Source organism: Flaviflexus huanghaiensis (assembly GCF_014118685.1).
GTDB lineage: Bacteria > Actinomycetota > Actinomycetes > Actinomycetales > Actinomycetaceae > Flaviflexus > Flaviflexus huanghaiensis.
This window is the reverse complement of the sequence record NZ_JACFAK010000009.1, coordinates 57,672-113,963: the sequence shown is the minus strand read 5'-3', so window position 1 is coordinate 113,963 and position 56,292 is coordinate 57,672. Positions and strand designations below refer to the sequence as shown.

At 62.2% G+C, this 56,292-nt stretch carries 59 protein-coding genes and 1 pseudogene (2 of these 60 running past the window's edge); 44 read left to right on the top strand and 16 right to left on the bottom strand.

Annotated elements, in window-relative coordinates; genetic code table 11:
- A protein-coding gene (locus tag H7E91_RS08275) for a CapA family protein (RefSeq protein WP_182354626.1) crosses the window boundary here: on the bottom strand, window positions 1–248 show its 5' end (the start). It extends 1,045 nt beyond the left edge of the window; 248 of the gene's 1,293 nt are visible here — the first part of the coding sequence; it begins with the start codon at window positions 246–248; its stop codon lies beyond the left edge, outside the window.
- Window positions 249–293: 45 nt separating this feature from the next.
- On the opposite strand from H7E91_RS08275, the gene pgsA reads away from it, so the two are divergent.
- The 11 genes from pgsA (at window position 294) to H7E91_RS08220 (ending at window position 8,434) form a co-directional block, all read left to right on the top strand.
- Window positions 294–869: a CDP-diacylglycerol--glycerol-3-phosphate 3-phosphatidyltransferase gene (gene pgsA / locus H7E91_RS08270; protein ID WP_182354625.1), complete on the top strand. Its 576-nt coding sequence runs from the start codon at window positions 294–296 to the stop codon at window positions 867–869.
- A complete protein-coding gene (locus H7E91_RS08265) occupies window positions 856–1,359 on the top strand; it encodes a CinA family protein (RefSeq protein ID WP_338401773.1) in 504 nt (167 codons plus the stop codon). Before pgsA ends, H7E91_RS08265 begins: the two co-directional genes overlap by 14 nt.
- A gap of 68 nt (window positions 1,360–1,427) precedes the next feature.
- Entirely contained in the window at window positions 1,428–1,814 is a 387-nt protein-coding gene (locus H7E91_RS08260) for a helix-turn-helix domain-containing protein (protein WP_182354623.1), read from the top strand.
- A gap of 52 nt (window positions 1,815–1,866) precedes the next feature.
- Window positions 1,867–2,088, top strand: coding sequence for a DUF3046 domain-containing protein (locus H7E91_RS08255; protein WP_182354622.1), 222 nt, complete (start codon window positions 1,867–1,869; stop codon window positions 2,086–2,088).
- Between the two features lie 201 nt (window positions 2,089–2,289).
- Window positions 2,290–3,357 carry a recombinase RecA gene (gene recA, locus H7E91_RS08250; protein ID WP_182354621.1) on the top strand — a complete coding sequence of 356 codons (1,068 nt, stop codon included), beginning with the start codon at window positions 2,290–2,292 and terminating at the stop codon, window positions 3,355–3,357.
- Window positions 3,357–3,863 carry a regulatory protein RecX gene (locus H7E91_RS08245; protein WP_182354620.1) on the top strand — a complete coding sequence of 169 codons (507 nt, stop codon included), beginning with the start codon at window positions 3,357–3,359 and terminating at the stop codon, window positions 3,861–3,863. The genes recA and H7E91_RS08245 overlap by 1 nt, the downstream gene beginning before the upstream one ends.
- A 45-nt stretch (window positions 3,864–3,908) precedes the next feature.
- The gene (locus H7E91_RS08240) at window positions 3,909–4,493 is read left to right on the top strand and encodes a hypothetical protein (protein ID WP_182354619.1); all 585 of its coding nucleotides are present in this window, start codon (window positions 3,909–3,911) and stop codon (window positions 4,491–4,493) included.
- Window positions 4,493–4,870, top strand: a complete 378-nt coding sequence (locus tag H7E91_RS08235) for a hypothetical protein (protein ID WP_182354618.1) — start codon at window positions 4,493–4,495, stop codon at window positions 4,868–4,870. The genes H7E91_RS08240 and H7E91_RS08235 overlap by 1 nt, the downstream gene beginning before the upstream one ends.
- Window positions 4,871–5,042: 172 nt before the next feature.
- Complete coding sequence (miaB, locus tag H7E91_RS08230) at window positions 5,043–6,611, top strand: tRNA (N6-isopentenyl adenosine(37)-C2)-methylthiotransferase MiaB (RefSeq protein WP_182354617.1); 1,569 nt, start codon at window positions 5,043–5,045, stop codon at window positions 6,609–6,611.
- Window positions 6,608–7,525: a tRNA (adenosine(37)-N6)-dimethylallyltransferase MiaA gene (miaA, locus tag H7E91_RS08225; protein WP_182354616.1), complete on the top strand. Its 918-nt coding sequence runs from the start codon at window positions 6,608–6,610 to the stop codon at window positions 7,523–7,525. Before miaB ends, miaA begins: the two co-directional genes overlap by 4 nt.
- 9 nt (window positions 7,526–7,534) lie before the next feature.
- Window positions 7,535–8,434, top strand: coding sequence for a diaminopimelate epimerase (locus tag H7E91_RS08220; protein ID WP_182354615.1), 900 nt, complete (start codon window positions 7,535–7,537; stop codon window positions 8,432–8,434).
- On the opposite strand, the gene H7E91_RS08215 is transcribed toward H7E91_RS08220, so the two are convergent.
- Window positions 8,400–9,020, bottom strand: coding sequence for a methyltransferase (locus tag H7E91_RS08215; RefSeq protein ID WP_182354614.1), 621 nt, complete (start codon window positions 9,018–9,020; stop codon window positions 8,400–8,402). The two genes, H7E91_RS08220 and H7E91_RS08215, sit on opposite strands and share 35 nt — an antisense overlap.
- A gap of 77 nt (window positions 9,021–9,097) precedes the next feature.
- On the opposite strand from H7E91_RS08215, the gene hflX reads away from it, so the two are divergent.
- Window positions 9,098–10,519, top strand: coding sequence for a GTPase HflX (gene hflX / locus H7E91_RS08210; RefSeq protein WP_182354613.1), 1,422 nt, complete (start codon window positions 9,098–9,100; stop codon window positions 10,517–10,519).
- Entirely contained in the window at window positions 10,452–12,350 is a 1,899-nt protein-coding gene (locus H7E91_RS08205; protein WP_182354612.1) for an ATP-dependent DNA helicase, read from the top strand. The genes hflX and H7E91_RS08205 overlap by 68 nt, the downstream gene beginning before the upstream one ends.
- A gap of 36 nt (window positions 12,351–12,386) precedes the next feature.
- Here the strand turns inward: H7E91_RS08205 and lexA are convergent, their stop codons facing one another.
- Entirely contained in the window at window positions 12,387–13,031 is a 645-nt protein-coding gene (gene lexA / locus H7E91_RS08200) for a transcriptional repressor LexA (RefSeq protein WP_182354611.1), read from the bottom strand.
- Between the two features lie 173 nt (window positions 13,032–13,204).
- Between lexA and H7E91_RS08195 the strand changes: the two genes are divergently transcribed.
- Together H7E91_RS08195 and nrdR are read left to right on the top strand one after the other, a co-directional pair.
- Complete coding sequence (locus H7E91_RS08195) at window positions 13,205–13,483, top strand: hypothetical protein (protein ID WP_182354610.1); 279 nt, start codon at window positions 13,205–13,207, stop codon at window positions 13,481–13,483.
- 19 nt (window positions 13,484–13,502) lie between these two features.
- Window positions 13,503–13,973, top strand: a complete 471-nt coding sequence (gene nrdR, locus H7E91_RS08190) for a transcriptional regulator NrdR (protein WP_182354609.1) — start codon at window positions 13,503–13,505, stop codon at window positions 13,971–13,973.
- Window positions 13,974–14,087: 114 nt separating this feature from the next.
- Here the strand turns inward: nrdR and H7E91_RS08185 are convergent, their stop codons facing one another.
- The 4 genes from H7E91_RS08185 to H7E91_RS08170 are packed head-to-tail and all read right to left on the bottom strand — an operon-like array spanning window position 14,088 to window position 19,712.
- Window positions 14,088–15,917: an AMP-binding protein gene (locus tag H7E91_RS08185; protein ID WP_182354608.1), complete on the bottom strand. Its 1,830-nt coding sequence runs from the start codon at window positions 15,915–15,917 to the stop codon at window positions 14,088–14,090.
- A gap of 57 nt (window positions 15,918–15,974) precedes the next feature.
- Entirely contained in the window at window positions 15,975–17,183 is a 1,209-nt protein-coding gene (gene serA / locus H7E91_RS08180; RefSeq protein ID WP_182354607.1) for a phosphoglycerate dehydrogenase, read from the bottom strand.
- A gap of 58 nt (window positions 17,184–17,241) precedes the next feature.
- Window positions 17,242–17,643, bottom strand: a complete 402-nt coding sequence (locus H7E91_RS08175; protein ID WP_182354606.1) for a DUF3151 domain-containing protein — start codon at window positions 17,641–17,643, stop codon at window positions 17,242–17,244.
- Window positions 17,643–19,712, bottom strand: a complete 2,070-nt coding sequence (locus H7E91_RS08170; RefSeq protein WP_241698482.1) for a HelD family protein — start codon at window positions 19,710–19,712, stop codon at window positions 17,643–17,645. The genes H7E91_RS08175 and H7E91_RS08170 overlap by 1 nt, the downstream gene beginning before the upstream one ends.
- Before the next feature lie 76 nt (window positions 19,713–19,788).
- On the opposite strand from H7E91_RS08170, the gene H7E91_RS08165 reads away from it, so the two are divergent.
- Window positions 19,789–20,709, top strand: a complete 921-nt coding sequence (locus H7E91_RS08165) for a PAC2 family protein (protein ID WP_182354604.1) — start codon at window positions 19,789–19,791, stop codon at window positions 20,707–20,709.
- A gap of 24 nt (window positions 20,710–20,733) precedes the next feature.
- Window positions 20,734–21,729 (top strand): annotated as a pseudogene (locus tag H7E91_RS08160) (MFS transporter); the annotation flags it as partial.
- Between the two features lie 217 nt (window positions 21,730–21,946).
- Here H7E91_RS08160 and H7E91_RS11790 read toward each other — a convergent pair.
- Window positions 21,947–22,696, bottom strand: a complete 750-nt coding sequence (locus H7E91_RS11790; RefSeq protein ID WP_241698481.1) for a spermidine synthase — start codon at window positions 22,694–22,696, stop codon at window positions 21,947–21,949.
- 25 nt (window positions 22,697–22,721) lie between these two features.
- Here H7E91_RS11790 and dinB point away from each other — a divergent pair, with 25 nt between their 5' ends.
- The 25 genes from dinB (at window position 22,722) to H7E91_RS08035 (ending at window position 48,557) form a co-directional block, all read left to right on the top strand.
- A complete protein-coding gene (gene dinB, locus H7E91_RS08155; RefSeq protein ID WP_182354602.1) occupies window positions 22,722–23,927 on the top strand; it encodes a DNA polymerase IV in 1,206 nt (401 codons plus the stop codon).
- Window positions 23,924–24,325, top strand: coding sequence for a DUF3040 domain-containing protein (locus tag H7E91_RS08150; RefSeq protein ID WP_182354601.1), 402 nt, complete (start codon window positions 23,924–23,926; stop codon window positions 24,323–24,325). The genes dinB and H7E91_RS08150 overlap by 4 nt, the downstream gene beginning before the upstream one ends.
- 246 nt (window positions 24,326–24,571) lie before the next feature.
- The gene (gene mraZ, locus H7E91_RS08145; RefSeq protein ID WP_182354600.1) at window positions 24,572–25,003 is read left to right on the top strand and encodes a division/cell wall cluster transcriptional repressor MraZ; all 432 of its coding nucleotides are present in this window, start codon (window positions 24,572–24,574) and stop codon (window positions 25,001–25,003) included.
- A 98-nt stretch (window positions 25,004–25,101) separates the two neighbouring features.
- On the top strand, window positions 25,102–26,043 hold the full coding sequence (gene rsmH / locus H7E91_RS08140) for a 16S rRNA (cytosine(1402)-N(4))-methyltransferase RsmH (RefSeq protein WP_241698480.1): 942 nt from the start codon (window positions 25,102–25,104) through the stop codon (window positions 26,041–26,043).
- Entirely contained in the window at window positions 26,040–26,435 is a 396-nt protein-coding gene (ftsL, locus tag H7E91_RS08135) for a cell division protein FtsL (protein ID WP_182354598.1), read from the top strand. The genes rsmH and ftsL overlap by 4 nt, the downstream gene beginning before the upstream one ends.
- Before the next feature lie 8 nt (window positions 26,436–26,443).
- The gene (locus H7E91_RS08130) at window positions 26,444–28,339 is read left to right on the top strand and encodes a penicillin-binding transpeptidase domain-containing protein (RefSeq protein ID WP_182354597.1); all 1,896 of its coding nucleotides are present in this window, start codon (window positions 26,444–26,446) and stop codon (window positions 28,337–28,339) included.
- On the top strand, window positions 28,336–29,772 hold the full coding sequence (locus tag H7E91_RS08125) for a UDP-N-acetylmuramoyl-L-alanyl-D-glutamate--2,6-diaminopimelate ligase (protein ID WP_182354596.1): 1,437 nt from the start codon (window positions 28,336–28,338) through the stop codon (window positions 29,770–29,772). Before H7E91_RS08130 ends, H7E91_RS08125 begins: the two co-directional genes overlap by 4 nt.
- Complete coding sequence (locus H7E91_RS08120) at window positions 29,769–31,160, top strand: UDP-N-acetylmuramoyl-tripeptide--D-alanyl-D-alanine ligase (protein ID WP_182354595.1); 1,392 nt, start codon at window positions 29,769–29,771, stop codon at window positions 31,158–31,160. Before H7E91_RS08125 ends, H7E91_RS08120 begins: the two co-directional genes overlap by 4 nt.
- The gene (mraY, locus tag H7E91_RS08115; RefSeq protein WP_182354594.1) at window positions 31,154–32,239 is read left to right on the top strand and encodes a phospho-N-acetylmuramoyl-pentapeptide-transferase; all 1,086 of its coding nucleotides are present in this window, start codon (window positions 31,154–31,156) and stop codon (window positions 32,237–32,239) included. The genes H7E91_RS08120 and mraY overlap by 7 nt, the downstream gene beginning before the upstream one ends.
- Window positions 32,236–33,645 carry a UDP-N-acetylmuramoyl-L-alanine--D-glutamate ligase gene (murD, locus tag H7E91_RS08110; protein WP_338401772.1) on the top strand — a complete coding sequence of 470 codons (1,410 nt, stop codon included), beginning with the start codon at window positions 32,236–32,238 and terminating at the stop codon, window positions 33,643–33,645. Before mraY ends, murD begins: the two co-directional genes overlap by 4 nt.
- Before the next feature lie 3 nt (window positions 33,646–33,648).
- Window positions 33,649–34,866 (top strand): peptidoglycan glycosyltransferase FtsW, encoded by a 1,218-nt coding sequence (locus H7E91_RS08105; protein WP_182354592.1) that lies wholly within the window; start codon window positions 33,649–33,651, stop codon window positions 34,864–34,866.
- Window positions 34,863–35,960, top strand: a complete 1,098-nt coding sequence (locus H7E91_RS08100; protein ID WP_182354591.1) for a UDP-N-acetylglucosamine--N-acetylmuramyl-(pentapeptide) pyrophosphoryl-undecaprenol N-acetylglucosamine transferase — start codon at window positions 34,863–34,865, stop codon at window positions 35,958–35,960. Before H7E91_RS08105 ends, H7E91_RS08100 begins: the two co-directional genes overlap by 4 nt.
- Window positions 35,957–37,303 (top strand): UDP-N-acetylmuramate--L-alanine ligase, encoded by a 1,347-nt coding sequence (gene murC, locus H7E91_RS08095; protein WP_182354590.1) that lies wholly within the window; start codon window positions 35,957–35,959, stop codon window positions 37,301–37,303. Before H7E91_RS08100 ends, murC begins: the two co-directional genes overlap by 4 nt.
- 218 nt (window positions 37,304–37,521) lie before the next feature.
- On the top strand, window positions 37,522–38,301 hold the full coding sequence (locus H7E91_RS08090) for a cell division protein FtsQ/DivIB (RefSeq protein WP_182354589.1): 780 nt from the start codon (window positions 37,522–37,524) through the stop codon (window positions 38,299–38,301).
- A gap of 113 nt (window positions 38,302–38,414) precedes the next feature.
- Window positions 38,415–39,584: a cell division protein FtsZ gene (ftsZ, locus tag H7E91_RS08085; RefSeq protein ID WP_182354588.1), complete on the top strand. Its 1,170-nt coding sequence runs from the start codon at window positions 38,415–38,417 to the stop codon at window positions 39,582–39,584.
- A complete protein-coding gene (locus H7E91_RS08080) occupies window positions 39,581–40,321 on the top strand; it encodes a laccase domain-containing protein (protein ID WP_182354649.1) in 741 nt (246 codons plus the stop codon). The genes ftsZ and H7E91_RS08080 overlap by 4 nt, the downstream gene beginning before the upstream one ends.
- Window positions 40,322–40,361: 40 nt before the next feature.
- On the top strand, window positions 40,362–40,772 hold the full coding sequence (locus H7E91_RS08075) for a cell division protein SepF (protein ID WP_182354587.1): 411 nt from the start codon (window positions 40,362–40,364) through the stop codon (window positions 40,770–40,772).
- On the top strand, window positions 40,772–41,068 hold the full coding sequence (locus H7E91_RS08070; RefSeq protein ID WP_182354586.1) for a YggT family protein: 297 nt from the start codon (window positions 40,772–40,774) through the stop codon (window positions 41,066–41,068). Before H7E91_RS08075 ends, H7E91_RS08070 begins: the two co-directional genes overlap by 1 nt.
- 109 nt (window positions 41,069–41,177) lie before the next feature.
- Window positions 41,178–41,753 carry a DivIVA domain-containing protein gene (locus tag H7E91_RS08065; RefSeq protein ID WP_182354585.1) on the top strand — a complete coding sequence of 192 codons (576 nt, stop codon included), beginning with the start codon at window positions 41,178–41,180 and terminating at the stop codon, window positions 41,751–41,753.
- A 45-nt stretch (window positions 41,754–41,798) separates the two neighbouring features.
- A complete protein-coding gene (gene lspA / locus H7E91_RS08060) occupies window positions 41,799–42,290 on the top strand; it encodes a signal peptidase II (RefSeq protein ID WP_182354584.1) in 492 nt (163 codons plus the stop codon).
- Complete coding sequence (locus H7E91_RS08055) at window positions 42,283–43,212, top strand: RluA family pseudouridine synthase (protein ID WP_182354583.1); 930 nt, start codon at window positions 42,283–42,285, stop codon at window positions 43,210–43,212. Before lspA ends, H7E91_RS08055 begins: the two co-directional genes overlap by 8 nt.
- Window positions 43,209–43,658, top strand: a complete 450-nt coding sequence (locus H7E91_RS08050; RefSeq protein WP_206680389.1) for a GNAT family N-acetyltransferase — start codon at window positions 43,209–43,211, stop codon at window positions 43,656–43,658. Before H7E91_RS08055 ends, H7E91_RS08050 begins: the two co-directional genes overlap by 4 nt.
- Window positions 43,659–43,805: 147 nt before the next feature.
- On the top strand, window positions 43,806–47,342 hold the full coding sequence (gene dnaE, locus H7E91_RS08045) for a DNA polymerase III subunit alpha (protein ID WP_182354582.1): 3,537 nt from the start codon (window positions 43,806–43,808) through the stop codon (window positions 47,340–47,342).
- Entirely contained in the window at window positions 47,339–47,530 is a 192-nt protein-coding gene (locus tag H7E91_RS08040) for a DUF6767 domain-containing protein (RefSeq protein WP_182354581.1), read from the top strand. Before dnaE ends, H7E91_RS08040 begins: the two co-directional genes overlap by 4 nt.
- 64 nt (window positions 47,531–47,594) lie before the next feature.
- Window positions 47,595–48,557, top strand: a complete 963-nt coding sequence (locus H7E91_RS08035; RefSeq protein WP_182354580.1) for a YeiH family protein — start codon at window positions 47,595–47,597, stop codon at window positions 48,555–48,557.
- Between the two features lie 67 nt (window positions 48,558–48,624).
- On the opposite strand, the gene H7E91_RS08030 is transcribed toward H7E91_RS08035, so the two are convergent.
- The 8 genes from H7E91_RS08030 to H7E91_RS07995 all read right to left on the bottom strand — a co-directional run bounded on the left by H7E91_RS08030 (window position 48,625) and on the right by H7E91_RS07995 (window position 54,162).
- Window positions 48,625–49,383 (bottom strand): ABC transporter permease, encoded by a 759-nt coding sequence (locus H7E91_RS08030; protein ID WP_182354579.1) that lies wholly within the window; start codon window positions 49,381–49,383, stop codon window positions 48,625–48,627.
- On the bottom strand, window positions 49,380–50,300 hold the full coding sequence (locus H7E91_RS08025; protein ID WP_182354578.1) for an ABC transporter ATP-binding protein: 921 nt from the start codon (window positions 50,298–50,300) through the stop codon (window positions 49,380–49,382). The genes H7E91_RS08030 and H7E91_RS08025 overlap by 4 nt, the downstream gene beginning before the upstream one ends.
- A 100-nt stretch (window positions 50,301–50,400) precedes the next feature.
- The gene (locus H7E91_RS08020) at window positions 50,401–50,613 is read right to left on the bottom strand and encodes an RNA-binding S4 domain-containing protein (RefSeq protein ID WP_182354577.1); all 213 of its coding nucleotides are present in this window, start codon (window positions 50,611–50,613) and stop codon (window positions 50,401–50,403) included.
- Window positions 50,606–51,109, bottom strand: a complete 504-nt coding sequence (locus tag H7E91_RS08015) for a DedA family protein (protein ID WP_182354576.1) — start codon at window positions 51,107–51,109, stop codon at window positions 50,606–50,608. Before H7E91_RS08015 ends, H7E91_RS08020 begins: the two co-directional genes overlap by 8 nt.
- On the bottom strand, window positions 51,106–51,519 hold the full coding sequence (locus tag H7E91_RS08010) for a transcriptional repressor (RefSeq protein ID WP_182354575.1): 414 nt from the start codon (window positions 51,517–51,519) through the stop codon (window positions 51,106–51,108). The genes H7E91_RS08015 and H7E91_RS08010 overlap by 4 nt, the downstream gene beginning before the upstream one ends.
- The gene (locus H7E91_RS08005; protein ID WP_338401771.1) at window positions 51,504–52,415 is read right to left on the bottom strand and encodes a metal ABC transporter permease; all 912 of its coding nucleotides are present in this window, start codon (window positions 52,413–52,415) and stop codon (window positions 51,504–51,506) included. Before H7E91_RS08005 ends, H7E91_RS08010 begins: the two co-directional genes overlap by 16 nt.
- Window positions 52,412–53,173 (bottom strand): metal ABC transporter ATP-binding protein, encoded by a 762-nt coding sequence (locus tag H7E91_RS08000; protein ID WP_338401770.1) that lies wholly within the window; start codon window positions 53,171–53,173, stop codon window positions 52,412–52,414. Before H7E91_RS08000 ends, H7E91_RS08005 begins: the two co-directional genes overlap by 4 nt.
- Window positions 53,170–54,162, bottom strand: a complete 993-nt coding sequence (locus tag H7E91_RS07995) for a metal ABC transporter substrate-binding protein (protein WP_182354573.1) — start codon at window positions 54,160–54,162, stop codon at window positions 53,170–53,172. Before H7E91_RS07995 ends, H7E91_RS08000 begins: the two co-directional genes overlap by 4 nt.
- A 103-nt stretch (window positions 54,163–54,265) precedes the next feature.
- On the opposite strand from H7E91_RS07995, the gene H7E91_RS07990 reads away from it, so the two are divergent.
- Both H7E91_RS07990 and H7E91_RS07985 read left to right on the top strand, forming a co-directional pair.
- The gene (locus H7E91_RS07990; RefSeq protein ID WP_182354572.1) at window positions 54,266–55,651 is read left to right on the top strand and encodes a glycine--tRNA ligase; all 1,386 of its coding nucleotides are present in this window, start codon (window positions 54,266–54,268) and stop codon (window positions 55,649–55,651) included.
- 5 nt (window positions 55,652–55,656) lie between these two features.
- Window positions 55,657–56,292, top strand: the 5' portion of a protein-coding gene (locus H7E91_RS07985; protein ID WP_182354571.1) for a YibE/F family protein. The gene runs 492 nt beyond the window's last position; the window shows 636 of its 1,128 coding nt (coding positions 1–636); it begins with the start codon at window positions 55,657–55,659; its stop codon lies beyond the right edge, outside the window.

Below are 56,292 nucleotides of genomic sequence, written 5' to 3'. Positions count from 1 at the left end.
TAGATCGACGGGTGGAGAAGAACGTCGCCGCCCGACACAATTGTCAGCTCCGCGATCGGTTCTCCGGGCGCACTATCTGTCGCGTCGGGAGCGTTGGTCGACTCCTCCGTCAAATCTTCGGACGCGGTCTGCGCAGGTGCGGTCTCGGGTGATTCGGGAGCGTCCTCCGAGTCGGCGAGGACGGTCGAGCATGAGGTGAGCAAGAGAGTGGCGGCGAAAGCCGCGACCGTCATTGTGCGGGTCGACATGCGACAAGCATACGGGAGGACACGGTTTCGGCGTAGGCTGGGAGAGTGAACTCTCAACCTCCGGTGCTCAACGTCGCGAACGCAGTGACGGTTGTCAGGATCCTCCTCATCCCGCTCTTTGTATGGGCGTTCTGGGAGGCCGACACGGCCTCGCGGTATCTGGCGACCGCCATCTTCTTTATCGCGACGCTGACCGACAAGCTGGATGGTTACCTGGCTAGGTCACGGAATCTCATCACCGATTTCGGCAAGCTTGCCGACTCGATCGCAGACAAGGCCCTTATCGGTGCAGCTCTCATCATGCTGTCGTGGCACGACATGCTGTGGTGGTGGGTGACGATCGTCATGCTCGTCCGTGAGCTCGGCATCACGGTCATGCGGATGTATATGAAGAAGAGGGCTGTCATGGCCGCGGGTAAGGGAGGCAAGCTCAAGATGTTTCTCCAGTCCCTCTTCATCGGCGGCCTGCTCATGCCGTGGCGGGATTTCCTTCCGGACGGACTTGCACTCGTCATGGAATGGTTGACGTGGGGACTGGTTGCAGGAGCTCTTGTCGTGTCGATAGTCTCCGCTATCCAGTATGTTCAGGACGCTCGTAGGATCACTCGTGAAAGCAACTGAGTTGAGGCCCGCTGAGATCCTCCTTCAGCGCGGGGAGACGATCGCGACCGCAGAATCCCTTACCGGGGGAGCCGTGTGTGTGCGCCTGGTCGAGACGGAGGGAATCTCAGCGATCCTGCTTGGCGGAATCGTTAGCTACACGGACGAGATGAAGGCGACCATGCTCGGCGTCGACAAGACCCTTCTCGAAGAGAAAGGACCAGTGTGCGGGCAGGTGGCGGCACAGATGGCGCAGGGGATCGCCCGCGTCACTGGCGCCACGCATACCGTGTCGACGACCGGGGTCGCTGGTCCAGGCCCGGCGGATGGTCATGAGCAGGGCACTGTGTGGATCGGCAGGGAGGACGGGCGGGCCTTCCGTTTCTCATTCCCGGGAACCCGTGCCGAGGTCAATAGCTCGACCGTCATCGCTGCCGTTCACCTTCTCGCCGATCTAGAACTTCCCGCTGATCTGGACAAATACCGCACCGGCGAGGAAACCTGGACGTAGCCTGTGCAACTCGTCGCCCTTGCGGGAATACGGGAACAAATAGCAGCGGCATGCCGTTGAGGATGGTGATGGCAATGGAAACACGAACCGGCGTAACCCGGAAGAACCACACAGACATTGTTCGCCCGCGCGAGTCGAAACCGTCTGAACCTGTGCTCCTTCGCCGCGAGCTGGGCGACGTGCTTCGCGCCTACCGACAGAGGCAGGGCCGCACCCTACGCGAAGTGTCCTCGGATGCTCGCGTGTCCCTCGGATATCTCTCCGAGGTCGAGCGCGGTCAGAAGGAAGCATCGTCAGAACTTCTTCTGTCGATCACTCAGGCACTCAACGTGCCACTGGCGCACGTTCTCCGTCTTGTCGCTGACAGGATTGACCTTTCGGAAGGTCGCGTCCCGCCGAGCTTCAGAGTTCCTGACACCGTTCAGGAGGCTCTGGCTGAGGCTGGCGTCAACTAGTGACCCACTGTGAGAGGCCGCGGCGATGCCGCGGCCTCTCACGTCGTCAACAATGAACCATTCAGAATTTCACGATGTCCTCGGCGACGTCTTCGGTGCGGCATACGGCCAGGCTCTCGCCCGAACGCTGGCGTTACCGACACTCGGACACCGCACCGCCGTTGAGCTCCTTGACGAAGGCGAGTCACCTCAAAAAATTTGGGCCGCCATCTGTACCGAGATGAATATTGAGCACGAGGCATTCCGCCACCGGGTAAACAGGGACGAGCGCTGACGTCGGCGCGTCTTCGTTTTTCGAACGTATGTTCAGTTACGATGTTCTCCGGAGCGTCGCGGCTCGGGGTTTCCACAACATGGAAATCCACGAGCTCATTGTGCCAAAGGCGTGGCCTAGCGTTGCTCCTAGGTTGCCGCTCGGAGAGGGCGGGTTCCCTAACTGACGCCTGTTCTACCCGCATCTATCAAGGAGACACCATTGGCCGCAAAATCCGACGATCGCCAGAAGGCGCTCGACACGGCTCTCGCGCAGATCGACCGCCAGTTTGGCAAGGGGTCGATCATGCGCCTCGGCGATCAGGCCGCTCAGAAAGTTAAAGTCATCCCCACCGGCTCCGTCGCCCTTGATGTTGCGCTCGGTATTGGCGGGCTACCTCGGGGTCGAGTCGTCGAAATCTACGGCCCCGAATCCTCGGGCAAGACGACGGTCGCACTCCACGCTGTTGCCCAGGCACAGAAAGCCGGCGGCATCGCAGGGTTCATTGATGCTGAGCACGCCCTCGATCCGGCGTATGCTCGCAACCTCGGAGTCGACACCGACGCCCTTATCGTCTCGCAGCCAGACACCGGCGAACAGGCCCTTGAGATCATGGACATGCTCATCCGGTCCGGTGCCCTCGACATCGTTGTCATCGACTCGGTTGCCGCACTGGTACCCAAGGCAGAAATCGAGGGTGAGATGGGTGACTCCCATGTCGGCCTCCAGGCTCGCCTCATGTCCCAGGCGCTGCGAAAGATTACAGGCGCTCTCTCTGCATCAGGAACGACCGCGATCTTCATCAACCAGCTGCGCGAGAAGATCGGCGTTTTCTTCGGCTCTCCCGAGACGACGACCGGCGGCAAGGCGCTCAAGTTCTACTCATCTGTACGCCTTGACGTCCGTCGCATCGAAACCCTCAAAGAGGCTGGGGCACCGATCGGCAACCGCACGCGTGTCAAGGTTGTGAAGAACAAGATGGCTCCGCCCTTCAAGCAGGCCGAGTTCGACATTATGTACGGCAAGGGCATCTCCCGCGAGGGTAGCCTCATCGACATGGGTGTCGAGAACGGCATCGTCCGCAAGTCCGGCGCATGGTTCACCTATGAGGGTGAGCAGCTCGGACAGGGGAAGGAGAAGGCGCGCACCTACCTTTCCGAAAATACTGACACCGCGGCCGAGATCGAGCAGAAGATCCTCGAGAAGCTCGGCATCGGCGACTATGCGGACCTTCCAAGCGCAGACAGCCCTGACGCCCTGGCTGACGACTCGGTGCCCGCCGACTTCTGATGAAGATCACGGGCGAGGAGTCTCCCGAGGAGCTCCGCGAGGAGGCCAGGGCGATTGTCCTGCGGCAACTTGCGATGACCGACAGGTCTCGCAGGCAACTGCTGGATGCTCAGGTCTCCCGCGGAGTTCCCGAGGAGATTGCCCTCGAGATCGTCGACAGGTTTGAAGAGGTAGGACTCGTCAACGACGAGAAGTTCGCTGCTATGCTCGTCCGTTCTCGCATGGCAGAGAAACCGAACTCTCGTGCAGGCATTGCGAGGGAGCTTGCTCGGAAAGGGATCAACCGCGAGGTGGCCGATTCGGCTCTCGAGGAGATCAGTGCGGACGACGAACGCGAGGCCGCGATCACTCTCGCTCAAAAGAAGGCCCGGACCACCGAAGGACTCGATCCTCATGTTCGGCGCCGCCGCATCTACGGCGCCCTCGCGCGACGCGGGTTTTCTCCCGATCACATCATGACAGCAATCCGAGCCGCCCTAGATGACGACGACGAGTCAAGCTACTAAGCTTGGAATCATTGATTCAAGTATGCAGGCTTGAAGGAGGAAGTCATGTTCGTCCTGACGCTCGATCAAATTGGCTCACGGGGGGACGAGGACCGTGTTCCGGCCCTCCTGGAACGTCTTCGCGATAAGGAAATGGTGCGGCCGTTTGAGCGGACGGTTGGCGACGAGGTTCAGGGCGTCACGGCCGATCCGACCGTCGTGAGAAAGATCGTCCTCGGGGTGTTGCGTGACGGACATTGGCATATCGGAATCGGGTCGGGCCCTGCCGAGCTCGGGGGTAGTGCTCGCGAGGGTAGTGGCACCGCCTTTGAGAATGCTCGCGAGGCTGTCGAACGCGCGAAGAGCGCGACTCGGTTCACCCCGTCGGTCGCCACCATTGGGCCGAATCAAGACACCTCTGCCGACGCCGAAGCGCTTCTCAGGCTCTTGGGAAACCTCATCGAGTCCCGGACGGACGCCCAGTGGGAGGCGATCGACGCCCATCGGGCCGGAGAGACCGCGTCTCAGATCGCCGAACGACTCGGCATTAGCGCCGAAGCTGTCTCCCAGCGACGTGGTCTCGGCGGTCAGGCGCTCGAAGAGGCCTGTTGGCCGCTTCTTGACCGGCTCCTTATCGGAACTGAGCAGTGATGGAGATTCTCATCGCGGTTCTCGCGCTCCTCATCTCCGCGTCAGGTGGCTGGCTCGTTGTCGAGGGAGTGCTCGCAATCGCTCGCGTCGTTCCCGATGCTCGCGACGGCAAGCTCATTCTCGAGCCCGAGGCTACGGAGCGCCGCGTGCTGCGTGGCGGAACTGTCATCGGAATTCTTGAGCGGGTGTCAACAACCGGGCTCATTATCGTCGGCCAACCCGCGCTTATCGCCGCCGTTGTCGCGATCAAGTCACTCGGCCGCTGGTCCGAGCTTAAGGAAGACCCGGCAGTGAGCGAACGCTTCATTATCGGCTCACTCGCGAGTTATCTATGGGCAGGCATCTGCGGCTTTGTTGCGCTTCAGCTCCTCGTGTGACGGCGATCTTCAGACTCATTCCGCCTAGTGGTCCGCTTTGAGGGTTCTCTAGCCTGCCGGTGTGCGTTGTTAGAACGGAGCGGACGGGGCACGCCGCAGCCCGGCACTGCAGAGAGATCGACGCCGCGCAGGGTTCCATGTTGGTAGGCGCGGGGCCGTACAATGGTGGGCGATGACTGAGACAGATCTGCCCCGCACGTACGCCATCCGCACCCTCGGGTGCCAGATGAACGTCCACGATTCCGAACGGCTCGCCGGACTCCTCGAGGACGCCGGATATCGCCACGTCGATACGGTGCCGGAGGCCGCGGCGCGGGCGACAGACGCCGGTGACGCTGGCGCAGACGTCATCGTCCTCAACACGTGCTCTGTTCGTGAGAACGCCGCGAGCAAGCTGTTTGGCAACCTCGGGCAGCTCGCCTCTGTCAAACGAGACAGGCCCGGAATGCAGATTGCTGTGGGCGGCTGCCTTGCACAGCAGATGCGGGACGGCATCGTTGCGCGAGCCCCGTGGGTCGACGTTGTCCTTGGCACCCATAATCTCGACGTGCTGCCGGCGCTCCTCGAGCGTGCCCGCCACAATAGCGAAGCCGCGGTCGAGATCGAGGAGTCTCTCAAGGTTTTTCCCTCCACGCTACCGACGAAGCGGGAATCTGCTTACGCCGCATGGGTGTCGATTTCGGTCGGCTGCAACAACACGTGCACGTTCTGTATCGTTCCGCACCTGCGAGGCAAAGAGCGCGACCGCCGCCCGGGTGAAATCCTCGCGGAGATTAACGCCGTCGTCGCAGACGGGGCTCTCGAGGTCACTCTGCTTGGTCAAAACGTCAACTCTTACGGAGTTGGCTTCGGGCAAAGGGGCGCGTTCGCAGATCTCCTTCGAGCGTGCGGGACGATCGAGGGTTTGGAAAGGGTTCGATTCACCTCCCCGCACCCGGCAGCGTTCACGGATGATGTCATCGTCGCGATGGCGGAAACCCCGAATGTCATGCCATCGCTTCACATGCCGTTGCAGTCCGGCTCCGATAGGGTCCTGCGGGCAATGCGACGGTCCTACCGGTCCGCGAAGTTCCTCGGCATCCTCGAGCGCGTTCGTGACCTGATCCCGGACGCTGCCATCACGACGGATATCATCGTCGGCTTCCCCGGCGAGACGGAGGACGACTTTCAGGCAACACTCGACGTCGTCGAGCAGTCGCGCTTCTCCTCAGCTTTCACGTTCATCTATTCGCCCCGACCGGGGACTCCGGCGGCTGATATGCCTGACCAGATTCCCGCCGAGGTCTCAAGCGAGCGCTACGACCGACTCATCGAGCTACAGAACCGGATCTCCCTTGAAGAGAACCAAAGGATCGTCGGCAGGACGGTCGATGTCCTCGTCGCAGAAGGAGAGGGTCGTAAGGACGCTGATACGGCCAGGCTAACGGGCCGGGCGGCGGACAACCGGCTTGTGCATGTCGCGCTACCTGACCACTTGCGGCCCTATGCGGACTCGTTCTCGACTGGTGACCATGCGGAAGGGCTACCGCGTCCCGGTGACATGGTGACGGCGACGGTCACGTACGGAGCTCCGCACCACCTTTTGGCCGATTCGGCGCTCTCAGGCGGCACCTTCGAGATCAGGCGAACGCGCGCCGGCGACGCGTGGGAGAGGGCACGCAGGCGAGTTTCCGAACTCACTGCTGAGGCCGCGGGCCCGGTCACGCTCGGTTTACCGACGCTCCGGGTCGGTCAGCCGTGATCATCGCCGTCGTCGGACCGACGGCGGTCGGCAAGTCGGTGGCGGCGATTGACCTCGCCCATGATCTCGGTGGGCCAGAAGCGGCCGAGATCATCAGCGCTGACGCGCTGCAACTATATCGGGGGATGGACGTCGGAACGGCCAAGGTTACTCAGCTTGAACGACGCGGGATACAGCATCACCAGATCGACGTTCTCGACATCAGTCAGGAAGCATCGGTCGCCGCCTACCAAACACAGGCCCGTCGTGACCTTGAGCAGATCGTCGGGCGGGGGCGGACTCCCATCATCGTTGGGGGTTCCGGACTGTATGTCTCGGCGATCCTCGACAGGATCGACTTCCCCGGCACGGTGCCCGAGGTGCGGATGAGACTCGTGGCGGACCTGGAGCGCTTCGGCGCACCGGCCATGCACGAGCGCCTCAAACGGGTCGACCCGGCCTCCGCCGCCCTCATCGACGCTCGCAACAAGCGCCGCGTCATCCGCGCTCTGGAAGTCAACGAAGTGACGGGCCGCTCGTTCCAGCCGGTCTTTCCCCGCCATACGTCCCACTACGAGGGTGTTGTTGTCGTCGGGCTGTCGATGCCGGGCGAGGAACTCGACGCGCGAATTACGTTGCGCACTCAGAGAATGTTCGACGACGGACTCCTCGACGAGGTGCGGGCCTTGAGCGGCCGGGGTTTGCTCACTGCTCCAACAGCGCGCACTGCGACCGGTTACCGGGAAGCGCTCGCTGTCCTCGACGGGGACATGACCATCCCTGAGGCCATCGACGCCATTACGACCGCAACTCGCAAGCTCGTGAAGAAACAGCTGACATGGTTTCGGCGGGACCCTCGAGTGATATGGGTTGAGGCGGGCGAACGTAGCTCCGATCGGATCGCGCAGATCATCGACCGCTCTGCCTCCCGGTAGACTGATCTCATGATTATCCCGGAACTTGAAGGCCTCACACTCGCGAAGGGGAACACCGGCGGCAGGGATGCCATCATCTTCCCCGACATCGACGGTCACCGCGATCTTGGGTCGGACGACATGTCCCTCATATGTGACCGCCGCAGAGGAATCGGAGCGGACGCGATCATGCGGGTTGTCCGCATCATGGGTGGAACAGGCGAGCAAAGCTGGCGGATCGATGCCTGGCATTCAACAGGCACACCGATGGCAGACCCAGGGTCGCTTGTCAGACTTGCCGCGCACTACCTGCGCGTCACTGGTCTCATCGACATGGAGGATGGAGAGACAGTCGGCTTTGAGACTGTAGCGGGGCCGCGGTCCGCCACGCGGGCAGGAGTTGGTTACGCGATGTTGGCAGATGTCGCAACGCCTGCGAGCGCCGAGGGTAACGATCGAGGTTTCGACGTCGCGGTTACGCTCGATGGTCTCGAGGGCATGATGGCAGGACTGACGGTCAGCTCTGACCGGCGTTCCGTCGTCGTCGCGGTCGAGCGTGGGGACGACCTTGTCTCGGCGACGGGCGGTGTCCAGTACGATCCCAATCCGCGGGCTGACAGCCTTATTCTCGTCCACCCCCAGGGTGACACGGCATTTCTCGACTTTGATGGAGTCGAGCGGCCCGCCACCGTGTTTGCGATGAGGGCGTTCAGCGACGGCAAAGAGCAGCCGGCGAGGGACCACTGGGTCCGCGACGCGGCTGTTGCTCTCTACACGTGGGCGGGGGAGTCCGCGACCGGAATATACCAGTCGGAGTCTCGTGATGGCCGCACAGAGGTTCGCCTGACCGAGGGCTCGGTCGAAGTGACCGCCACAGCCGAGATCGTCGCTGAGTTTATGCTGACTGGGCTGGCTGGGGAGGGCCGCTGACCCGGAGCACCCGGAATCCGCCGGACGATCCGATGCGCTTCACGTCGTAGCCCTGCGTCCCAAGCCACGCCGACAAAGAATCCGCCCCGAGGTTCTTCGCGATGACGATATCTGCGTATCCTTCCAGATGCTCGAACCAGTCGACGAGCAGATGCTGTAGGGCGGACTTGCCGATTCTCACAGGCGGATTTGACCAGATGCAGGCTATTCCGCGCTCGCGTGCGATCGCGAGAGCCTCCTCTGGATCTGTGACGATGACGTTGGTCAGCCCTGCTTTTGCCACGTTGGCGGCGGTCAGCTCCCGGGCTCGTTCGTTGACATCGACTGCGAGGACCGTTGACTCGGGTGAGGCGGCGGCAAGAGCGAGAGTGATCGGCCCCCACCCGCATCCGACGTCGACAAGAAGACCCTTCTGCGGCGGATCGTCGACATATTTGAGCAGAACCTGGGTTCCCCTATCGATTCTGTCGTGGGAAAATACTCCTCCCGCTGTGACAACCGCGAATTCATCGCCGCGGATCGTGAAGCGAAACTCGCGCCGCCTGTCGGGCCCGATCGGCTGTGGGGAGAAATAGTGGTCTGGCACAGCACTAAACTATCCCACAGGGGCGCCACGTGAGAGAATGACCGTACGAAAAGGAGAGTGTCATCACCCAACGCGACATGAGTTCCCGAAAGGGAACGGCACTACAGGCAGACGCAGATTACCGGGCGGACTATGCGGGCGACAGCCTCGATCGTGAGGAGCGTTCCGCACTCCGTCGCATACCGAATCTGACGACCGAACTCGAAGATATCACCGAGGTCGAATACCGTCGTCTCCGACTGGAGAACGTTATTCTCGTCGGGGTGTGGACGTCAGGCACGGTCGAGGAGGCGGAGGTGTCACTGCGAGAGCTCGCAGCACTCGCCGAGACGGCAGGCTCCGTCGTCCGGGGCGGCGTTCTTCAGCGCAGGGAAAAACCGGACAACGCCACATACCTGGGATCAGGTAAAGCACGGGAACTCGCCCAGCTTGTTGCAGAGACGAAAGCCGACACGGTTATTGTCGACTCCGAGCTATCGCCGAACCAGCGGCGCAACCTCGAGGATGTTGCCAAGGTCAAGGTCATCGACCGGACAACTCTCATCCTCGACATTTTTGCCCAGCATGCGAAGTCGAGAGAGGGCAAAGCCCAGGTCGAACTCGCGCAACTCGAATACCTCCTGCCTCGTCTGCGCGGTTGGGGCGAGTCCATGTCGCGCCAGGCGGGCGGCCGTGCCGGAGCCGGTGACGGCATCGGGGCCCGCGGCCCGGGCGAGACCCAGATTGAACTGGACCGCCGGCGCATCCATCAGAGGATGGTGAAGCTCAAGCGCGACATTGCGGGAATGGAGCCAGCTCGTCGCACGCAGCGGGCGAACCGACGTCGACACGCATTGCCGTCCGTCGTTGTCGTCGGCTACACGAACGCGGGCAAGTCATCGCTCATGAACCGGTTAACGGATGCTGGTGTGCTGGTCGAGAACGCGCTGTTTGCCACGCTCGATCCGACCGTGCGCCGTAGCGCCACCGACGACGGCAGGGTTTACACCATCTCTGACACGGTCGGGTTCGTGCGGTCCTTACCTACCCAGCTCGTTGAAGCATTCCGGTCCACTCTTGAGGAGGCGGCCGAAGCGGACCTCCTGCTCCATGTTGTCGACGCTTCTCACGCCGACCCTGTCGGTCAGGTCGACGCCGTCCACGCGGTTCTCGCCGATGTCGAAGGCGCCGAAGACGTCCAGGAACTTATCGTCCTGTCAAAAGCGGACCTGGCCGACCCTGTCGACTTGGCGGCCCTTCGCTCCCGATATCCTGGCTCCGTTGTCGTGTCCGCAAAGACCGGTGAAGGATTTGACGAGCTACGCGGTAGGATCGCGGAGCTTTTGCCACGGCCTTCGGTCAAGGTTGACGTGACTGTCCCGTTTGATCGCGGGGATCTCGTATCCCGCACGCATATCGAAGGCGAGATTCTCTCGGAGGAATACAGCGAGGATGGCACCGTCATCTCCGCTCTCGTTGATCCCGAGCTTGCCGCAGACCTGCGCACAGCCAGTGATTAAGGTCCTTGACGCCGTTGTCGCTTCGATCGGAGGCAGTCGGCGCGAGGGTCAGGTTGACATGGCGGAAGCTGTCTTCGCCACGCTGAACGAAGGCGGACATCTTCTCGTTCAGGCGGGGACGGGAACAGGGAAGTCCATGGGTTATCTCGTGCCCGTCGCAATGTGGTGCGCGAAAACTGGCAGTCGGGCCATCATCTCAACTGCGACACTTGCTCTTCAGCGCCAGATCACTCAGGACGATGCTCCCCGAGTTATCGACGCCGTCGCGAACGAGACCGGAACCCGTCTCAAGACCGCTCTGCTCAAGGGTTGGCAGAACTATGCGTGTTTGAAGAGAATCAACCAGGACGGTCAAGAGGCTCTCTTTGCGGACGGGACGGCGACACGGAGTGGTGAGCAGGTCCTCCGAGCCAGGAAGTGGGCCCTCGAATCCGCAACGGGCGATCGAGATGCTCTTGTCCCGGGTGTTCCCGATCTTGTCTGGCGACAGATCTCGGTGTCGAAGCAGGAGTGCGACGGCCGCGACTGCCCGCTCTTCACCGAGTGTTTTCCTGAAAAGGCCCGGCAGGAGGCGATGGAGGCAGACATCGTCATCACGAATCACGCGATGCTCGGGGTCCAATCGTCCGGGATCGAGGTGCTCCCGCCCGCAAGCGCTGTCATTGTCGATGAGGCACACGACCTCGTTGGTCGAGTGACAAATCAGCTGACCATCCGAATTGGATCCGCAGATATTGCGCGTGTCTCTCGCATGATGAGGGCCGTCGGCAAACTCGATACTGAGTTTGGCCGCCATGGCGACAGCCTACTCGCGGCACTAGAAGACGCCGATGGACGGAAGCGGATCATCCCAGATGAGGTACGGGAAGCCCTCGGAGCCATGGTGCGCGCTCTCAAAGAGTCGTGCGAATCGGAACAGTGGGCGAAGGCATTCATGAAGGATGTCGATGACCTGCTCGCAGACCGCGGCACAGTCGTCTGGGTGTCCGACCAAACTCTCTACGGTGCACCTCTTGACGTCGCCGGTCCGATCGCTGACAAGATCTTTGCTGATAGGGCCGCTGTCCTCACATCGGCGACCCTTGAGATCGGAGGGTCCTTCAACCCGATGGCCAATCAGGTTGGTTTGGCGTTCCCCAGCCAGGGACCGTGGACCGGTATCGACGTCGGCTCGCCGTTTGACTATGGCAGGCAGGGAATCCTCTACGTTGCGACCGACCTGCCGCCGCCGGGGCGTGATGGCCAGAGCGAAGAGGCCCTTGAGCGCATGGCGGACCTCATTCGGTCCTCGGGGGGCGGGGCGCTCGGGCTGTTTTCCTCGAGGCGGGGCGCCGAAGTCGCTGCCGAGTACCTCCGGCGGCACGTCGATGTTCCGATTCTGTGCCAGGGGGAGGATCAGCTGTCGACGCTTGTCGACGAGTTCAAGAGCGACGAGCAAAGTTGCCTCATCGGAACACTCTCCCTGTGGCAGGGCATCGACATTCCCGGTCCCGCGTGCCGACTCGTGCTCATCGACAGAATTCCATTCCCGCGCCCTGATGATCCTGTCTCTCAGGCACGAACGGAGCAAGTCTCGCGGCACGGCGGGAACGGGTTCATGCAGGTGTCGGCGACCCATGCCGCCGTCCTACTCGCTCAGGCAGCTGGCCGACTGCTCAGGAGTACGAACGATCGTGGTGTTGTCGCCGTCTTCGACTCGCGGCTCGTGACGAAGGCCTACGGCGGCTACCTCAGGGCAGGCCTGCCACCGATGTGGCCGACGTCAGATCTCGAAAGCGCGACATCGTCGCTCGAACGGTTGTCAATGAGCCTTAGTCAGCAGGTGACCTGACTGACGCTGGATCCCACGTGTTGAGGGCCACCGGCGTCAGAGAGCTCGGATGACGGTGACAACACGGCCGAGGATCGTCGACTGGTCTCCCGGAATCGGTGCGTACGACGGGTTTTGCGGAAGCAACCACACGTGTCCATTCCTGCGGTCGAACGTCTTGACCGTCGCCTCATCATCGATGAGGGCGGCGACGATGTCACCATTTTCTGCGACCTGCTGTCGACGGACGACAACCCAGTCCCCGTCGTAAATGCCGATATCCATCATTGAATCGCCCGAGACCTCGAGCATGAACATCTCACCACTGCCTGTCATTTGGCGTGGGATCGAGAATACCTCTTCGACCATCTGATCGGCGAGGATGGGGGAGCCTGCGGCGATGCGGCCCACGAGCGGGACATTGACAGAGTCAGCATGCTCGGCGCGAAGCTCAATGGGAGCCTCGACCGGCGTCGCTGCGGCCGCACCGCCGGTCAGCATGAGGGTACGGGGCCTACGTGGGTCACGCTCGATGAGCCCCTTCTTCTCCAGGGCATCGAAATGATACTTGACCGACGAGGGGCTTGACAGGCCGATCCCAGCACACGTTTCCCTCACGGTCGGCGCGTAGCCGTTATCTGCGATGAACTGCCGCAGGAACTCGAGAATCTTTAGCTGCCGTCCTGACGGTTTCTCGCTCATGCTCACTCCTGCGCAGTGGACCGACCAAAATCTGTCCGGATTGCCTTCTAGGTTGTGTCAAGGATAGGCGGTGACGACAGGGACAATCAAACACTTGTTCTAATCGGCATGTCGTGGGTAGTATACAAACAGATGTTCGAGAACAAACGTTCGAGAGACAGAGGAGGCGGACCATGAGCGCTTTGCTCACTAGCCGGTCGCACACCGGAGCCCTGACCCCCATCGACGTACCGCGCTTACGCGCAGTGTCAAACCGCGCTCGGATCGATGTTCCGAAGCTGAGCGTCACCCCTCCGGAGCGGGTCGAATTGCGTGCCGTTCCCGATGTCGCGCCGGTCCGAGAGACGGACGTAAACGGGATGGAGCGCCTCGTTGGAGCTATTAAGGTAGGCATCATCGCGTCTGCGAGCGTTGCCTTTGCCTTTGGCCTTGAGCTGTGGCTCACTTTTTAGTCGCGTGTAAAGTGAAAGGGTGCACTGCCCTTTCTGTCATAACACTGATTCCCGAGTCATCGACTCCCGCTCCTTAGACGACGGTCAAGCTATTCGCCGGCGGCGGGAGTGCCCCGCATGCAAACGGCGTTTCACAACAACCGAGACAGCATCCCTCGTTGTCGTCAAACGCTCCGGTGCGACCGAGCCGTTCTCGCGCGAAAAAATCATCGCTGGCGTGTGGAAAGCATGCCAGGGCCGGCCGGTCTCTCGCGATGACCTTGCTGTCCTTGCCAGCCAGGTCGAAGAGGCAGTTCGCGCCTCGGGGGCAGCACACATTAACTCGGATGAAATTGGTCGTGTCATCCTCGGGCCGCTTCGTGAGCTCGACCAGATCGCGTACTTGCGGTTTGCCTCGGTCTACTCCAACTTCGAGACACTCGAAGATTTTGATCGCGCGATTGCAGGGCTACGCGCCAGCGATTCGGACGGCGCGACGCCGGAGGAATAGGACGGGTAGCGAGAGGCAATCTGTACCCTTATCGACTGATAACAGGATGGTGCCGCCCATGTTGGGCGGCACCATCCGACTGTTCCGTCTCGCGTTGACCTGAGACGTAGAGCGTTAGCTCTCGTTGGCCGACTGCTCGTGTGAAGGGCTCTCCGCGGACTCGGCGGGAGTATCCGCGGCCTTCGGATCCTGCGGACGGGTCCGCGCCTCGATACGTTCCCGCAGTTCAGTCGCGCGCTCTCTGAGATCGTCTCCGGTCGCAGACAACTTGCTACGCCACACACCCGCCTGCAGTTCGAGTTCGTCAAGCTGGTCTCGTACCGAGCGGCGCATAACCTTGCCCAGCTGTGAGCGGGGAAGCTCGTCCATAATCGCGATCGATCGGGGCATCGAGTAGTGGGAGAGTTTGTCCTGTGTCCACTTGCGGACGTTCTCGAGGTCTATTGATGCTCCGGGTTCGAGAACAAGTGCAGCGACGACGGCCTCACCGCGGCTTCCATCCGGCATACCGACGACGGCGACGTCGCGGATTCCCGGCATGGATCGCACGGCCTCCTCAACTTGAGATGGGTAGATGTTGAATCCCGAGGTGATGATGAGTTCCTTGCGGCGGTCCGCCATGACCAGGAAGCCATCGTCCATCTTGACGAGATCACCGGTTCGAAGCCATTCCCCATGAAGGAGGGTCTGCTCAGTCTCCTCCGGGTCGTTGAGGTAGCCGACGAAGACGTTCGGCCCACGCACGAGGAGCTCTCCGATCTCGCCGTCCGGGACCTCGTTCTCGATATTCTCCGGATCGACAACCTTGACGTCGACGGACGGGAACGGGAGTCCGAGAGTCGACGGCCGACGGCTGGAAGACACGGGAGAGCCCGAAATGACCGGAGACGCTTCGGTCATGCCGTAACCCTCGATGAGGAGCGAGTCTGTTGCCTCCTCCCAGCGGCGAGCTAGATCTGGATCGAGCGGCATAGCCCCCGACACGGAGTAGCGGAGCTTCGAGAAGAGCTTCTCGCCACGGGCCGAGTCGAGGATGCGCTCGTACATGGGAGGGACGCCACCGAAGAAGGTGATCGGGTGCCTCTTATTCGCTGCGATGAGCATGTCGGGATCGAATGTGGGCAGGATGTCCTGTGTTGCCGCGAGTCCGATCGAGAGAATGAGGGAGAGCATCATTCCGAATGCGTGGAAGAAGGGCAGGATCGACCCGACGGTCTCCTCGCCGCGGTCGAACTGAAGCCACGCGATGACCTGTTCGCAGTTCGCCATGAGGTTGAAGTGCGTAAGGCAGACTGCCTTTGGCGACCCAGTCGTACCGCCCGTGTGCAGGTAGACCGCCACATCATGCACGTCCGGACCTTCGGCGACAAACGACGACGGTGCCGACGCCACCATCTTCTCGAAGGAATAGACGTGAGACGGCACTCTGCCTCTCATCTTGTCTCGCTGTGCGCGGGCCGCCTTGAGTGGAAGCTTGAGGAGCATCTGTGAGCGCTTGGGAAGGGCTGCCGTGAGATTGACTGCGATAACCGTGCGGTCCGGGAGCATGTCCGCGAGGTCAACGAGTGTTTTCTCCCACCCAATGACAACCTGAGCACCATCGTTTTCGATCTGCGCGACGAGCTCCTTTGCGGGAGCGAGCGGATTGTGCTCAGCAAGTATTGCGCCGATTGACCACGTCGCATACGCGAGAGCGACGTGCTGCGTGCAGTTTGGCAGGATCGCCGCGACAACGTCGCCTCGCTTGATCCCGGCCAGAGTGAGCATGGAAGCCGTCTTGCGCACCATGTCGGCGAGCTCTTCGTAGCTCGTTTTTGCTCCGATGAAATCGATAGCGTGGCGTGTCGGAAACTCCGCTACCGCTCTGTTGAGCAGATCTGGGAGCGGCTTTGTTGGAAGCTCGATCTCGTCCGGTACACCCGGTGCATAGTGTTGACGGCCCATCTTGATCTCCTCACGCAAAATTATGGAACGCACTCCATTTTGCCATGTTGGGCTGTCTCAGTCTCGAGAAAGCACTCTCAGACGGATAGTTTCCTCCGCGGCAGCGAGTTCAGCGACGGCGGCCTGTGGAATGTTTGACGAAATGTCGGTCACCGCATAACCAACCTGGCCCTGCGTAGACAGCTGCTGGGCGTCAATGTTAGCCCCCGACTCTGCGAAAATCCTGTTAACTTTTGCGAGAGCTCCAGGCATGTTCGAATGCACCCAGGCGATCCGATAGAGGGATGATTTGGCGGGCGAGGTGACGATCTGCGGCATATTGATCGACATGTCGGTCGCGCCCTTACGGAAGTACGTCACGAGCTTTTCAGAGACGAAGAGGCCGATTGCTCGTTGCGCTTCCTCGGTCGAGCCGCCCACGTGAGGGGTGAGGATGACGTTCGGCAGGCCAGTGAGGACCGAATCAAAGTGGTCCCCGTTGGCGCGCGGCTCGGTGGGGAAGACGTCGACGCCAGCTCCTGCTATGTGGCCGTTCTTGATGCGGGTGGCGAGCGCATCGACGTCGACAAGGAACCCGCGGGACAGGTTGAGGAAGATTGCCCCGGGCTTCATCATCGCGAACTCTGGTTCCCCGAAGAGATTCTTGTTCGACGCGCGGCCATCGACATGGATGGAGACGATGTCGGACACCTCGAGGAGCTCCTCCATCGAGTTCATGCGTCGCGCGTTGCCGATGATGAGCTTTTCGGCCGTGTCATAGAAGACGACCCTCATGCCGAGTGCTTCCGCCACGACGGAGAGCTGCATGCCGATGTTGCCGAACCCGATGATGCCGAGTGTGCGGCCGCGCACTTCGTGCGCTCCGACCGCGGACTTGTCCCAAATACCACGGTGCAGCGCATCATTCTGAACTGGAAGCCGACGCGACAGAGAGATGATCTCGCCGATGGCGAGCTCGACGACCGAGCGTGTGTTCGAGTACGGAGCGTTGAACACCGCGACTCCGCGGCTCGTCGCGGCTTCGAGGTCAATTTGGTTCGTGCCGATCGAGAACGTTCCGATGGCGAGCAGGTCGGGGTGGGCATCGATGACCTTTTGGGTCACCTCAGTCTTCGATCGGATGCCCAGCATGTCGAAACCGTCGAGGGCCTCGATGAGGTCGGCTTCGTCGAGCGCACCGTGATGGCGAACGACCTCGATGCCGGCGCGGACGAATGCGGCGTCAGCATTTGAATGGGGGTTTTCAAGAAGCAGGGCACGGGTCATTACCCCATCTTCGCCGCAGGAGCGCCAGACGGGCAAATGTAACCCATCTGCTGAGAAGCTATGAGGCGAACATCTCCCGCGCGGCAGGATCACAATCGTCGAGGAATGACTCAATCCGATCAACTTCAGCTGTCTCGCCGATCGCTTCAGCCGCGCGGCCAAGGCAATAGAGGGCCTGGAGGAAGCCCAGATTCGGTTCATGAGATGCGGGAACGGGCCCCGTACCGCGCCACCCCGCGCGGCGCAGTGAGTCGAGACCGCGGTGATATCCGACGCGGGCGTATGCATACGAGTCCAGCTCCCGGCCCTCGGTCCACGCGAGCTGCGAGAGCCGTGCCCACGCGAGCGGGGACTCGGGATGTCGGCGCGCGACATCCTCGGGTGAGGCGGTCGTCATAAGGGCGAGAACCTCGGGCTCTTCAGGCAGATAGGTGGGCTCAGGGCCGATTGAAATATGCATTAGATCTCCGTTCCGGGCGTGATGATGAGGTGCTGAGTGGGACGCGTCATGGCGACGTAGAGGTCACCCGGCGCCACAATCGTCCCATCGATGATGACCGAGTCGAACTCAAGACCCTTCGCCTCCCGCGGAGTCATCGTACTGATCTGCGGATGGTCGATGATGGGCGGATTCTCGGAAATGATCGCGATGAGGCCCTGGCCGGGACCGAACTCTGTCTCCAAGAACTCCAGCTCCTGCTCGATCGCCGTGTCGAGCTCCTCGCGGCGCAGTGATCCGTCGACTTTCCGCACGGCCCTAACCGGGTGTCGCAGCGTGATGTTGCGTCTGTTCATGGCCGCTTCGGCCTCTTCGAGGACGGCTGCCGGGGTGCGGTACGAGATCGTCAGTACCTCTTCGCGCATGTGGCTCGCAAGCGGTCCGAGAAGCTCGCGCCAGCCGCCGTCGGGTGCGCCGGAGGGGCGCTGATCGAGGTCCCCAACGATCGTCAGCGAGCGGGACGGGACGCGCCGGGCGACCATCCGCCAGGCAAGTGGTGACAGCTCCTGGGCCTCGTCGACAACGGCATGACCGTATGCCCACGTGCGGTCCTGTGCGGCGCGCTCGGCGAGCGGAAGGCGCCGACCGCCCTGCCGCTGACGCTCTGCCAGCATCTTGCCGGTCACGATGCCCCCACCGACGTCCATTCCCGCGATCGTCGCGCTCGCGTAGGATTCAAGGCTGTCGTCACCAGATTCCGCGACCGGGACATCGCCAAGGAGCTCAGCAAGTTCGTCGAGGATTGGAATATCTGCCTGTGTGAAGTCGGATCCTCGTGGCCGATGGAGATGAGCTCGCTCTTCATCAGAGAGTTCTGGGGCGAGCTTCTTGAGAAGAGCGGGATGGGCGTAGAGGTGCTCGAGCAACCACGTCGGCGTCGCGGGTAGCCAGCAGAGATTGACTGCGCGTCGGACCTGGTCATTCGAGGCAATGTCGGCCGTGAGCCAGTCCTGCTCTTCCGTCTCCGACACAGCAAGGTACCTCCTGACGAGTTCCTCGATGACAGCACGGGCATAGGACTGACGTGCCTCGTTGTGCGGGCGGTCGCTCCGGCGTGCGCGTGCATGGCCGGTTGCGATGATGTCCGGAGTGAGCTCGACGTCGAAGGAGTTAATGCGAAGTGTGACGGGCGTTGTCAGTGGCCGCTGGAGGTACTCGACAGCACGCTTCGCGACCCGCGCCCACACGGCTCGGCCCTTGATCTCGCTGGCCCGCGGGCTGTCGATACCGTTTGCGACGATGCCCGGGAGAAGGTCCGCGATCGTGGAGGACACGACGTCTGACTCGCCCAGGGAGGGCAGGACGCGTGAGATGAAGGAGAGGAATGAGGAGGAGGGGCCGAGGATGAGAACCCCCGAGTTCGCCAGTCTGTTTCTATGCGCGTACAGCAGGTAGGCGGCTCGATGGAGCGCAACAGCCGTCTTACCGGTACCGGGGCCTCCCTGGACGATAAGAACGCCGGTCGAGTCGGCGCGAATGATGCGATCCTGCTCCGCCTGGATCGTCGCAACGATGTCGCTCATATGACCCTGCCGGGCAGATCCGAGGGACGCCATGAGGGCGCCCTCGCCCGTGAGATTGAGATTCGCGGTCGCCTCAGCATCGGATGTGAGCAGTTCATCTTCGACGGAGACGACTCTGCGCAGGCGCGATTGGATGTGGCGGCGGCGCACCATGCCCTGGGGGTTGAGGGCGGTGGCCTGGTAGAACGGTTCAGCCTGCGGCGCACGCCAGTCGAGAAGAATCACATTGCGGTCCTCATCACGCAGCCCGATGCGCCCAATGTGACCTATATCGCCGTTTTCGGAATCGAGCCGGCCGAGCACGAGCTGATGTTCGACGTGCGACAGGCGGGCGAGGTGATCTTCGTAATCGGCGGCGAACGAATCCCGCTGGAACAGCTGCTCAGGGTTGCCCCGTCCCCCTTCCCGGCGAATTTCCGCCAGTCTGCGGGTATAGCCCGCGGCTAAGGAGTCGAGCCTCGAATAGGCTCTATCGACGTAGGTCTGCTCCTCGGACACTGCATCCATTGATTCTCCATCGCTCATGAGACATACAATTATCCAAGAGAGACAAGCGGTTGTCATCATTGAGCGGAGGTGGACCATGACCGACCTGCTGGAATTCACGTCAGATCCCGACGAAACCCCGCAGCAGATCTCGACACTGATATGCGCGGTCGGCGGGGGTCCATTCGACGCCGGCGGGATCGCCGGCTCCATTGCCCAAGCCTTCGGCGAAGGCGATCTCGTCGCGTCGTTCGATCCGGATCGAATTTTCGACTTCCGTTCTGAAAGGCCGATGATCACGTTCGAGAACGGTGCAATGACGCGCATGGTCGACCCTCGCCTCGACGTCTTTGTCGTCGAGGACATCGAAGGGGAAAAGCTCCTTGTCCTTCGCGGCAATGAACCAGACCTGCGCTGGCACTCGCTTGCCGAAGGCGTCCTCCAGCTCGCGACACAGTTCGGGGTGGAGAAGTTCTACGCTATCGGCGGACTACCATCCGGCATACCGCACACGAGGCCCGTTGACCTCCTCATCCGCGGTTATCGCAGGACGTATCCAGAACAGGATGCGACATATATCCAGTCGGTGAACTTCTCGGAATTCCTCGTGTACACGCTCGGCGCATCCGGAATCGACACGTCGTCGGTCCTCGCGCGAGTTCCGTTCTATCTCGTCAACAACATCTATGCATCCGCGGCGGGCGCGGTAGCCGCGTTCGTCGCTGACGACTCAGGGCTCGCTCTACCCGTGGGCGACCTCGAACGTGTCGCCCAAACGGAGACCGACCAGATCGAGGCGATTTACGGCGCGCAGGAGGACTTCCGCTCGCTTGTCTCCTCACTCGAGGAGGACTACGACACGGAGGGCCCGAACTCTGGTTTCGTCCTGCCCAACGATGAGTTGCCGGAGATCCCAACCGCTGACGAGATCGGGGAGGCAGCGGAGAAGTACCTGGCACGCCGTGCAGATCAACCGAAACGTAAGCGTGGTCGGCACGTCCGGCGCGACGACGACTAACCCGTGCGCGTCTGGCTGGCAGGCATGGCCGTGTACATCATGGCCATTGCCGCCCGAACGAGCTTTGGCGTCGCTTCCCTCGATGCGCTCTCCCGATTCGATATTTCGGCGGCAGAGCTCTCAATGTTCACGGTCATCCAGCTTGGCGTCTATGCAGCCTGCCAGATCCCGCTGGGGTTACTTCTTGACCGATTCGGCTCCCGACCAGTTCTTCTCATCGGCGCCGTTATTCTTGCGGGCGGGCAGATCTGGCTCGCGCTCGCGGCCACCTACCCATCCGCACTCGGCGCTCGTGTCCTTATTGGCATGGGCGATGCATCGGCATTCACATCGGTACTCCGTCTCGTGCCGCAATGGTTCGCGCCGCGACGGGTCCCTCTCTTTACACAGCTGACAGGTATATGTGGACAGGCGGGCCAGGTCATCTCCTCCGTGCCGTTCGCCATGATTCTCGCGCGGTACGGATGGGAGACTGCCTTCGTCGCCATGGGTACAGCCGGCGCTGTCATCGCACTCATCGCCGCGTTCTTCATCAGGGAGAAGCGAGAGTTCTCGACCTCGATAACGAAGGCGAGCGGGGGCACCTTCACCCACCCGGGAGTGTGGCAGGGTTTCTGGACTCACTTCACCCTTGGTTTCCCGGGCCACGTGTTCCTCCTGCTGTGGGGAGTGCCGTTCATGGTCGTCAACGGCGTGGACCAGCAGACCGCAGCGGCCCTCCTCATCATCGCCCCTGCAGCCGGGGTCATGACCGGCCCCCTCGTTGCGCGGATGACGTCGCGGCACCCACTGCGTCGCCCCATGCCGATCCTCGCCATCATGGTCATCTTCACGCTCTGCTGGACCTATCTCCTCCTCCTTCCCAGACCTATCAGGGTCTGGGAGTTCGGGGTGCTCCTCGTCGTCTTGGCGCTCACGGGCTCCGGCTCGGCCATTGCGTTCGACCTCGGCAGGACAGCCGTGCCGCTTAGCAGGCTCGGAACAGCGAACGGCATGATCAATCAGGGCGGATTCATTGCGGCCCTGGCGGCTTCTCTTCTCATCGGGCTTGTCCTCGACTGGCGGGCACCAGATGGTGATTACAGCGCTGCCGACTACAGGATCGCCATGGCGTCGCAAGCCATCATCGTCGCGGTGGGCGTCGTGGGTTTTCTCTCAGTCAGTCCGTTCGCAAAACGTCGATTTGAGAAGGAAAAGGGCCTTCGGATCGAGCCAGCGAGGGTTGCGATCGAACGGATTATTCGGGAACGTCGTGCAGAGGCGCAGCGGATGGAGTCAGGTCAGAATAAATCCGGGCGGGCAGAGGCAGGCGGTAAACCTCCCGATGCATCTCCGGCCAGGGCGCCATGGACGCGCCGACCGTGATGTTGCCGTAGCGCCTGCCCGACCAGACGGCAGGGTCCGTAATAGCGACGACGTGGTCGAAGGCAGCCATGAGGGTGGCGAGCTCGGGCTTGTAGTGGCGGGAAAGATTGACAAGATAAACGCCGTCCGGCGCAAGCGCATTGCGGGCATCGACCGCAGCCTCGTGTGTCATGAGCTGGTAGGGAACCGTCCCCTGTGCGAACGCATCGCGCACGATAATGTCCCAGTTCCGGCCAGCCTGACCGTGCAGAACCGTTCGACCCTCGGCCACCCTAATCCGTAGCTGTGGCGAGCGGGGAAGGGGAAACCACTCGCGCACCTTGTGCGCGAGTATCGCGTCAATCTCGACCGCGAGCTGATGGGCAGGCGGGTGAGACGACGCGAAGGCACGTGCCAGTGCACAGCCCGCGCCGCCGATGTGGAGTGCTCGCATCTTTGTACCGCGCGGTCGGGCCGCTTCAGCGAGGATTCGCATGTGCTGCATGTACTCGAACTCGAGGTACTCGGGGTCGGTCAGATCGATCGCTGACGATGGCACCCCGTCTAGATAGAGTATGAGCAGTGAGGGACGGTCGGGATCGACCTCGATGCGGGCGGTTCCCATTGTCGTCATTTCTTCCATAACCACCAGCCTAAGGGAGGCACAAATGTCTCGCGGCCCACGCTCGGCCTCTGCCCGCAGGCCGCTCGGAAGCGACGACTCTCACACCCCCATCCTCCACGTCGACATGGATGCCTTCTTCGTCGAAGTCGAGCTCCTGGAGCGACCGCACCTGCGCGGGCTCCCCGTCGCGGTCGGCGGTGCTGAGCGCGGCGTGGTCACGTCGGCCTCCTACGAGGCACGAGCCTTCGGCGTGAACTCGGCGATGCCGGTGGCGCAGGCGAAACGGCTGTGCCCCGACCTCATCATGATCCCCGTCCGGCACGGCGTCTATTCGGCCGTGGCCCGCCGGGTCATGGAGATCCTCTCCTCCTTCACGCCCCTGCTCGAACAGGTCTCGGTCGACGAGGCTTTCCTCGACGTGTCGGGAGATCGCAGGCGCACGCCCGTCGAGATTGGTCATCTCATCCGCCAGGAGATCCGAAAACGGGAGGGCGTGCCTGCATCCGTTGGGATCGCAGCGACAAAGCATGTTGCGAAAATCGCGTCCGCACACGCGAAACCGGATGGTCTTCTCCTCGTCCCCAAAGACGAGACGGAGGCCTTCCTCGGCGAGCTGCCGCTCGGTGCACTCTGGGGTGTCGGGGAGGCGACGAAACGTCGTCTTGAGCAGCGCGGCATCCGCTCGGTGGCAGATGTTCGGGAGCTGTCCCAGGACAGTCTCGAGCGAGTACTCGGCAAGTCCGGGGGCATGTTGTGGCGGCTCGCGAATGGGATCGACCCGCGTCCCGTTGTGACGTCTCGGGTAGAAAAGTCGATCGGGAGGGAGGAGACGTCGTTTGACCTCCTCAACGACCCCGCACAGGTGCGCGCCCGCATCCTTGACCAGTCTCACGAGTGTGCGCGTCGGCTCCGACAGCGGTCCCTCGTCGCATGGCGCGTGAGCATCAAGGTCCGCGACTCATCCTTTACGACGATCACGCGCTCGCATACGCTCCAGGCACCGACAAACCTCGCACATGAGATCTATCGCGTCGCGTCATCGCTACTGGAGATGCCGGGTGGAGGGGTTCGCCTCATCGGGGTTCGGGTGGAAAACCTTGAGGCCGGTGACTCCGGCCAGGCCACCCTCGATGACGACGGTCGCACGGAACAAGCTGAAAGAGCCCTGGACACAATCAGGAACCGCTTCGGGCAGGGAGCAGTTGGACCGGGGACCCTGCTATCGGGAACGGACAGTGAGCGGCTATGATGTTGAGGTACGACACTAGGGAGGTTGTCATGGCGCTGTCGGAATATGAGCAGAAGATGCTCGAACAGCTCGAGGCCCAGCTCCGCGATGAGGATCCAAAGCTGGCCGAGTCTTTTCAGCCTGCCCGGCAGGTCTCACTCAGGAGACTTGTTCTCGGCATCTTCATCATCGTTGCCGGTCTCGGCGTGCTGATCGCCGCGGTTGCCTTTAGCCTGAGCTGGCTCGGCATCATCGGCTTCGTTGTCATGCTTGGAGGTGCGATGTACACGTTCTCTGGACCGATCGGTCAACTCACCCCGGGTGGAGGAGCGCCACGTCCTACCGAGGATCCGAAGGCGTCATTTATGTCGCGTCAGGAAGAGTTGTGGAACCGCCGCCGCGAGCAGGACGGCCGCTGACCCCCACACCCCTCCACACACATCGTTGACCCGGCTTCGGCCGGGTTTTTCGTGCGCCTCAGCCGCCTCCACTCCGATTGCGCCCCTCGGTGCGTCAACGTGTGCCATCAAAGGCAGCTTTTCTCCTCCACCCAATATTTCCCTGCGGTATCAAGGGAAGAGCCGACCTTGAGCGCGTATTCCCCTTGCGCGTGGGGGGAAGTGGGGTAAAGTGGTGGCCAGCTGATGGCCGGGGAGGTGAGTCAGATGTTCCTAGGCACGTACGAGCCCAAACTCGACGACAAGGGGCGTGTGATTCTGCCTGCCAAGTACCGCGAGCAACTCGCTGGCGGTCTGGTCATTACGCGAGGCCAAGAGCACTGTTTGTACGTGTTCAAGGTCGAGGACTTCATGCACATGCAGGAGGACGCCCGGAAGGCACCCCTCTCGAACAGGGAAGCCCGCAACTACCTGCGGGTTTTTCTTTCAGGAGCAGTCGACCAGGAGCCCGATAAGCAGGGAAGAATTAACATCCCGGCAAACCTGCGGACGTATGCGGGCCTCGAGCGTGACCTCGCGGTCATCGGTGCGGGTAACCGTGTCGAGATCTGGAACTCGCAGTCGTGGGCACGCTTCCTGGAAGAGCAGGAGGCCGCGTTCGCGGAGCGGGACGAAGAGATTATCCCAGGAGTTCTATAGCCGCCTTGGCGGCGGCTCCCTCCCGTGGTTCTGGCACCAATTCCCCAATGCCAGAGATACGGGAGGGAACCGCCGTTAAGGGTTTGTCAGGAGGTGCGATGAGCGCAGCGGACAAGCACGTTCCCGTGCTCGTCGACACATGTATGGAGCTTCTTGCCCCTGCGATCGACGGACCCTCCCTTCTCTTCGACGCCACACTCGGCATGGGCGGCCACACTGAGGCCGCGCTTACGAGGTTCCCGGATGTCCGAGTCATCGGAATCGACCGCGATCCTCAGGCAATCACGCTCGCATCGGACAGGCTTGCCCCTTTTGGCGACAGGTTTATCGCCGAGCACGCTGAATACGACAGAATCGAAGACATTACGGCCATGTACGGTCGACCGAATGCGATCCTCATGGACCTCGGTGTCTCGTCGCTCCAGCTCGACGATGCGGCCCGCGGGTTCGCCTACTCCCAGGATGCTCCGCTCGACATGCGGATGGATACCTCGAAGGGCAGGACCGCGTCTCAACTCATCTCCGAGGCAACGCACGGTGAGCTGGCACGGATCATCTCCCTTTATGGGGAGGAGAAGTTTGCCTCGCGGATCGCCTCACGAATCGTCGAACATCCCGACAGAGCCTCGATAACGACCGGTGAGCTCGCTGAGCTGGTGAAGTCGGCCATTCCGGCTGCCGCTCGGCGCACGGGAGGTAATCCCGCGAAGCGGACGTTCCAGGCGCTACGGATCGCTGTGAACGACGAGCTCGGCATTCTCGAGCGAGCAATCCCGCGGGCCATGGATGCGCTCGAGGTCGGAGGCAGACTCGTCGTCGAGTCGTACCACTCGCTCGAGGACCGCATTGTCAAGCGTGCAATGCAAGGCGGAGCGACATCGACAACGCCGATCGGCGTGCCTGTCCAAATGGACTCTCCACCTTTCCGGCTTATCACGACACGGGCCATCCAGGCCGACGAGGCCGAAATAGCCGCCAATCCCCGATCAGCGTCGGTACGGGTCCGTGCCTGCGAGAAACTACACGAAGGAAGACGATGAGCGCCTCAGCCCACGCACCAGCTCGCCCCGTACGCCGGCCCATCGTCACCGGACTACCGACGATCGAAGTTGTTCCGAGCCCCGCACCGGTACGGGGCTTTGTCGCGGCGACGATCGCCTGCATCATACTGTTCTGCGGTGCCCTTGCGACAGTCTTTGCTCTTAACACCGCCATGGTCGAAGGGGCCTACGAAATCCAGCAGAAACAAGTTCTTCTCAACGACCTGGCAGACACGCAGGGCACACTCGTCGATGAGATCGCGCAGGCGTCGACAGCGGTTGAATTGCGGGTGCGTGCAGAGGCTCTCGGACTCGTTCCGGCATCCGAGATTCGACACGTTGACCTGGGAGAAGGTGTCGTTAGCGCCGGCATCGGAGGCAACGCGCCATAATGGCAGACGTGAGTACCACGTCCCGGCTGAAACTCCCGTCCTTCCTCAGGCGAGATAGGAAGCGTCCCAGCGGAAGCCTTATCTCTCGGCTGCGTGTCATCGTCGCGTTTTTCTTGGTCGGCCTTGTTCTTCTCGGGCTGCGGCTCATCGACCTTCAGGTCGTCCGGGCGGACACTCTTGCCGAGACGGCGATCCAGTTCCGGTCACGTACCTACGCGATCCCGGCGGAGCGCGGTGAGATCCTCGACGCGAACGGACACGTGCTCGCAGTCTCCAGGGAGCGCTACAACGTCGCCGTCAATCAGCATCTCGTCGAGTCGTACGTACGCCGCGACGAAGATGGCGCGATCATTGGGCGCGGGGCGCCTGCGGCTGCAAGTGTTCTCGCATCGATCCTCGACATGGACGAGGCGCGCCTCGCTGGCATCCTCCACGGCGGGGAAACAAAACAAAGCTGGGTCTATCTGGCCAAAGATGTGTCGCCAGAGGTGTGGCGGCAGATCAACTCGTACGGCATTCCCGGAATTGAGCCGGAGCAGCTCATGCGACGGGAGTACCCCAACGGAAGGGTTGGGGCGTCAATCCTTGGCTTCGTCGGTGAGGACGACGAGGGAGGGCGCCGCGGCCAGGCCGGCATCGAACGCAGCATGGACGAGACCCTGACAGGTGTTGACGGCTCGATGACGGTTGAGATTTCCCGTTCCGGCGCCGTTATCCCGACGGGACGGACGATCGAGGAGCCTGCCGAGCACGGAAGTAGCGTGACGCTGACTGTCGATGTCGACCTCCAATTCGCTCTTGATGAGGCATTGGAACGTTCAGTTTCGGAACAGGGTGCGGAGTGGGGGTCCGCTATTGCTATCGAAGTTGGCACCGGACGTGTACTTGCGCTGTCTGATACGCACACCTTCGATCCGGAGAATCCACAGGCGGGCGGGTCGATCGGCTCACGGGCAATCCAGTCACCCGTTGAGCCAGGTTCGTCCGGCAAGCTCATGACGTTCGCGGCCGCGTTCGATCAGGGACAGGTGAGTGCAACGTCAGTCTTCCCGACGGCGTCGGTGCTGACGATGCCAAATGGAGAAACGATCCGCGACAACGAACCCCACCCCGCCGAGAACCTCACGGTGGCCGGTATCCTCGCCAAGTCGTACAACACCGGTCTCATCCAGATCGGCGATACGGTCCCTGACGATGTTCGGTTTGACTACATGCAGGCTTTCGGACTCGGCCAACGTACCGGCATCGAGCTCCCCGCCGAATCCCCGGGAATCTTCGCCGACTATTCGACGTGGGGCCCTCGCGAGCGGTATACGACGATGTTCGGGCAGGCCTATGCCCTGACAACCGCTCAGCTCGGCCAGATGGTGGCGACGATTGCGAACGGGGGAGTGCGCACCGATCTTCACATCGTCGACTCGGTCACCCTCCCCGATGGGTCTGTCGAACCGACGATCATCGATGAGCCTGCTCGCGTCGTCACGGAGGACACGGCGGACCAGATGCTCGGGATCATGCAGGCGGTGACCGAGAACGGCTCCACAGGCTACTATGCGCGTATTGACGGGTACAATGTTGCGGGCAAGACCGGCACCGCTCAGATGCCGGACGGGAGCGGGGGACTCACCCACCGCGTTGGTACCTTCGCGGGCGTCGTCCCGGCAGACGATCCCCAGATCGCCATCGCCGTCGTCGTCTATAACGGGAAGGGCCCGGGCTACGGCTCCGAGACCGCTGCCCCCGTCTTCGGCGAGTTCGGCGCCTTTGCTGTCAGGCATCTCGGAATCTCACCGTCGCCGGTGCCTCTCGTCCAATACCCGTGGTCGGAAGCAGAGCTCCAGCATTCGTCTGCCAACGGGCTCCTGTCTGACAACGGCTCCTATAGAGAATTGGTAGATCGATGAAGTTGCGCTCCCTCGCCGCCCTTGGCCTGACGGTCATGGGCGACGCTGACATCACCGGAGTTGCCGCAGACAACCGCGCGGTCACCCCCGGCGACCTGTTTGCGGGAGTTCCCGGTGATCACGTCCACGGCGCGCGCTTTGCGTCAGATGCGGTGGGCCGTGGCGCGGCCGCGGTCCTGACGGACGATGCGGGTGCGGAGCACGTGCCGGCCGGCACTCCTTTCGTCATCGCCCCGGACGTTCAGGGTGTTCTTGGCCGCGTTGCGGCTCTCGCCTACGGCGAACCCGCGAAGCGGCTCCGTAGCTTCGCGGTGACGGGAACGAACGGCAAGACAACGACGGCCTACATGGTCGAGCACATTCTCGCCCGACTCGGTTCGATCACCGGCCTCGTCGGCACGGTCGCGCTCCAAATAGCTGGCGAGGACGTCCCGGCTCGATTGACGACACCGCAACCGGCCGACCTTCAGCGTTTCCTTGCCACCTTGGTCGAGGCGGGAGGTACGGATCTCGTCATGGAGGTCTCCTCCCACGCCCTCGCTCAACGAAGAACCGACCCAATCCGATACACCGTGGCTGGTTTCACAAACTTGACGCAGGACCATCTCGATTACCACGGGACGCTGGACGAGTATTTCGAGGCGAAGGCACTCCTGTTCGCAGAGGACAAGTGCGAACGGGCCGTTATCTGGACCGATGACGAGTATGGGTTTCGCCTGTGGGCGAGACTGGCCAGCAAGGGCAGGCCCGTCGCCTGGGTCGGCCGGACGGATCGCGACGGACGCGGATGGCTTGTCCAGGGGAGCAGGAACTTCACGCTCACCGGCGACGCGAAGTATTCCTGTCACATCGGCCTACCCGGCGAATTCAACATCGCCAACGCTGCGCTCGCGGCCGCCATGGTACTGGAGTCCGGGATCCCCGGGGCGGCTGAGGCGATCGCCGACATCACCCCGATGGTTCCGGGGCGGATGGAGGTCCTGAGCGAACATCCCCGCGTTATCGTCGACTTCGCCCACAACGCCGACGCATTAGAGAAGGTCATTTCCTCGCTGCGCAATGACACGAGTGGCCGGCTCATCACGCTCACGGGTTCTGCGGGGGATCGTGACGCACTCAAGCGTCCGATTATGGGCAGGGTTGTCGCCGATGGCTCTGATGTCTTCTACCTCACCGATGATGATCCACACAGTGAAGATCCGGCGAAAATCCGGGCGGAGGTCCGCGCGGGAGCCGAGGGTCGTGTTGAGATTAGGGAGATCGGGGACCGCGCCGAGGCAATCCGCCACGCTATCCTGACGGCTCGTCATGATGACACGGTTCTCCTCGCTGGACGGGGGCATGAGACTATTCAGGAAGTCGGAAGCGACCTCATTGAGCTTGACGACCGCGTGGTTGCGAGGGAGGCCCTCGCGCGAAGGGACAGGGCATGATTCCACTTTCTCTCAACAGAGCTGCCGCCGCCGTCGGCGGCAGGCTACTCGCAGAGGGTTGCGGTGATGATCTCATCAGCGCCGCGACGATTGACTCGAGGTCGATCACGGGGGGCGAGCTCTTCGTCGCAATCCGCGGCGAACGAGTCGATGGCCACGACTACGCGAAAGCCGCGCTTGATGCGGGCGCAGCTGCAGTTCTCATCGAGGACGAGGACCGTGCGCGTGCAACAGGTGCGGATCCGGCTCGCCTCGTGTGGGTCCCCTCGACGCAGGATGGGCTGGGAGCGCTGGCGAAGGACAATCTTGCCCGCATTCGCCAGGTTGCAGATCCACTCGTTGTGGGTGTGACCGGCTCCGTTGGCAAGACGACAACAAAGGATCTTCTCGCGGCGATCCTCGCCGAGCGAGGCCCGATCATCGCCCCGCCCGGATCCTTCAACAACGAGCTTGGCCTGCCTCTGACGGTGTTGCGTGCAGATGAGACGACGGCAACGCTCGTTCTGGAGATGGGGGCGGACCGTATCGGCAACCTCGAACACTTGACGTCGATCGCCCCGCTCGACATCGGTGCTGTCCTCGCTGTCGCCCGCGCCCACATCGGCGAGTTTGGCGGCATCGAGAACGTCGCGAAGGCGAAGTCCGAGCTCGTTTCCGGGATTCTGCCGCACGGGACGGCCGTTCTCAACGCTGATGACCACCGCGTCGTGGCGATGGCGGCCAAAGCTCCAGCGGTTGTCACGTTCGCGGCCAGCGGGAACGGTGACGTCTACGCATCCGACATCGTTCTCGGAGCGGACGGCAGACCGTCCTTCACCCTCAACGACGGCGGATCAGCTGTACGGGTAGAGCTCGGCCTTGTTGGTGCCCATCATGTGTCTAACGCTCTCGCCGCGGCTGCGGTCGCCCGTGTCGCGGGGCTGTCCCTGGACGCCATTGCGACCAGCCTCAGTGGGCTAGGCGCAGCATCCCCGCACAGGATGGACGTGTGGCATGCCGGTGAATTAACCGTCATCGACGATTCCTACAACGCCAACCCTGATTCCATGCGTGCGGGCCTACGGGCGCTCGCACAGCTGTCGGGGGAAGGACAGTCGCTCGCTGTGTTGGGCGCCATGCTCGAGCTCGGAGAGGAGTCCGATCGTGAGCATGAAGCAATCGGACGCGAGCTCGCAGAGCTCGGCATCGACGCTGTCATCGCGGTCGACGCTCCCGGCATTGCGGCCGGTGCGCGGAGCTCCGGTGTCGACACCCGTGAGGCGGCCAGCGTGAGTGAGGCCTGGCCCATCCTGCTTGAACGGGCGTCTTCTGGCACTATCCTGTTCAAGGGTTCGCACGGATCGAAGATCTGGCAGCTCGCCGACCGGCTGAAGGAGCAACTGTGCTGAGCATCATGGTGTCCATGGGAGTGGCGATGGTGATCTCCCTCTTCGGCACCCCACTCTTCATCAAGCTCTTGGTGAAGAAGCAGTACGGCCAGTTCATCCGCCAGGATGGTCCGACATCTCATCAGACAAAGCGCGGAACTCCGACGATGGGTGGGGTCGTCATCATCCTCGCCACCGTCATTGGCTACGCGGTTGCCAACATGACAGCGGGCAGGCTGCCCGGTGCGTCCGGTTGGCTCCTCATGTTCCTCATGGTCGGCATGGGAATGATCGGATTTGCCGACGATTACATCAAAATCACGAACCAGCGTTCCCTCGGTCTCAGACCTCTTGGGAAGATGATTGGGCAGGCGCTCATCGGCGTCCTCTTCGCCGTCCTTGCCCTGCAGTTCCGCAACGCTGACTTCCGCACTCCAGCTTCCCTTCGCATCTCCTTCGTGCGCGACACAGACATCACGCTTGCCTTCTGGGGAGTGGGGATCGGTGTCATCCTCTTTGTCCTGTGGGCGAACTTCCTCATCACGGCCTGGTCGAATGCAGTCAACCTCACCGATGGGCTCGACGGTTTGGCCACCGGCGCTTCGATGATCGCGTTCGGCGCATACACGATCCTCACGGTCTGGCAGTCGAATCAGTCCTGCCTGTCGGTGCTCGATCCGTCGACCGGCTGTTACGAAGTACGCGATCCGCGCGACCTGGCGATGATCGGTGCCGCGATTGTCGGCGCCTGTTTCGGCTTTTTGTGGTGGAACGCGTCACCGGCACAAATCTTCATGGGCGACACCGGCTCGCTCGCTCTCGGCGCGGCCTTCGCAGGAATGTCGATTCTGTCGCGCACAGAGTTCCTCGCCGTCCTCATCGGCGGTCTCTTCGTCATCATCGTCATGTCTGACGTCATCCAGATCGGAGTTTTCAAACTGACGAAGAAGCGTGTGTTCCGAATGGCGCCACTCCATCATCACTTCGAGCTGAAAGGCTGGGGTGAGGTGACAATCGTCATCCGGTTCTGGATCATCGCGGCCCTCTTGGCGGCACTCGGTGGCGGACTGTTCTACACCGAATGGCTAGCAATCCAGTGAGACGTAAGTCGAGTCTGACCGACCTTGACGGGGCGCGCGTCGCCGTCGCCGGCATGGGAGTATCTGGCACCGCGAGCACGGCCGCGCTCGCGGACACGGGCGCACTCGTGTCGCAGTGGGATGGGCGGGGTGATGACGTGGGCGCTCGCCTCCTCACTCCAGCGGCGCTCCTCGACTGGAAGCCGGATATTGTCGTGGTCTCCCCGGGACTCCCCGCTGTTGGCGACGTGCATGCGGCCCTGCGTCAGGCTCGCATCCCGATCTGGTCAGAAGTTGAGCTCGCCTGGCGCTTGCGCACCCGCGACGAGCAGGGACAGTCCGCGCCATGGCTTGCCGTGACGGGCACGAATGGCAAAACGACGACGGTGCAGATGGCGGCGGCCATGGCGGCGGAAGCTGGGATGAACGTCGCCGCGGTCGGCAACGTCGGCGACCCCATTGTCACCGCAGTGACGAAAGACGATGGACCCGATCTACTCGTCGTCGAGCTCTCCTCGTTCCAGCTTCACTCGACGTCGAGCATGTCTCCACTCGCGGCGGGATGCCTCAACATTGCCGACGATCATCTCGACTGGCACGGCTCCCGCGAGGCCTACCGTGACGCGAAGGCACGGGTGTACGAAAACGCGCAGGTCGCATGCCTCTATCCGGTTGATGATCCGATCGTCTCTGCGATGGTCGAGGAGGCGAACGTTATCGAGGGTGCCCGCGCCATCGGTCTGACTCGCGGGGTCCCAGGCCCCGGCCAGATCGGTCTCGTCGAGGACATCGTCGCCGAGCGCGCCTACGGCCCGAGCCGATTTCACTCGGCACACGAACTTTTCCAGCTCGACGATCTCGCCCACCTTGCTCACGGCGAGGTGCCCCTTCACCTTCTGAGTGACGCGATGATGGCTGCGGGCCTTGTCCGCGCTGCCGGGATCGAGCCGAGTGCCGTTAGGTCGGCGTTACGGCGATTCAGCATGGGTGAGCACCGAATCGAGACTGTCGCCGTTACCGACGGCATCACGTGGATTGATGACTCGAAAGCAACGAACGCCCACGCGGCCCGCGCCTCGATCCGAGCCCAAGAGGACGGATCGGTCGTCTGGATTGCGGGCGGGGTGAGCAAAGGCGCCGAGTTCGCCTCCCTCGTCGCCGACATTGCCCCGAAGTTGCGCGCCGCAGTTGTCATCGGCGTCGATCAGGCGCCTCTGTTGCAGGCACTGAAGTCGCAGGCCCCGGGCGTGCCCGTCACCGCCATACCCCCGGGCTCGGCTACAGTCATGGCAGAGGCCGTGTCAGCGGCGCGGGCCCACGCCGGCCCCTCGGCCGTCGTCATGCTCGCACCGGCCTGTGCGTCCTGGGACCAGTTCGTGTCCTACGCCGATCGCGGCACCCAGTTCACCCGTGCAGTCTTGGAGTAAAAGATGAGCGTCCCCCTCACACCTGAGCGGTCAAGAGACGTCATCCGCGAAGCCATCATCCTCATCCTCACCTCAACCCTCATCCTCACGGTCCTCGGGGTTGTCATGGTGTTCTCCGCGACCTCTGTCTCGTCGATTTCGGTCGCGATCAGCCTTGACGATCCGAGCGTTCGTTTCGCGATGGCACAGCGCCAGCTCCAGTTCGCCGTGGCTGGTGTGGTCCTCATGGTGATTTTCTCCCTCGTCCCCGTCGCTCTCTACCGGAAGGCGGCATGGCCGATCTTCGCGCTCGGGATCGTCCTCCAGCTCCTCGTGCTCACTCCCCTCGGGGACACGGTCGGCGGCAACACAAACTGGATCTCGCTCGGCGGCGTCAATATCCAGCCGTCCGAGTTCCTCAAGCTTGCGTCGGCGCTATGGCTTGCCGTCATGCTCGGGCGGATGAAACGCGAGGAGATGACGGACATGAGGCGGGTTCTCAATCCCGCCGGTGCCGGAGCAATCGCGGCCCTCATCGCCGTTCTCGCCGGTCAGGACATGGGTACCGCCATCATCTACGTCCTCATGTTCGCAGCCGGGTTCTTCCTCGCCGGCGTTCCAGCACGCTGGTTCGCGGGCGCTGGCCTGTTCGTCGGCCTTGCCGCGGTCCTTCTTGTCGCGATCCAGAGTTCGCGGCTCAACCGCATCGTCGATTACGCGCAAAACCTCTTCACGATGCCGGATATCCACGCGCCGACGCAGTCTGACTACGCCATGTGGGCTTTCGGGACGGGCGGCATCGGCGGCGTCGGACTGGGAGCCTCCCGCGAGAAATGGAATTATCTTCCCGAGGCGCACAATGACTTCATCTTCGCAGTCATCGGTGAGGAGCTTGGCTTCTTCGGTGGGCTCGCTGTCATCCTCCTCTACGTCGTCCTCGGCTTCGGCATGCTCCGCATCATCACGCATCACAGTGAGATGTGGGTTCGCTGTTTCGTCGCGATGATCGCGATGTGGCTCGTCGGGCAGGCCCTGCTCAATATGATGGTTGTGACCGGCGTGCTTCCGGTGTTCGGTGTGCCTTTGCCCTTCATTTCCCAGGGCGGATCCGCTCTCGTCGCCTGTCTTCTTGCCGTGGCGACCGTCGTCTCAGCTGCGCTCAGCCACCCCGGTGTCGCAAAATCGCTTCGTCTGCCCCGGATGTCGTACCGGTCCACCGCCGCCGTAAGGAGCCCCCGATGAGAATCTTGGCCGCAGCTGGCGGCACCGCCGGTCATGTCAACCCTATGCTCGCCACCGCCGAGCAGCTCATGTGTCGGGGCCACGAGGTCATCGCCGTTGGAACAGCCACCGGTCTTGAAGCTGATCTTGTCCCCGCCGCGGGCCTCGAGCTCGTGACGATCGAACGGATTCCGCTGCCCCGCAGGCCCTCTCTTGACCTCGTCCGGCTACCGGGCCGGCTCACCCGGGCAGTCCGCGACCTTCGAGCCATCCTCCGCGACCGTGATATCAGCGTCGTGCTTGGCTTCGGTGGCTACGTCTCGGCGCCTGTCTACCTGGCGGCGCGCAAGGAGAACATCCCGATTGTCGTCCAGGAACAGAACGTTCGCGCCGGAATCGCGAACAGGCTTGGCGCACGCTGGGCGAAGGCCGTATCTCTCACGTTCGAGACGACCAAGCTCGAGGCAAGAAAAGGGGTCACTCACGTCACGGGCCTTCCGCTACGTCCCGCCATCAGCGCACTGGCTGCAGATCGCCGCGATCCCGAGGAGGCTCGCGCACGCAGACGTTCGGCAGCGGCACGTTTTGGGCTCGATCCCGATGATCGCATCATTGTGGTGACCGGTGGCTCCTCCGGCGCCCGCCGACTCAACACGGGCTTCTCCGCCGCAGGCGCCGATGTCGTGAGACACGCACAGGTGTTGCACGTGACCGGAAAAGGCAAAGAGTCCGATATCGCGCCGGGCGCGTTGAGCGACCGCTATCGGACAGTCGAGTACGTGACGGATATGGAGGAGGTTTATGCGATGGCGGACCTTGTCGTTACCCGGGCCGGTGCGGGGATGGTGGCTGAACTGGCGGCGCTCGCACTTCCCGCCGTCGTCGTACCACTCCCCATCGGGAACGGGGAGCAGTACCTCAACGCTCAGGCTTACATCGAATCGGGCGGCTTCGTCCACATAGCCGATGCTGATTTCACAGCGGATGCCGTCCGCTCCCGCATCATTCCCCTCCTGAACAGCGAAAAGCTCGCACGGAGTTCGGCCCATCTTGCGGACGCTGGCGTGTCCGACGGAGCAGTGGCCGTTGCAGATCTTGTGGAGGCAGTCGTATGAGATTCCATTTCATCGGTATTGGCGGGGTCGGTATGGCGGCGGTGGCTGAGCTTCTCGCCGCCCGCGGCCAGACCGTCGAGGGTTCCGACAGGTCAGCCTCAGCGAACACGGCCCGGCTCGAGAGCCTTGGCATGACAATCCACATCGGTCACGAGGCTGGTCACGTCCACGAGGACGCAGTTCTTGTCGTCTCGTCCGCGATCAAGGAGTCCAATCCTGAGCTCGCGGTGGCCCGTTCTCGCGGCCAGCGCATTATTCACCGGTCGCAGGCACTTGCGCTCGCCGCGGAGGGATACGACTTTATTGCCGTTGCTGGCGCTCACGGGAAGACAACGACATCAGGCATGCTGGCTGTCGCTCTCACCGCGGCCGGTCTCGATCCGTCATATGCCATCGGCTCCACCCTCCTCGGGGGTGCATCGGGTGCGAAGCTGGGACAGGGACGAGCGTTCGTTGCGGAGGCCGATGAGTCCGACGGCTCATTCCTCAACTATTCGCCATCGGTTGAGATCGTGACGAACATCGAGCCCGACCATCTCGACCATTACGGGGATGCGGAGAGCTTCGAGCAGGCCTTCGCTGAGTTCGCTGACCGCAGGGTTCCGGGCGGGCTTCTCATCGCCTGTGCGGACGACGATGGCGCGAGGCGTCTTCTGGCTGCGACAGGCGGAAGGCGCTGGTCGTACGGAACAAGCGGACCTGCCGGTGTTGACGCCCACGTCCACCTTGACATCACCGGGCCGACAACCGGCCACGTGACGTTGACGTCGGAGCTGGGCTCGCCTAAGTCGGCAGAACTCTCGCTGGCGGTCGCTGGCGATCACATGCTCCGCAATGCGGTAGCTGTCTGGGCGGTCGGCCTTGAGCTTGGCGTCGAGCCGAAGGCGATGGCCGAGGCCATCAGCACATTCGAAGGCACGGGACGGCGTTTCGAGCGCAAAGGTACTGTGCGCGACATTGTTGTCGTCGATGATTATGCGCACCACCCGACCGAGGTCGCCGCGACGCTCACCGCCGCCCGAACACAGACCGACGGCAGCATTCGAGTTATTTTCCAACCTCACCTTTACTCCCGAACACAGAACTTCGCAGCCGAGTTCGCACGTGCGCTCGACCTCGCGGATGATGTCATTGTCACGGGCGTGTACGGCGCACGTGAGGAGCCCGTCGAGGGGGTCGATGGGCACATCATCGCCGACAGAATGGTCCGTGGTGACTTTATTGAGGACATGCATGAGGCGGCCGCTGCCATATCGAGCCGCGCCGAGCCAGGCGACCTCATCATGACGATGGGAGCGGGGAGCGTGACCGCTCTAACGTCGGAGATTCTGGCGGCGCTGTGAGACCACCGAAGCAACCCCGCCGGTCGGCGCCTCGGTCCCCGGAGCGGCAGCCGACGGGCGAGCCGGTTCGCCAGAGCGCCTCAAGGGATGTGCCTGCCCACGAGGGTTCTCTCGCGTCTCGACCGGTGCGAAATCAGCCCCCTGAAAGCGCGCCACCAGCATCGGCGGAGCTGGGAACAAGCGTGCGTGCACGTGTCGCAAAACTCCGGCGGGAGCGCATGAAAAGTGCCCCGGAAAAGCCGCCCGTCCCGGCCCACCGAAAGCGATCCTCGGACCCCTATCCGCTGAGCGAAAAGATTGAACTGCGCAGGAGAGCCCGCCGCAGGGCGCTCCTCATTCGGCTCGCGGTGACAGCTGGAGTGCTGGCACTCGCCGGAGGCGCCGTCTGGGTGCTTTTTTTCTCGTCTGTCTTCGCTGTACGGGAGACGAACGTCGTGACAGACGATCCAGCAGGGGTTCTCAACGAGGCGGAGATCTCCGACATCCTCTCCGGGGTTGAGGGAACCCCTGTGCTTCGCCTTGCTGAGCGTGACATCGAGGAACGTCTGCTCGCGATACCGGCTGTTGCGAACGCGCGGGTTGATGGAGTATTTCCGCGCGGGATGGATGTGGAGATCACGGCGCGGGTTCCTGTCGCGTGCGTCGGCGCAGCCGAAAGTTGCGTGGGGATCGATGTCGAGGCGATGCGCCTCGACGTGGGGCCGGAGCTTCAGGCCGCACTGCCGAAGGTGACGATGGACTTGGACTCGGGTTGGGCGGCAGAGCATCTCCAGGGCTTGCTTGACGCGCTTGCCGCTCTGCCAGATCACGTCCATTCGGCCGTGACGAGCGCGTCGGTCAGCGAAAGCGGGCTCATTGAGTTTGCGCTCGAATCCGGCACGATCAAGTGGGGCCGGTCGGAAGAGAACGAGAAGAAGGCGCGTGTTATCGCCGTGCTCCTCACCCAGGAGGCTGGCACCTATGACGTGACGATGCCGAACGCCCCGGTGACTTATTGACGAGTTTCGACATCCGGCGCGTCGATCATTGAACGCGGTCGATCCGGTCCGTAACTTATGCGCGAGGTTGGAGCCAAGAAACCTCAACCCGCACTTGAGGTCCCGGAGGAAACATGTCGACAATCAACAATGCAGCCAACATCAAAGTCATCGGCGTCGGCGGCGGCGGCGTCAATGCCGTCGACCGCATGATTCAGGACGGTCTCTCCGGAGTCGAGTTCATTGCTGTCAACACAGACGGCCAGTCCCTCGTCAAATCTGAGGCGGAGACGAAGCTCGACATCGGCCGTTCGGTCTCCAACGGCCTCGGCGCGGGTGCCGACCCGGCAATCGGCCGCAAGGCAGCCGAGGAGAACGTCGAAATCATCCGGGCAGCTCTCGAGGGTGCCGACATGGTGTTCGTGACCGCGGGCGAGGGCGGCGGCACCGGGACCGGCGCCGCTCCGATCGTCGCCAATGCCGCACGCGACCTTGGTGCCTTGACCGTGGGGGTTGTTACGCGGCCCTTTGACTTCGAAGGCCGCCAGCGCGCTAACAACGCCACCGCAGGGATCAAGGAGCTTCGCCAGGCCGTCGACACCCTCATCGTCATTCCCAACGACCGGCTCCTCGAAATTGCGGAGAAGGAGCTGTCGGTTCTCGAGGCGTTCCACATGGCTGACGAGGTCCTCCGCTCCGGCGTCAAGGGCATCTCCGACCTCATCACGATCCCGGGCCTCGTCAACCTCGACTTCGCCGACGTCAAGGCGGTCATGAAGGACGCAGGAACTGCGATCATGGGCATTGGCTCCGCCTCGGGCGAGGATCGTGCCATGAGGGCGACAGAGAACGCAATTTCCTCCCCGCTTCTCGAGGCCCGTATCGACGGCGCTCACGGCGTCCTCCTCTCCTTCCAGGCGGGTGCGGACTTCTCGATGCAGGAGCTCGCCCGCGCCTCGCAGCTCGTCAAGGAGTCGGTTGACCCGAACGCGAACATCATCGTTGGCCACATCATCGAAGATTCACTCGGCGACGTCGTCAACGTCACCGTCATCGCTGCGGGCTTTGACGAGGCCGACGATCACATCGCCACCGGCCGCATGCCCGTCGCCCAGCAGGTTCCGCCCAGCGCCCCCGCCGAGCCCGCGGAGAAGCCGGTCCAGGCAGTTGCTCACGAGGTCGAAGATCCTGGCCACCTCGTCTCGCCCGCGGCGCCTGTTGTGCCCGCAGCTCAGAGGGTGTCGGGCGATGAGCGGATCCGTGCCGATCTCGACATCCCGTCCTTCCTCTTCAACGAGGACTGAACATCCGCATCATCAGAGTTGAACTGCCGGGCTCAATAGCCGGTTTTACGGCTCGGGAGCCTGGCGGTTTATATGCCGGCAATGTTGCGAATCATGTCGGCGACCGTCCGGCGAACGTGCGCCGCTGGCGCGAGCGACTCGAAATCGAGACAGGGTCGCTCGCGTGGATGAACCAGGTTCACGGAACGACGATCGTTCCGGCGCAGACAGATGCTGTGCCAACCGCTGATGGACTCACGCTCCGCCCGGGTCAGGGTGCGGCAGTCATGGTCGCCGACTGTGTTCCCCTCCTCATCAGCGGAGAAACGGATGATGATCGGCTCGGCGCCGTCGTCCACGTCGGCAGGGCGGGTTTGCTTGGCGGTATCGTCGATGCCGCCATCGACATCTTCCAGGTAGCAGGGATAACGGACATCTCCGCGGTCATCGGTCCTGCTATTTGCGGGGCGTGCTACGAGGTCGGAGAGGATCTCGCCGTCGAGGCCGAACAGCTACTGCCGGGAAGCTCATGCACAACCCGCTGGGGCACGCCAGGAATTGACATTCCCGGAACTGTGGCCCGGATTCTCACGAACCGCGGGGTCCGGGTCGACACACTCGACATCTGTACGATGGAGGACGAGCGCTTCTTCTCCCATCGCAGAGAACCCGGTGGGACTGGACGATTCGCCGGATTCCTCGTGTTGGATCGCGACACTCCGTCTCGCTTGCCCGCAGGGGGAGACCCCCTGCTCTAACTTGAAGATGGCATGCCACTGAGAGAAGGGGGAGCGCGCCATGGGAATGTTTGAGCGCTTCATGGAGAAGGCCTCGCTCGCTGACGAGAGCGAAGAGTACCTCGATGACGAGGGCTACGAGTACGAGAACTACGACGAGGAGGCCCCTGTGAGTAGCATCAGGGCCGTGACGCCGGCCGAGGAGGTCTCCCGGATCGCCACCTGTTGGCCTCGCACATTCGCCGACATTCAGACGTTCGCCGATGAATTCCGCAAGGACCTTCCGGTCATCCTCAACCTCTCCCAGGCTGACGATGCAGCACGGCAGCGGATCGCGGACTTCGCCCTCGGAGTTTGCTACGGCCGGGGCGGCAACCTCAACCAGATCTCGGACGATGTGTTGCTCATGACTCCGTACTCGGTGCGGATGGAAGAGCATCGCGCTGACGGGACCAACCGACTCGGTCGTTAATGATCCTCCTTCTCACAATCCTGTTCTGGGCGCTATCGCTCTACACGTTTGTCCTTTTTGGCCGAGTCGTCATCGACCTCGTCTCCGTCTTCTCGCGAGACTGGCGTCCGACGGGCGGCCTGCTCATCCTTGCGAACATGGTGTTTCGTCTGACAGACCCGCCCCTGCGGTTCCTCAGGCGATTTATCCCGCCCCTGAGGATGGGTCCAGTGGCACTTGATATGGGGTTCCTTGTCCTCTTCTTCGGTGTCTCGATCGCCCAATGGATCATCCAAAGGATCATCATCGGACTCTAAGAGTTGACCTGACGCCTTTTCTGCGCTGACATTGACCGTGTTTCAGGATTGACTCGTGTAGTCTTATGTTCGATCCAGCACTTACTGACTGAAATTACGAGGTGAAGATATGGCGCTGCTCACTGAAGAGGATGTCGTAAACAAGACATTCGCCGAAACTCGCTATCGCGAAGAGGGCTACAACCAGGACGAGGTCGATGATTTCCTCGATGAGGTTGCGGAGACCATTAAGCAGCTGAGCGAGGAGCGCGATTCGTTGCGCGAGCAGCTCGCTACGGCCCAGGCGCGTGTTGGTGAGCTTGAGGCTGGCGCCGGTGATACTCCCGCGGCCGCCCCGCAAACGGCAGCCCCCCACGGGGTCGAGGAGTCCGGGGACCTGTCGAGCGCTGCGGCCGGTGTCCTTGCCCTCGCTCAGGAGCTCCATGACAAGTACGTCGCCGAGGGCAGGGAAGAGGGCGATCGCATCCTCGCTGAGGCGAACGCTGAGTCCACCCGCATCATCCGCGACGCGGAGGAGCAGCACAACCGCACCCTGACGAAGCTGGAGCAGGAGCGAGGCCTTCTCGAACGGAAGATCTCCGAACTGCGCGACTTCGAGCGCGATTACCGCTCTCGTATGAAGTCCTACCTGGAGTCCCTCCTGGCCAACGTCGATTCGGGCCAGGCCGGCGCCGGAAACATCTAGAGACTCGGAGTTCGATGGCGGCCTTCGGGCCGCCATCGTCATGCCATGTATAAGCGCGCACTGTCCTTCGGCCTCCTCGTCATCCTCGTCGATCAGGTGACGAAGTGGTGGGCCGAGAACGCCCTCGGAAACGGTGAGCGCATCTCCGTCATCGGCGATTTCCTCACGTTCGTCCTCGTCTACAACCCGGGCGCCGCTTTCTCGCTCGGCACGGGAAGCACGTGGATCTTCACGATCTTCTCGGTCGTTGTCGTCACCGCCATCATGTGGGTTTTGCGGAAGTGCGAATCTCGGGCGTGGGCGATCACTCTCGGAATCATCGCTGGCGGTGCCGTTGGCAATCTCATCGACCGCGTGTTCCGCGAACCGTCGGTCGGCCAGGGCCACGTCGTTGACTTCATTAGCTACAACGGATGGTTTGTCGGCAACGTTGCTGACATCGCTCTTGTTCTCGGCGTCATCGCACTCGTCATCATTGAATTGTTGGGAATTGAGTGTCGTGGGAGTGCGCCTGTGGAGGAGGCTGCGGATGAGTGAGCAGCGCACGTACTTCGTGCCGGACGGATTGGCTGGTGAACGTGTCGACGTTGGTGTCGCCCGACTGACCGGTCTATCACGGTCGAAGGCCGGGGAGCTCGTCGACGCGGATGCAGTGACCGTCGAGGGCAGCATCGTTGTCAGATCAAGACGCCTCATGGCAGGCGAACGGCTCGACGTCATCCTGCCCGCGCCGCAGGCCGCCGAGCCGGTCGAGACTCCGATCGACATGGATATCGTCCATGAAGATTCGGACATTATTGTTGTCGACAAACCTGCTGGTGTTGCCGCACACCCCTCGGTCGGATGGGAGGGTCCAAATGTTGTCGGAGCGCTCCGCGCCGCCGGGGTTACGATCACCTCACACGGCCCTGCCGAGCGGAAGGGCATCGTCCACCGGCTCGATGTCGGCACGTCAGGCCTCATGGCCGTTGCCAAGTCCGAACGTGCATACACAGCACTGAAGCGTGCCTTCAAGGAGCGCACGGTCGAGAAGATCTACCACTGCCTCGTCCAGGGGCATCCGTTCCCTCAGGTGGGAACGATCGATGCACCGATCGCCCGTGACCACCGCCACTCGTGGAAGATGGGGGTGGTGGCAGGTGGGAGGCCCGCGATTACTCACTACACGACGATCGAAACACTCGGCGGGGCAGCGCTACTTGAAATCGACCTTGAGACGGGCCGCACCCACCAAATCAGGGTCCACATGGCTGCCATCCATCATCCCGCGGTCGGTGACCCGCTCTACGGCTCTGATCCCACGCTGTCCGAGAAGCTCGGGCTGGATCGGCAGTGGCTCCACGCGTGCACACTGTCGTTCAACCACCCCGGAACGGGAAGACCGGTTACCTTTGAATCCGACTATCCTGAGGACCTGCAGCGGGCCCTTGACCGCATGAGAGAAGGAGACCTGTGGTGATCAGTCGCGTCCAGTCCGAGGAGGACATGGAGGCCGCCTGGGCCGTACGCAAAGAGGTGTTCGTCGACGAGCAAAACGTGCCGATCGAGGAAGAAATCGACGATCTTGACCAGGCGCCGACAACGATTCATTTGCTCGCCCGAGATGATGAGGGGCCTGCTGGCACCGGCCGAATCCTCCTCGACACCGCTGGTTATGTTCACCTCGGCCGCATCTGCATCGTCGCGCGCGTACGCGGGACCGGCCTCGGCAGGGAGCTCATGGCCGAGCTGGAAAAAGCCGCATACGACGCCTATGCGGACAACGGCAGGCTGACTATCGAGCTGTCTGCTCAGCGCGGTGCGCAGGGCTTCTATGAGAGCCTCGGGTACGACTACGTCAGCCACAGAGAGTATCTTGATGCAGGGATTTGGCACAAAGACATGAGGAAGACCATCGGCGGCTAAACTCGCTGCGGCCGTGACTACCACTTTTTTCACGTCCGGCAGAGATGGGTAGTGCACCCTCTGGCACCTCTCTTCCCTTCGGTGGCGGACCGACACTGTGACGATGGCCTTGTCGAATGTCCAGGTCAGGAGTCCTAGACTTGGTGCATGGCCGTTGCTGATAAGGATTTCGCGCATCTTCATGTCCACACCGAGTATTCGATGCTGGACGGTGCCGCGAAGATCGGAAAGCTCGTCGACGCGGCTGTTGCGAACGGCCAACCGGCCCTTGCGATCACAGATCACGGCTATCTGTTCGGGGCGTACGACTTTTATCGGACGGCGAAGAAGGCTGGGATCAAGCCGATTATCGGACTTGAGGCCTACATGACTCCCGGCATCTCCCGGTTCTCGAAGGAGCGTGTCCGCTGGGGCACCGAGGCCCAGCGGGCGGACGACGTGTCAGCAAACGGCGCCTACACGCACATGACTCTGCTCGCTCACTCGACCGAAGGCATGCACAACCTGTTCCGAATGGGCTCACGGTCATCGCTCGAGGGTCAGATGGGGAAGTGGCCCCGGATCGACCGCGAACTCCTCGAAATTTACTCGAACGGCCTCATCGGCACGGCGGGCTGTCCGTCGGGCGAGGTGCAGGTTCGCTTGCGTCTCGGTCAGTCGGCGGAGGCAATGAGAGCCGCCGGTGAAATGCAGGAGATCTTCGGACGCGAAAATTACTACGTCGAGATCATGGATCACGACAATCAGATCGAGCGGCGGGTTCGCAACGAGCTACTCGAGCTCGCGAAGAAGATCGGGGCCCCGATTATCGCGACGAACGACTCCCACTACGTCCATGAAGAGGATGCGAAGATTCAGGACGCGATGCTGTGCATCAACTCCGGTTCGCGGCTGACCGATCCGGATAGATTCAAGTTCGACGGTCACGGCTACCACCTGCGGACAACGGCTGAAATGGAACGGCTGTTCGGTGACATCCCCGGGGCGCTGTCCAACACGATCGCGGTCGCTGAACGGTGTGAGATGGAGTTCGTGACGTCGGCCGAAGGGGCGAACTTCATGCCGAAGTTCCCGGTCCCAGCTGGCGAGGACGAGACCTCCTGGTTCGTTAAGGAAGTCGAGAACGGCCTCCACGAGAGATTCGGCGAGCGAATCCCGGACGACGTCCGGTCACGGGCCGACTTCGAAGTTGAGGTCATCACCCGCATGGGGTTCCCCAGCTACTTCCTTGTCGTTTCCGACTACATCAAGTGGGCGAAGTCCCAAGGCATCAGAGTCGGTCCCGGTCGCGGTTCCGGCGCTGGCTCGATGGTGGCGTACGCCCTGCAGATCACGGACCTCAACCCGATTCCGCATGGTCTCCTCTTCGAGCGGTTCCTTAATCCCGAGCGCATCTCCATGCCCGATATCGATGTCGACTTCGATGAGCGCAGGCGTAACGAAGTTATCGAATACGTCGAGGAAAAATACGGCAAAGACAACGTCTCCCAGGTTGTCACCTACGGAACCATCAAGTCCAAGCAGGCTCTCAAGGATGCATCTCGGGTTCTTGGCTTCCCATTCGAAGTCGGCGAGAAGCTGACAAAGGCGATGCCGCCGTCCGTCCAGGGCAAGGACATTGCACTGTCCGATGTGTTCGATAAGAGCGCCAAACGATTTGCCGAAGCGTCGGAGTTTCGTAACTTCGTCGAGTCGACGAATGAGAACAAGGAAGTCTTCGGCCTCGCGACAGGGCTTGAAGGTCTCACGCGCCAATGGGGCGTCCACGCCTGTGCCGTCATCATGTCCTCGAGGAAGCTCGAGGACGTCATTCCGATTATGCAGCGACTGCAGGATGGCGCTGTCATTACCCAGTTCGAGTATCCCCAGTGCGAAGAGCTCGGGTTGCTCAAGATGGACTTCCTCGGGCTTCGGAACCTCACCGTCATCGAAGATACCCTCGAGAACATCCGCCGCAACGGCAAAGAAGCTCCCGTCATGGAAGAGGTGCCGTTCGACGACCGCGAAACCTATGAGCTCATGGCGAGGGCGGAGACTCTCGGCGTGTTCCAGCTCGATGGAGCCGGCATGCGTACCCTCCTCAAGCAAATGAAGCCGGACAACTTCGAGGACATCTCGGCCGTCTCTGCCCTGTACAGGCCCGGCCCGATGGGCGCTGGCTCGCACACAAACTATGCGCTGCGCAAGAACGGCCTGCAAAAGATCACCCCGATTCATCCGGAGCTTGAGGAACCTCTTGAGGAAATCCTCGGTACGACCTATGGCCTGATCGTCTATCAGGAGCAGGTCATGCAGATCGCGCAGAAGGTTGCCGGGTTCTCGCTCGGCAAGGCCGATGTTCTGCGCAAGGCGATGGGCAAGAAGCAGCTCGCAGTTCTCAACGCGCAGTTTGCGGATTTCGAGGCCGGCATGGTCGCGAACGGATTCTCCAAAGACACCGTCAAGATCCTGTGGGACATTCTCGTTCCGTTCTCCGAGTACGCCTTCAACAAGTCGCATTCCGCCGCCTACGGAGTCATCTCGTACTGGACGGCGTACCTCAAAGCCCACTTCCCAGCCGAGTTCATGGCGGCCCTCCTCACCTCTCAAAAGGACGACAAGAAGAAGCTCGCCCTCTATCTCGCTGAATGTCGCCGCATGGGGATCGTCGTCAAACAGCCAGACGCCAACGTCTCGGCCGCCGAATTTACGGCTGTTGGCGACGCAATTAACGTCGGCCTGTCCGCCATCCGCAACGTCGGCATGCACGTCGTCAACGGGATCATCTCCGCACGTAGGGAGAAGGGAGCCTTCACGTCCTTCCAGGACTTCCTTGAGAAAGTACCGTTGCCCGTCTGCAACAAGCGCGCCATCGACTCGCTCGTCAAGGCTGGGGCGTTCGATTCGCTCGGCCACAACCGCCGGCAGCTCGCACTCGCCGCCGAGGAAGCCGTTGACGTCGTCGTCGGAGTCAAGCGGAATGAGGCGGCGGGCCAGTTCGATCTGTTCGCCGACCTGGGTGGGGGCGCCGAACAGTTCAATCTCACCGTCCCGGACCTGCCGGAATGGGACAAGAAGACGAAGCTGGGCTTTGAGCGAGACATGCTTGGCCTCTACGTGTCAGACCATCCGCTGTCTGGGCTCGAATCGGCAGTGGAGCGCGCGGCCTCCATATCGATCGTCGCGATCTTCGAAGGCGAGGAGCGTGCCGACGGCGAGCAGGTGACTGTCGCCGGCCTCGTGACGTCGGTTGAGACCCGAGTGTCGAAAAAATCTGGGAAGCTGTGGGCCCAGGTTACTCTCGAGGATCTCACCGGTTCGATCACGATCAATGTTTTCCCCGCCACGTATCAGAACGTCGCCGATCAGCTCGTCGTCGATGCTGTTATTGCCATAAAGTCGCGGGTGTCAAACAGGGACGGTGACGTCCAGCTCAATGCTCAAGACGTGTCCTCGGTCGACAGGTCGGGGGCCGAGGATAGACCGTTCGACATTCATTTGCCCGAGGAGCGCTGTAGCGATGATCTCATGACAAGGCTCCGCTCGCTCCTCATCGATTACCCCGGTAATACGCCTGTGCGGCTCCACGTCAAGCGACCATCGTCGACTGTCGTCGTCGCGGTCGACCGGCGCTACCACGTCCAGGCCGGCCCGGCTCTTGCAGCCGATGTGGCGGTGCTCCTCGGTCAAAAGGCTCTCGGATGAGCAGACCAACACCTCAGTGCCCGATCAGGCCGGGGGAGCCCTGCACGCTGTGCCAGGCGTACGTCACCGGTCCCGAGGACTGCCAGACAGTCAAGCTTGTCATGGAGGATGAGGACCTGCGGGCCGAGCTTGCGATCAAGCGGCGGCAATACCGGGAGCGGCTGAAGCGGGCCCAGGGCGGACCGTAGAGTCCAAACCGCACCATCCTCCCGCACTGCCACGTGGCACTCTTAACGTGAAAGCTTCGATAATATGACACGGGTTCGACCCGGATTGACCGCCTGCCTAGCCGCTGGCATCTCCAGCCTCCTACTTAACCGACTCGTCCCTGGATTAAGCGCCCTCCTCGTCGCGATCCTCGCTGGCATCATCGTCGCCAATGTCGTCAAGGTCCCGGAGTCCCTCGAACCGGGCAGAGCCGTCGCTGCGAAACACGTGCTCCGAGTAGGCATCGTTCTTCTCGGGTTCTCGATTTCACTACATGACATCACAAATCTCGGGTGGGGCGTTGTCCTCACCGTCATCCTCACGGTGTTTATTGGGTTGTTCGGCACGATTGCCATCGGCACGAGGATTGGAGTGAGCCGCTCGCAGTCGGTGCTCATTGGAGCTGGCTTCTCGATCTGTGGCGCTGCCGCAGTGGCGGGTGTCGAGTCGACGATTAAGCGGAAGGATTCTGACGTCGCCACCGCGATTGGGCTTGTTGTCATCTACGGCACACTCATGATCGGCATCGTCCCTCTCGTGCTCGGGCTGTTTGGCTTCGATGACCGGCTCAACGGGCTTATGACCGGCGCCTCCATCCACGAAGTTGCCCAGGTTGTCGCCGTCGGCGGGATTATGGGCGGGGGAGTGCTCACTGTTGCCGTCATCGTCAAACTCGCCCGGGTTCTCATGCTCGCCCCCGTCATCGCCGTCCTCAACCTCCTCGAACGAGGTAGGGGCACCGCCACTCACGGATCGCCAATTCCCGCGTTCGTCGCTGGCTTCATAGGAGCCTCCATCGCGACAACGTTTGTCGACCTTCCCGCTACGCTACTGAGCGCGATCTCGATCGCGCAGACCATCTGCCTCGCTGCGGCCATGTTTGCGCTCGGGCTCGGAATCACGTTCTCCGCATTCAAGCAGGTCGGCTACAGGCCCGTCCTACTCGGCGGCCTGTCAACACTTCTTGTTGCCGCGGTCGCGAGCGTAGGGATGATCGCGCTGGGGTAGCGTGATGTGGGCCCAAATACGTTTCAGAGGAATTGGCGCGGGCTGTACGGCCTCAACTGTCCGGCTGTTAGAACCGCTGGCGGCCTCGTTTGACAAGGTAGATGCAGACGCCGGCGAAGATGACGGTCCAGGCGCTGACGTTGAGGAGCGCCTGCCACAGGGGCTCCGCCACCGGATCTCCGCTCGGGCCGTATCCGGTTCCCTCAAGTAGCGGGTAGCGCGCGAGAGAGACGTACCCGTACATCGGGGTGAGCTTCGCGAACGTCAGCAATGTCCCGGAGAGGGGAATGAACACGTTGCCGAGGAAGGCGAGGATGACGATGATGCCGCCGGAGATGGACGACGCAGCCTCCGAGGAGAAATAGAGGCCAAAGGCGAGCCCATACAGGGCGAAGATCATCGACCCGGCCGCGAGCAGGAGGCCCGACACGAGCCACGTCCGACCCGGCGCCTCCGAATCGAGAAGGAAGCCAACGAGGTAGATGAGGGAAATCGGAATAGTTGCGACCGTCATGGCGAGCGCGGTCTTAACGGCCACGTAGGTCCCCTGCTTCATCGGGGTGAGAGCGAGCTGCCGACCCCAGCCCTGGATTTTCTCCACGGCAGCCATGCTCGAGACCGATGCGGTTGCGGTTGCGGCGCCATATGCACTGAGCCCGATCATTGTCGACATGGCAACGTTGCCGTTGCCCACGCGAGCCTCCGCCGACGTCAGGGTCGTGCCGAAAATGATGTACATAAAAGCGGGTAGTGCAACGATGAAGAACAGAGAAGAATAGTCACGCAAAATCCGAGCGAACTCGATGCGGTACATGGTGGCGTTCACAGCGGCCTGTCCTTGGTCATGTCGACGAATGCGTCCTCGAGCGAGGGCGCGGCGATCTCGAGCGCGCTCACCCCGTTGATAGCAAGCAGGGCGCGGGCGAGCCCGTCTGTGTCCCTATCCCGTGCGATGAGGATGCCGTCGTCAAGGGTGTAGGACAGATCTGCGGAGAACCGCTGAAGAACATCGTGCACCGCGCGTTCGTCCGCAACACGCGCGGTGAGGACACGAATGTCGGTATAGGTGCGGATTTTCTCCATGGGGCCGTCGGCGATGACTCGGCCGTGCGCGATGAGGATGACCCGCTCAGCGAAAGCCTGCGCCTCCTCAAGATAGTGGGTGGCGAAAATGATCGTACGTCCCTCTCGGGCCTCGGCTTGCATCGTCGCCCAAAACGACCGCCGTGCTGCCACGTCCATCCCCGCCGTCGGTTCGTCGAGCACGAGGATGTGCGGGTTGGGCAAGAGCGACAGCGCGAACTTCAGGCGTTGCTGTTCACCGCCGGAGCAGAGCGAAACCTTGCGTCCCGCAAGGTGGGCGATGCCGGCCCGGTCGAGGGCCTCCCGGCCAAGCGTGGGGGTGCGGTACGTCGAGGCGATGTAGTCGACGACTTCGCCCACCCTCAGGTCGTTGAGGAGCCCGCCAGTCTGGAGGACAGCACTGATCTCGCCCGTCGCGATCGCCTCGCGCGGAGTGGAGCCGTTGACGGTGATGGTTCCTGACGTCGGGGTCGTAAGCCCGAGGACCATGTCGAGCGCTGTCGTCTTGCCGGCTCCGTTCGGACCGAGAAAGGCGACAATCTCGCCACGGTCGATGACGGCATCAATGCCGTCTACCGCGCGGACAGCGCCGCGCCGGAAGTGTTTCGTGAGGCCGGATATGCAGATCGCGGGGGACCTGCCCGCCTGGTCATGACGCATACGCACATCATCTCCCGCTTCGACGTCTCGTCAACCGACCAACGTCCACCCGAGTGTTACGGATGGAGGCCCTGGTCGACAGAGTGGCGCGGCAAAGGTCTCAAGCTGAGGGTGTGACCGTGATCGTCTCGCCGTGAACAGAGACGGTGTCACCGTCGGACAGCTGCCTCCCACGCTGGGTGCAGACCTCGCCGTTGACCTCGACATCGCCCGACTCGATGAGATCGCGAGCGTGTGCGCCGGATTCGACCATACCCGCAAGCTTGAGAAGCTGCCCGAGACGAATGGGTAGCCGGGCATTGACGTCAGTCATTGACGAGCCTTTCCCGCGCTCGCTTTCGCCACCCAATGCCGAGCACGACGATGGTGACGAGGAGAAGGATGAGCGCGATTCCGTAGGGCGACCCGGCGAAGGCGGCAATGACGGCGCCCCACACAGAAAAACCGATGGTGGAGTAAATGAGAGCCCATGCCATGCAGCCAGGGAACATGGCAGCCGTGTAGCGGATCGGGGTGAATTTAATGAGGCCCGCAGCAAACTGGATGATCGACTGGAAGCCGACAGTGAGGAACGACAGCGGGATAATGATCCAGCCACGCCGGTGGATCGTGTCAATTCCGGCCGTAACCGAGTCCTGTTCCGACCAGTCGTAGAACCGCCGACGCCACCCGTCCTCCGGCACGTTCGTCTTCAGTCGTGTCGTGACGTAATAGCCGATCCAGTATGTCGCCTGCGCCCGGCAGAACACGATGAAGAGGAGAGTGACGTAGACGAGGAGGAAAGGCCCCGTTGAAAAGAACTCCGTCATTCGACAGCCTGGCAGTCAGCGCATACGCCGTACACCTCGAACGTGTGGGACACGGAGGAGAAGCCGTGCTTCGCGGCCACACCGTCGGCCCACTGTTCGATTGTCATGTCGGCAAGCTCTTTCGTCATCCCGCAACGTCGGCAAATAAGGTGGTGGTGGTGTGCTTCGCGCACGCACTTGCGGTAGAGCATCTCGCCGTCACTGTCGCGAAGGCAGTCAACGTCGCCATCGTCTGCAAACATCTGCAGAGTCCGGTAAACGGTGGCGAGCCCGACGTCTTCACCCTGTTCCGTGATCATCTCGTGTAGCCGCTGCGCGGACATGAACCTATCTGTCGAATCGAGTGTGTTGCGAATGATCGAGCGGGCCCTCGTGGGCCTGCGGGAGGGCTGAGTTACTGCGTTTGACACTCGTCACCTCTCAGCGCGTCATCCATGGTCGGATGGGGGTCCCTCTGTGGCGATCTTACTAGGAGTGGCCGGATGATCGATAGGACCGCGTACAGACCAACCGCGATCGTCACGATCATGGCCCCCGGCGAGATGTCATAGGCATAAGTGATGATAAGGCCCGCCTCGGCGACGACAACCCCGATGAGCATAGCGAGGCGCATCGTCATGACGAAGGAGCGCGTCACGAGCTGTGCGGTCGCAACAGGGATGACCATGAGTGCGGACACCATGAGGACACCGACGACTCGCATAGCGACCGCGACGGTCAGCGCTGCCGTGACGGAGATGAGGACCGACAGTGCGCGCACGGGCAGGCCCGAGGCGGTCGCGAACTCCTCATCGTGGCAGAGCGCGAAGAGCGCTGGCCGAAGGCCGAGACCGACGATAAAGACAATGATCGCCAAGAAGAACGAGAGCCACAGATCCATGACGGTGACGGTGGAAATCGACCCGAACAGGTAGGCATTGAGGTTATTTGTCGTGCCGCCCGCGATCCCAATGAGGAGGACGCCACCGGCGATTCCGCCGTAGAACAATAACGCAAGTGCGACGTCACCGGACGCCTTTCCCCGGTCCCGCAGATATTCGATGATGAGAGCGCCGAGGATCGAGGCGACGACCGCTCCGGGAACCGCCCAATCGTCGCGATTCGATGCGCCAGCGGCAGCGGCGGCGAGCCAGCCGGCGGCAACGCCGGTCAGCGCCATATGTCCGATACCATCCCCGAGAAGGGTGAGGCGGCGCTGGACGAGGTAGGTGCCCATGACGGGGGCGGAGACGCCGACGATTGCGGCGACGATGAGGGCGCGGCGTAGCAAACCGTTGCTCCACATCTCAACGAGAATATCCATCACAGCCCCTCCATATCGGGTGTGCGGAACGACATCCACTCAGCCGTATGCTCGTGTTCGTGATCATGATCGGGATCGTCGTGTCCCGGAGCCACGCGCGGAGCGTCCCCGCGGTGGACAATTCTGCCGTGCTCGATGACGATCGTGTGATCGATGAGGGGACGCAAGTTCTGAAGCTCGTGGAGGACGACAACGATCGTCAGGCCCTCATCGTGCTTCTTCGTCAGGGTGGCGGTCAGTGTTTCTCTCGATTCCTTATCGACCCCGGAGAACGGTTCGTCGAGAAAAAGAAGGGACGGGTTCGACACGAGCGCACGCGCGAGCATGACGCGCTGTTGCTGGCCGCCCGAAAAGGTTTGGACGGATTCCCCTGCCCGGTGGGCAAGGCCGACACTGTCGAGCGCGGCCATAGCCCTGTCTTTATGGCCCTTCTTGAAGCGGAGTGACCTGCCGTAAAGCAACCCGGACGCGACGACCTCGAGGGCAGTGGCTGGCACGCCTGCGGTCGACGTGGGGCGCTGGGGAGCGTAGCCGATCTTTCCCCACTCGACGTGACGCCCAGGTAGCGTCTGCCCGAGAAGCTCGATCGAACCGGTGTGAGGGTAGATGCCGAGCACGGCCCGGACAAGGGAGGACTTCCCTGAGCCGTTCGGGCCGAGGATCGCCATGGTCGTGCCCTCCGCGATGTCGAGATCGATTCCCGACAGGATCTGTGACGATCCCATCCGAACGCCGACATTGCGGAGTCGTACTGCCGTCACCGGCAACCCAGAGCGGCTCGGAGCTTAGCGAGGTTGTTGCGCATGATGTCATCGTAGTCGAGGTCTGGGTCGACCTGAGTTGCGGCAGCATCGAGCACATCGACTCGAACGCCAGCCTCCTCGGCCAGGGCCTGAACGAGGCCGCGCTCGGCCTGCGACGTTGTGAAGATGACATCGACGCCGGCGTCCTCCACCAGCGCAGTGACCTCGGCGACGCGTTTCGGTGAGGGTTCCGTGTCGATTTCGATGCCAGCGATCGCCTGCTGGTCGAGATCGTACGAGAAGGCAAGATAGCTGAACGCCTCGTGAGAGACAACGAACGTCGAGCTCTCACATTGCGAGAGTCCCTCCCTGTAGTCGCTGTCCAGCTGCTCCATCCGCGCGACGAAGTCCTCAGCGTTGGCTCGGAATTCGTCCGCGTTGTCCGGGTCGATGTCGGCGAGCTCATCTGCGACCGGCTGTGCGAGCATCGCCATGCGGGCAGGGTCAAGCCAGAAATGGGGGTCGAGCCCCAGGTGACTATGGCCGTCATCGGCTGCCTCTTCGTCCGAGTGCTCCTCGTCCTCGTGGAGTTCTGAATGTCCGGACAGCTCCTCGCGCTCCCTGAGGTCGACATGATCGGCAGCGTCGATCACCCTCGTGGGGTTCGTGGCGGCAACAGCATCGTCCATGGCGTTCTGGTAACCGGACAGCGTGATGACAAGGTCTGCTCGCTCGAGATCGGTTACCTGGCGTGGGGAGAGCTCCAGGGCGTGATCGTCTGAGCCTGCCGGCGTCAGCGACCTGGCTGAGACGTGGTTCCCGCCGATTTCTTCGGCGACATATTCGAGGGGGTAGGTCGAGGTCATGACCGTGATCGCGTCTGTCTCCGCCTCGGTATCGGCCGAACACCCGGAGATGACAAGTGCAACGACACCGAGCGTTGCGGCGCTGAGAATTCTCTTCATGAGAATCATTCTCGACAGAGTGAGAATGATTGTCAATCTCATGAACGCGGCCCTCGTCACGCCCGATATGGGTTTCCGCGCAACTTCGGGGATACTTGACACGTTGCCCCCGTGCCATCCAGGTACGGGTTACAGAAAGGTTCCCATGGCTACTTCGAAACTTGACAGCGTCATCTCCCTCGCCAAGCGTCGCGGATTCGTTTACCCGTCCGGTGAGATCTACGGCGGTACGCGTTCGGCGTGGGATTACGGCCCGCTCGGCGTCGAGCTGAAAGAGAACATCAAGCGTCAGTGGTGGCGCAGCATCGTTCAGGGCCGCGACGACGTCGTGGGTCTCGACTCGTCAATTATCCTGCCGCGAGACGTCTGGGTTGCCTCGGGCCACCTAGCTGCGTTCTCCGATCCGCTGACCGAATGCATGTCCTGCCACAAGCGTTTCCGCCTTGATCAGATGCAGGAGGAGTACGCGCACAAGAAGGGCATCGAGGACTACGAGTCGGTGCCGGTTGAGGACCTGCCCTGTCCGAGCTGTGGCACCCGTGGCCAGTGGACGGAGCCACGCGACTTTAACATGATGCTCAAGACATTCCTCGGGCCCGTTGAGGACGAGTCAGGTCTGCACTACCTCCGCCCGGAAACCGCCCAGGGCATCTTCGTCAACTTCAACAACGTCATGACCTCGGCCCGGCAGAAGCCGCCTTTCGGCATCGCCCAGATTGGCAAGTCCTTCCGCAACGAGATCACCCCCGGGAACTTCATCTTCCGCACGCGCGAATTTGAGCAGATGGAGCTCGAGTTCTTTGTCAAGCCCGGCACGGATGAAGAGTGGCACGAGCACTGGATCCAGGCCCGCACCGACTGGTACGTCGACCTTGGCATCTCCCGCGAAAACCTCCGCCACTACGAGCACCCGAAAGAGAAGCTGTCGCACTACGCGAAGCGCACAGTCGACATCGAGTACAAGTTCGGGTTCCAGGGTGGGGACTGGGGCGAACTCGAGGGCGTCGCTAATCGCACCGACTTCGACCTGGGCACCCACACGAAGCACTCAGGCAAGAAGCTCGAGTACTTCGACCAGCAGACCGGGGAGCGTTACACCCCCTACGTCATCGAGCCGTCAGCGGGCCTCACCCGCTCGCTCATGACATTCCTCGTCGAAGCCTACGAGGAGGACGAGGCCCCGAACACGAAGGGTGGCGTCGACACCCGCACGGTGCTCAGACTCGACCCACGTCTCGCCCCGGTTAAGGCAGCGGTGCTTCCACTATCGCGCAAGCCCGAGCTCACAGGACCGGCGAAGGAGCTCGCGAAGGAGCTTCGCCAGTCCTTCAACATCGAGTATGACGATGCGGGGGCTGTTGGTCGCCGCTACCGCCGCCAGGACGAGATTGGCACGCCATACTGCGTGACGTACGACTTCGACTCGATCGACGACGGGGCCGTCACCATTCGCGACCGCGACACGATGACACAGGAACGCGTCAACCTGTCGCAGGTTGGTACCTACCTGAACGAGCGGATTCCCCGCTAGTGCACATGCGGACCCGGCCCGGGGATGACTCCCTCGGACCGGGTGTGGCGAGGCGGGCTGCCGCGTGGCAGGCCGCCATCGTCATCCCGCTCGCACTGGCGACTCTCCTCGGGCTCATTGTTCTCTGGCCGAGTGACAGCCCCGCGGGTTCTGTGCCTATCACAGCGGAGTCCGTGTCTCTCGAGACCGGCACGATCGTCCACATCGGCAAGACCGACGAGGTCGGGGCGACCGAGGTACGGATGAGTCTCACGGGGTCGGGCACCGACGTTCCCGTGCACGTTCCTGCCGAAATCGTCGCGAACGGTCTTGACGTGGGGGACCGGATCGAGGCGATGTTCACCCCGGCCGCGGTCGGCACCGGTACGCCCTACATCTTCTGGGACTTCGAGCGCGACGTCGAACTCTGGCTCCTCATTGGCCTCTACATCCTCGTTGTCGCTCTCGTGGCGCGCGGCAAGGGTCTCGCTGCCGTTGCGGGGCTCGCGATCTCCCTCGCCGTCGTCGTCCTCTTCATGCTTCCCGCCCTGCTGGCAGGCGAGAGCCCATTCCTCGTCGTCATCGTTGGGGCGGGAGCGATGATGTTTGCCTCCATCTATCTCGCCCACGGCATCTCCATCCGCACGACGACTGCGATCCTT

Excerpts from the sequence above, each read along its gene's own strand:
- H7E91_RS08120 (WP_182354595.1), top strand. The coding sequence starts at position 29,769 with ATGATTCCACTTTCTCTCAACAGAGCTGCCGCCGCCGTCGGCGGCAGG.
- hflX (WP_182354613.1), top strand. The coding sequence starts at position 9,098 with ATGAGTTCCCGAAAGGGAACGGCACTACAGGCAGACGCAGATTACCGG.
- H7E91_RS07990 (WP_182354572.1), top strand. The coding sequence starts at position 54,266 with ATGGCTACTTCGAAACTTGACAGCGTCATCTCCCTCGCCAAGCGTCGC.
- rsmH (WP_241698480.1), top strand. The coding sequence starts at position 25,102 with ATGAGCGCAGCGGACAAGCACGTTCCCGTGCTCGTCGACACATGTATG.
- ftsZ (WP_182354588.1), top strand. The coding sequence starts at position 38,415 with ATGTCGACAATCAACAATGCAGCCAACATCAAAGTCATCGGCGTCGGC.
- H7E91_RS11790 (WP_241698481.1), bottom strand. The coding sequence starts at position 22,696 with ATGGAAGAAATGACGACAATGGGAACCGCCCGCATCGAGGTCGATCCC.
- H7E91_RS08220 (WP_182354615.1), top strand. The coding sequence starts at position 7,535 with ATGATTATCCCGGAACTTGAAGGCCTCACACTCGCGAAGGGGAACACC.
- H7E91_RS08065 (WP_182354585.1), top strand. The coding sequence starts at position 41,178 with ATGGCGCTGCTCACTGAAGAGGATGTCGTAAACAAGACATTCGCCGAA.
- dnaE (WP_182354582.1), top strand. The coding sequence starts at position 43,806 with ATGGCCGTTGCTGATAAGGATTTCGCGCATCTTCATGTCCACACCGAG.
- murC (WP_182354590.1), top strand. The coding sequence starts at position 35,957 with ATGAGATTCCATTTCATCGGTATTGGCGGGGTCGGTATGGCGGCGGTG.
- H7E91_RS08055 (WP_182354583.1), top strand. The coding sequence starts at position 42,283 with ATGAGTGAGCAGCGCACGTACTTCGTGCCGGACGGATTGGCTGGTGAA.
- H7E91_RS08185 (WP_182354608.1), bottom strand. The coding sequence starts at position 15,917 with ATGGGCCGTCAACACTATGCACCGGGTGTACCGGACGAGATCGAGCTT.
- H7E91_RS08015 (WP_182354576.1), bottom strand. The coding sequence starts at position 51,109 with ATGACGGAGTTCTTTTCAACGGGGCCTTTCCTCCTCGTCTACGTCACT.
- H7E91_RS07995 (WP_182354573.1), bottom strand. The coding sequence starts at position 54,162 with ATGAGATTGACAATCATTCTCACTCTGTCGAGAATGATTCTCATGAAG.
- H7E91_RS08150 (WP_182354601.1), top strand. The coding sequence starts at position 23,924 with ATGATGTTGAGGTACGACACTAGGGAGGTTGTCATGGCGCTGTCGGAA.
- H7E91_RS08245 (WP_182354620.1), top strand. The coding sequence starts at position 3,357 with ATGAAGATCACGGGCGAGGAGTCTCCCGAGGAGCTCCGCGAGGAGGCC.
- H7E91_RS08235 (WP_182354618.1), top strand. The coding sequence starts at position 4,493 with ATGGAGATTCTCATCGCGGTTCTCGCGCTCCTCATCTCCGCGTCAGGT.
- H7E91_RS08205 (WP_182354612.1), top strand. The coding sequence starts at position 10,452 with ATGGCACCGTCATCTCCGCTCTCGTTGATCCCGAGCTTGCCGCAGACC.
- H7E91_RS08240 (WP_182354619.1), top strand. The coding sequence starts at position 3,909 with ATGTTCGTCCTGACGCTCGATCAAATTGGCTCACGGGGGGACGAGGAC.
- H7E91_RS08195 (WP_182354610.1), top strand. The coding sequence starts at position 13,205 with ATGAGCGCTTTGCTCACTAGCCGGTCGCACACCGGAGCCCTGACCCCC.
- serA (WP_182354607.1), bottom strand. The coding sequence starts at position 17,183 with ATGACCCGTGCCCTGCTTCTTGAAAACCCCCATTCAAATGCTGACGCC.
- ftsL (WP_182354598.1), top strand. The coding sequence starts at position 26,040 with ATGAGCGCCTCAGCCCACGCACCAGCTCGCCCCGTACGCCGGCCCATC.
- H7E91_RS08175 (WP_182354606.1), bottom strand. The coding sequence starts at position 17,643 with ATGCATATTTCAATCGGCCCTGAGCCCACCTATCTGCCTGAAGAGCCC.
- H7E91_RS08075 (WP_182354587.1), top strand. The coding sequence starts at position 40,362 with ATGGGAATGTTTGAGCGCTTCATGGAGAAGGCCTCGCTCGCTGACGAG.
- miaB (WP_182354617.1), top strand. The coding sequence starts at position 5,043 with ATGACTGAGACAGATCTGCCCCGCACGTACGCCATCCGCACCCTCGGG.
- H7E91_RS08040 (WP_182354581.1), top strand. The coding sequence starts at position 47,339 with ATGAGCAGACCAACACCTCAGTGCCCGATCAGGCCGGGGGAGCCCTGC.
- mraZ (WP_182354600.1), top strand. The coding sequence starts at position 24,572 with ATGTTCCTAGGCACGTACGAGCCCAAACTCGACGACAAGGGGCGTGTG.
- H7E91_RS08020 (WP_182354577.1), bottom strand. The coding sequence starts at position 50,613 with ATGACTGACGTCAATGCCCGGCTACCCATTCGTCTCGGGCAGCTTCTC.
- H7E91_RS08090 (WP_182354589.1), top strand. The coding sequence starts at position 37,522 with ATGAAAAGTGCCCCGGAAAAGCCGCCCGTCCCGGCCCACCGAAAGCGA.
- lexA (WP_182354611.1), bottom strand. The coding sequence starts at position 13,031 with ATGAGCGAGAAACCGTCAGGACGGCAGCTAAAGATTCTCGAGTTCCTG.
- H7E91_RS08105 (WP_182354592.1), top strand. The coding sequence starts at position 33,649 with ATGAGCGTCCCCCTCACACCTGAGCGGTCAAGAGACGTCATCCGCGAA.
- H7E91_RS08035 (WP_182354580.1), top strand. The coding sequence starts at position 47,595 with ATGACACGGGTTCGACCCGGATTGACCGCCTGCCTAGCCGCTGGCATC.
- H7E91_RS08170 (WP_241698482.1), bottom strand. The coding sequence starts at position 19,712 with ATGGATGCAGTGTCCGAGGAGCAGACCTACGTCGATAGAGCCTATTCG.
- H7E91_RS08100 (WP_182354591.1), top strand. The coding sequence starts at position 34,863 with ATGAGAATCTTGGCCGCAGCTGGCGGCACCGCCGGTCATGTCAACCCT.
- lspA (WP_182354584.1), top strand. The coding sequence starts at position 41,799 with ATGTATAAGCGCGCACTGTCCTTCGGCCTCCTCGTCATCCTCGTCGAT.
- H7E91_RS08025 (WP_182354578.1), bottom strand. The coding sequence starts at position 50,300 with ATGCGTCATGACCAGGCGGGCAGGTCCCCCGCGATCTGCATATCCGGC.
- H7E91_RS08125 (WP_182354596.1), top strand. The coding sequence starts at position 28,336 with ATGAAGTTGCGCTCCCTCGCCGCCCTTGGCCTGACGGTCATGGGCGAC.
- H7E91_RS08255 (WP_182354622.1), top strand. The coding sequence starts at position 1,867 with ATGAACCATTCAGAATTTCACGATGTCCTCGGCGACGTCTTCGGTGCG.
- dinB (WP_182354602.1), top strand. The coding sequence starts at position 22,722 with ATGTCTCGCGGCCCACGCTCGGCCTCTGCCCGCAGGCCGCTCGGAAGC.
- H7E91_RS08165 (WP_182354604.1), top strand. The coding sequence starts at position 19,789 with ATGACCGACCTGCTGGAATTCACGTCAGATCCCGACGAAACCCCGCAG.
- H7E91_RS08070 (WP_182354586.1), top strand. The coding sequence starts at position 40,772 with ATGATCCTCCTTCTCACAATCCTGTTCTGGGCGCTATCGCTCTACACG.
- H7E91_RS08260 (WP_182354623.1), top strand. The coding sequence starts at position 1,428 with ATGGCAATGGAAACACGAACCGGCGTAACCCGGAAGAACCACACAGAC.